Origin of the sequence: Streptomyces sp. NPDC058664, assembly GCF_042716635.1 — a bacterium.
Lineage (GTDB): Bacteria > Actinomycetota > Actinomycetes > Streptomycetales > Streptomycetaceae > Streptomyces.
The window spans coordinates 57,672-114,569 of sequence record NZ_JBHXRW010000014.1; the positions used below are offsets into that span (position 1 = coordinate 57,672).

General features: G+C 71.3%; 51 protein-coding genes (2 of these 51 running past the window's edge). 28 read left to right on the forward strand and 23 right to left on the reverse strand.

Annotated features, from left to right (window positions below):
• The 6 genes from ACFWUY_RS14040 to ACFWUY_RS14065 all read left to right on the forward strand — a co-directional run.
• Nucleotides 1–417: the 3' portion of a F0F1 ATP synthase subunit delta gene (locus ACFWUY_RS14040; protein ID WP_384106982.1), read on the forward strand. Its footprint begins 399 nt before the window's first position; only the last 417 of its 816 coding nucleotides appear in the window; its start codon lies beyond the left edge, outside the window; it ends in the stop codon at nt 415–417.
• 148 nt (nt 418–565) lie between these two features.
• Nucleotides 566–2,164: a F0F1 ATP synthase subunit alpha gene (atpA, locus tag ACFWUY_RS14045; protein WP_384106984.1), complete on the forward strand. Its 1,599-nt coding sequence runs from the start codon at nt 566–568 to the stop codon at nt 2,162–2,164.
• Nucleotides 2,165–2,184: 20 nt separating this feature from the next.
• Nucleotides 2,185–3,102, forward strand: a complete 918-nt coding sequence (locus ACFWUY_RS14050; protein ID WP_384106986.1) for a F0F1 ATP synthase subunit gamma — start codon at nt 2,185–2,187, stop codon at nt 3,100–3,102.
• The gene (gene atpD, locus ACFWUY_RS14055; RefSeq protein WP_384106988.1) at nt 3,102–4,544 is read left to right on the forward strand and encodes a F0F1 ATP synthase subunit beta; all 1,443 of its coding nucleotides are present in this window, start codon (nt 3,102–3,104) and stop codon (nt 4,542–4,544) included. Before ACFWUY_RS14050 ends, atpD begins: the two co-directional genes overlap by 1 nt.
• A 112-nt stretch (nt 4,545–4,656) precedes the next feature.
• Nucleotides 4,657–5,031, forward strand: coding sequence for a F0F1 ATP synthase subunit epsilon (locus tag ACFWUY_RS14060; RefSeq protein ID WP_024761909.1), 375 nt, complete (start codon nt 4,657–4,659; stop codon nt 5,029–5,031).
• A gap of 146 nt (nt 5,032–5,177) precedes the next feature.
• Complete coding sequence (locus ACFWUY_RS14065; protein ID WP_189834231.1) at nt 5,178–5,624, forward strand: DUF2550 domain-containing protein; 447 nt, start codon at nt 5,178–5,180, stop codon at nt 5,622–5,624.
• Nucleotides 5,625–5,681: 57 nt separating this feature from the next.
• Here ACFWUY_RS14065 and ACFWUY_RS14070 read toward each other — a convergent pair whose 3' ends face one another.
• From ACFWUY_RS14070 to ACFWUY_RS14080, 3 genes are all read right to left on the reverse strand, one after another.
• Entirely contained in the window at nt 5,682–7,529 is a 1,848-nt protein-coding gene (locus tag ACFWUY_RS14070) for a glycosyl hydrolase family 18 protein (RefSeq protein ID WP_384106991.1), read from the reverse strand.
• A 122-nt stretch (nt 7,530–7,651) separates the two neighbouring features.
• Complete coding sequence (locus tag ACFWUY_RS14075) at nt 7,652–8,296, reverse strand: response regulator (protein WP_384106993.1); 645 nt, start codon at nt 8,294–8,296, stop codon at nt 7,652–7,654.
• An 81-nt stretch (nt 8,297–8,377) separates the two neighbouring features.
• Nucleotides 8,378–9,589: a sensor histidine kinase gene (locus tag ACFWUY_RS14080; RefSeq protein WP_384106995.1), complete on the reverse strand. Its 1,212-nt coding sequence runs from the start codon at nt 9,587–9,589 to the stop codon at nt 8,378–8,380.
• A 152-nt stretch (nt 9,590–9,741) separates the two neighbouring features.
• Here ACFWUY_RS14080 and ACFWUY_RS14085 point away from each other — a divergent pair, with 152 nt between their 5' ends.
• Nucleotides 9,742–10,386: a hypothetical protein gene (locus tag ACFWUY_RS14085; protein WP_384106997.1), complete on the forward strand. Its 645-nt coding sequence runs from the start codon at nt 9,742–9,744 to the stop codon at nt 10,384–10,386.
• On the opposite strand, the gene ACFWUY_RS14090 is transcribed toward ACFWUY_RS14085, so the two are convergent.
• Nucleotides 10,306–10,878: a cob(I)yrinic acid a,c-diamide adenosyltransferase gene (locus tag ACFWUY_RS14090; RefSeq protein ID WP_384106998.1), complete on the reverse strand. Its 573-nt coding sequence runs from the start codon at nt 10,876–10,878 to the stop codon at nt 10,306–10,308. The genes ACFWUY_RS14085 and ACFWUY_RS14090 overlap by 81 nt on opposite strands.
• A 252-nt stretch (nt 10,879–11,130) precedes the next feature.
• On the opposite strand from ACFWUY_RS14090, the gene ACFWUY_RS14095 reads away from it, so the two are divergent.
• The 3 genes from ACFWUY_RS14095 (at nt 11,131) to ACFWUY_RS14105 (ending at nt 15,312) form a co-directional block, all read left to right on the forward strand.
• Nucleotides 11,131–11,979, forward strand: a complete 849-nt coding sequence (locus ACFWUY_RS14095) for a 3-hydroxyacyl-CoA dehydrogenase family protein (RefSeq protein WP_384106999.1) — start codon at nt 11,131–11,133, stop codon at nt 11,977–11,979.
• A 126-nt stretch (nt 11,980–12,105) separates the two neighbouring features.
• The gene (locus ACFWUY_RS14100; RefSeq protein ID WP_030210572.1) at nt 12,106–12,429 is read left to right on the forward strand and encodes an STAS domain-containing protein; all 324 of its coding nucleotides are present in this window, start codon (nt 12,106–12,108) and stop codon (nt 12,427–12,429) included.
• A gap of 216 nt (nt 12,430–12,645) precedes the next feature.
• Nucleotides 12,646–15,312 carry an ATP-binding protein gene (locus ACFWUY_RS14105; protein ID WP_384107000.1) on the forward strand — a complete coding sequence of 889 codons (2,667 nt, stop codon included), beginning with the start codon at nt 12,646–12,648 and terminating at the stop codon, nt 15,310–15,312.
• An 81-nt stretch (nt 15,313–15,393) separates the two neighbouring features.
• On the opposite strand, the gene nucS is transcribed toward ACFWUY_RS14105, so the two are convergent.
• The gene (gene nucS / locus ACFWUY_RS14110) at nt 15,394–16,065 is read right to left on the reverse strand and encodes an endonuclease NucS (protein ID WP_384107001.1); all 672 of its coding nucleotides are present in this window, start codon (nt 16,063–16,065) and stop codon (nt 15,394–15,396) included.
• Nucleotides 16,066–16,311: 246 nt separating this feature from the next.
• Between nucS and ACFWUY_RS14115 the strand changes: the two genes are divergently transcribed.
• Entirely contained in the window at nt 16,312–16,704 is a 393-nt protein-coding gene (locus ACFWUY_RS14115) for an SCO5389 family protein (protein WP_384107003.1), read from the forward strand.
• A gap of 175 nt (nt 16,705–16,879) precedes the next feature.
• Here the strand turns inward: ACFWUY_RS14115 and ACFWUY_RS14120 are convergent, their stop codons facing one another.
• Nucleotides 16,880–17,914: an LLM class flavin-dependent oxidoreductase gene (locus ACFWUY_RS14120; RefSeq protein WP_384107005.1), complete on the reverse strand. Its 1,035-nt coding sequence runs from the start codon at nt 17,912–17,914 to the stop codon at nt 16,880–16,882.
• Nucleotides 17,915–18,112: 198 nt separating this feature from the next.
• Here ACFWUY_RS14120 and ACFWUY_RS14125 point away from each other — a divergent pair, with 198 nt between their 5' ends.
• Entirely contained in the window at nt 18,113–18,442 is a 330-nt protein-coding gene (locus tag ACFWUY_RS14125; protein ID WP_384107007.1) for an ATP/GTP-binding protein, read from the forward strand.
• Nucleotides 18,443–18,456: 14 nt separating this feature from the next.
• On the opposite strand, the gene ACFWUY_RS14130 is transcribed toward ACFWUY_RS14125, so the two are convergent.
• From ACFWUY_RS14130 to mce, 7 genes are all read right to left on the reverse strand, one after another.
• The gene (locus ACFWUY_RS14130) at nt 18,457–19,290 is read right to left on the reverse strand and encodes an ABC transporter permease (RefSeq protein WP_384107009.1); all 834 of its coding nucleotides are present in this window, start codon (nt 19,288–19,290) and stop codon (nt 18,457–18,459) included.
• A complete protein-coding gene (locus ACFWUY_RS14135) occupies nt 19,287–20,459 on the reverse strand; it encodes an ABC transporter ATP-binding protein (protein WP_384107011.1) in 1,173 nt (390 codons plus the stop codon). Before ACFWUY_RS14135 ends, ACFWUY_RS14130 begins: the two co-directional genes overlap by 4 nt.
• A 156-nt stretch (nt 20,460–20,615) precedes the next feature.
• Nucleotides 20,616–21,395: an ABC transporter permease gene (locus ACFWUY_RS14140; RefSeq protein ID WP_384107013.1), complete on the reverse strand. Its 780-nt coding sequence runs from the start codon at nt 21,393–21,395 to the stop codon at nt 20,616–20,618.
• A 3-nt stretch (nt 21,396–21,398) separates the two neighbouring features.
• Nucleotides 21,399–22,367 (reverse strand): ABC transporter ATP-binding protein, encoded by a 969-nt coding sequence (locus ACFWUY_RS14145; RefSeq protein ID WP_384107015.1) that lies wholly within the window; start codon nt 22,365–22,367, stop codon nt 21,399–21,401.
• Between the two features lie 88 nt (nt 22,368–22,455).
• Nucleotides 22,456–23,391 (reverse strand): cellulose-binding protein, encoded by a 936-nt coding sequence (locus ACFWUY_RS14150; protein WP_384107017.1) that lies wholly within the window; start codon nt 23,389–23,391, stop codon nt 22,456–22,458.
• Nucleotides 23,392–23,505: 114 nt separating this feature from the next.
• On the reverse strand, nt 23,506–27,963 hold the full coding sequence (gene scy / locus ACFWUY_RS14155) for a polarized growth protein Scy (RefSeq protein WP_384107129.1): 4,458 nt from the start codon (nt 27,961–27,963) through the stop codon (nt 23,506–23,508).
• Nucleotides 27,964–28,148: 185 nt separating this feature from the next.
• Complete coding sequence (mce, locus tag ACFWUY_RS14160) at nt 28,149–28,601, reverse strand: methylmalonyl-CoA epimerase (RefSeq protein WP_384107020.1); 453 nt, start codon at nt 28,599–28,601, stop codon at nt 28,149–28,151.
• Between the two features lie 137 nt (nt 28,602–28,738).
• Between mce and ACFWUY_RS14165 the strand changes: the two genes are divergently transcribed.
• Both ACFWUY_RS14165 and meaB read left to right on the forward strand, forming a co-directional pair.
• A complete protein-coding gene (locus tag ACFWUY_RS14165; RefSeq protein WP_384107023.1) occupies nt 28,739–29,947 on the forward strand; it encodes an acetyl-CoA C-acetyltransferase in 1,209 nt (402 codons plus the stop codon).
• Between the two features lie 25 nt (nt 29,948–29,972).
• Nucleotides 29,973–30,929, forward strand: coding sequence for a methylmalonyl Co-A mutase-associated GTPase MeaB (gene meaB, locus ACFWUY_RS14170; RefSeq protein ID WP_384107026.1), 957 nt, complete (start codon nt 29,973–29,975; stop codon nt 30,927–30,929).
• Between the two features lie 62 nt (nt 30,930–30,991).
• Here meaB and ACFWUY_RS14175 read toward each other — a convergent pair whose 3' ends face one another.
• The 4 genes from ACFWUY_RS14175 to ACFWUY_RS14190 form a co-directional block, all read right to left on the reverse strand.
• The gene (locus ACFWUY_RS14175; RefSeq protein ID WP_384107027.1) at nt 30,992–31,468 is read right to left on the reverse strand and encodes a MarR family winged helix-turn-helix transcriptional regulator; all 477 of its coding nucleotides are present in this window, start codon (nt 31,466–31,468) and stop codon (nt 30,992–30,994) included.
• A gap of 131 nt (nt 31,469–31,599) precedes the next feature.
• Nucleotides 31,600–32,385 carry an AIM24 family protein gene (locus ACFWUY_RS14180; protein WP_384107029.1) on the reverse strand — a complete coding sequence of 262 codons (786 nt, stop codon included), beginning with the start codon at nt 32,383–32,385 and terminating at the stop codon, nt 31,600–31,602.
• Entirely contained in the window at nt 32,382–33,032 is a 651-nt protein-coding gene (locus ACFWUY_RS14185; RefSeq protein WP_384107031.1) for an AIM24 family protein, read from the reverse strand. Before ACFWUY_RS14185 ends, ACFWUY_RS14180 begins: the two co-directional genes overlap by 4 nt.
• Nucleotides 33,032–33,670, reverse strand: a complete 639-nt coding sequence (locus ACFWUY_RS14190; protein WP_231071665.1) for an AIM24 family protein — start codon at nt 33,668–33,670, stop codon at nt 33,032–33,034. Before ACFWUY_RS14190 ends, ACFWUY_RS14185 begins: the two co-directional genes overlap by 1 nt.
• A 132-nt stretch (nt 33,671–33,802) precedes the next feature.
• On the opposite strand from ACFWUY_RS14190, the gene ACFWUY_RS14195 reads away from it, so the two are divergent.
• From ACFWUY_RS14195 to ACFWUY_RS14215, 5 genes are all read left to right on the forward strand, one after another.
• On the forward strand, nt 33,803–34,144 hold the full coding sequence (locus ACFWUY_RS14195) for a DUF3817 domain-containing protein (protein WP_384107034.1): 342 nt from the start codon (nt 33,803–33,805) through the stop codon (nt 34,142–34,144).
• On the forward strand, nt 34,141–34,434 hold the full coding sequence (locus tag ACFWUY_RS14200) for an MTH1187 family thiamine-binding protein (RefSeq protein ID WP_073808485.1): 294 nt from the start codon (nt 34,141–34,143) through the stop codon (nt 34,432–34,434). Before ACFWUY_RS14195 ends, ACFWUY_RS14200 begins: the two co-directional genes overlap by 4 nt.
• A gap of 418 nt (nt 34,435–34,852) precedes the next feature.
• Nucleotides 34,853–35,524 (forward strand): TetR/AcrR family transcriptional regulator, encoded by a 672-nt coding sequence (locus tag ACFWUY_RS14205; protein ID WP_384107131.1) that lies wholly within the window; start codon nt 34,853–34,855, stop codon nt 35,522–35,524.
• Nucleotides 35,525–35,614: 90 nt separating this feature from the next.
• Nucleotides 35,615–37,450 carry a glycosyltransferase family 2 protein gene (locus ACFWUY_RS14210; protein WP_384107036.1) on the forward strand — a complete coding sequence of 612 codons (1,836 nt, stop codon included), beginning with the start codon at nt 35,615–35,617 and terminating at the stop codon, nt 37,448–37,450.
• A gap of 3 nt (nt 37,451–37,453) precedes the next feature.
• Nucleotides 37,454–39,415, forward strand: coding sequence for a galactose oxidase-like domain-containing protein (locus ACFWUY_RS14215; protein ID WP_384107038.1), 1,962 nt, complete (start codon nt 37,454–37,456; stop codon nt 39,413–39,415).
• A 10-nt stretch (nt 39,416–39,425) separates the two neighbouring features.
• Here ACFWUY_RS14215 and ACFWUY_RS14220 read toward each other — a convergent pair whose 3' ends face one another.
• Both ACFWUY_RS14220 and ACFWUY_RS14225 read right to left on the reverse strand, forming a co-directional pair.
• Complete coding sequence (locus tag ACFWUY_RS14220; protein ID WP_384107040.1) at nt 39,426–40,442, reverse strand: glycoside hydrolase family 6 protein; 1,017 nt, start codon at nt 40,440–40,442, stop codon at nt 39,426–39,428.
• A gap of 76 nt (nt 40,443–40,518) precedes the next feature.
• Complete coding sequence (locus tag ACFWUY_RS14225) at nt 40,519–41,511, reverse strand: DUF5937 family protein (RefSeq protein ID WP_384107042.1); 993 nt, start codon at nt 41,509–41,511, stop codon at nt 40,519–40,521.
• 70 nt (nt 41,512–41,581) lie between these two features.
• On the opposite strand from ACFWUY_RS14225, the gene ACFWUY_RS14230 reads away from it, so the two are divergent.
• The 4 genes from ACFWUY_RS14230 to ACFWUY_RS14245 all read left to right on the forward strand — a co-directional run bounded on the left by ACFWUY_RS14230 (nt 41,582) and on the right by ACFWUY_RS14245 (nt 45,670).
• Nucleotides 41,582–42,991, forward strand: a complete 1,410-nt coding sequence (locus ACFWUY_RS14230; protein WP_384107044.1) for an MFS transporter — start codon at nt 41,582–41,584, stop codon at nt 42,989–42,991.
• A 20-nt stretch (nt 42,992–43,011) separates the two neighbouring features.
• Nucleotides 43,012–43,521 (forward strand): MarR family winged helix-turn-helix transcriptional regulator, encoded by a 510-nt coding sequence (locus ACFWUY_RS14235; RefSeq protein WP_384107049.1) that lies wholly within the window; start codon nt 43,012–43,014, stop codon nt 43,519–43,521.
• A 43-nt stretch (nt 43,522–43,564) separates the two neighbouring features.
• Nucleotides 43,565–43,897, forward strand: a complete 333-nt coding sequence (locus tag ACFWUY_RS14240; protein WP_384107051.1) for a DUF3817 domain-containing protein — start codon at nt 43,565–43,567, stop codon at nt 43,895–43,897.
• 72 nt (nt 43,898–43,969) lie between these two features.
• Nucleotides 43,970–45,670, forward strand: a complete 1,701-nt coding sequence (locus tag ACFWUY_RS14245) for a methylmalonyl-CoA mutase (protein ID WP_384107053.1) — start codon at nt 43,970–43,972, stop codon at nt 45,668–45,670.
• Between the two features lie 106 nt (nt 45,671–45,776).
• Here the strand turns inward: ACFWUY_RS14245 and ACFWUY_RS14250 are convergent, their stop codons facing one another.
• Nucleotides 45,777–46,406: a TetR/AcrR family transcriptional regulator gene (locus ACFWUY_RS14250; RefSeq protein ID WP_384107133.1), complete on the reverse strand. Its 630-nt coding sequence runs from the start codon at nt 46,404–46,406 to the stop codon at nt 45,777–45,779.
• A 307-nt stretch (nt 46,407–46,713) separates the two neighbouring features.
• Between ACFWUY_RS14250 and ACFWUY_RS14255 the strand changes: the two genes are divergently transcribed.
• The 4 genes from ACFWUY_RS14255 to ACFWUY_RS14270 all read left to right on the forward strand — a co-directional run bounded on the left by ACFWUY_RS14255 (nt 46,714) and on the right by ACFWUY_RS14270 (nt 50,904).
• On the forward strand, nt 46,714–47,688 hold the full coding sequence (locus ACFWUY_RS14255; protein WP_384107055.1) for a tetratricopeptide repeat protein: 975 nt from the start codon (nt 46,714–46,716) through the stop codon (nt 47,686–47,688).
• 602 nt (nt 47,689–48,290) lie between these two features.
• Nucleotides 48,291–48,971, forward strand: a complete 681-nt coding sequence (locus tag ACFWUY_RS14260; RefSeq protein ID WP_384107057.1) for a DUF6230 family protein — start codon at nt 48,291–48,293, stop codon at nt 48,969–48,971.
• Between the two features lie 108 nt (nt 48,972–49,079).
• The gene (locus tag ACFWUY_RS14265; RefSeq protein ID WP_384107058.1) at nt 49,080–49,628 is read left to right on the forward strand and encodes a DUF6114 domain-containing protein; all 549 of its coding nucleotides are present in this window, start codon (nt 49,080–49,082) and stop codon (nt 49,626–49,628) included.
• On the forward strand, nt 49,618–50,904 hold the full coding sequence (locus tag ACFWUY_RS14270; protein ID WP_384107059.1) for a hypothetical protein: 1,287 nt from the start codon (nt 49,618–49,620) through the stop codon (nt 50,902–50,904). The genes ACFWUY_RS14265 and ACFWUY_RS14270 overlap by 11 nt, the downstream gene beginning before the upstream one ends.
• A 72-nt stretch (nt 50,905–50,976) precedes the next feature.
• Here ACFWUY_RS14270 and pyk read toward each other — a convergent pair whose 3' ends face one another.
• The 3 genes from pyk to pta all read right to left on the reverse strand — a co-directional run bounded on the left by pyk (nt 50,977) and on the right by pta (nt 55,815).
• A complete protein-coding gene (gene pyk, locus ACFWUY_RS14275; protein ID WP_384107061.1) occupies nt 50,977–52,407 on the reverse strand; it encodes a pyruvate kinase in 1,431 nt (476 codons plus the stop codon).
• An 82-nt stretch (nt 52,408–52,489) separates the two neighbouring features.
• Nucleotides 52,490–53,716: an acetate kinase gene (locus ACFWUY_RS14280; RefSeq protein ID WP_384107063.1), complete on the reverse strand. Its 1,227-nt coding sequence runs from the start codon at nt 53,714–53,716 to the stop codon at nt 52,490–52,492.
• A complete protein-coding gene (gene pta / locus ACFWUY_RS14285) occupies nt 53,713–55,815 on the reverse strand; it encodes a phosphate acetyltransferase (RefSeq protein ID WP_384107065.1) in 2,103 nt (700 codons plus the stop codon). The genes ACFWUY_RS14280 and pta overlap by 4 nt, the downstream gene beginning before the upstream one ends.
• Nucleotides 55,816–56,104: 289 nt before the next feature.
• On the opposite strand from pta, the gene ACFWUY_RS14290 reads away from it, so the two are divergent.
• Nucleotides 56,105–56,898 carry the 5' portion of an ATP-dependent 6-phosphofructokinase gene (locus tag ACFWUY_RS14290; protein WP_384107068.1) on the forward strand. It continues 232 nt past the right edge of the window, so the window shows 794 of its 1,026 coding nt (coding positions 1–794); it begins with the start codon at nt 56,105–56,107; its stop codon lies beyond the right edge, outside the window.

Sequence of the window (56,898 nt, forward strand, 5' to 3'; positions counted from 1 at the left end):
AGCCCCGAGCTCCGCTCGGCGCTGACGGACAAGGCCGCCACGGCCACCGCCAAGGGCACGCTGCTCCGCAGCCTGCTCGGCGGCAAGGCCCACGCGACCACCGAGCGCCTGGTCGTCCGTCTGGTGACCCAGCCCCGGGGACGTAGCCTGGAAGCGGGACTCGAGTCCCTGTCCAAGCTCGCCGCGGCGCGCCGGAACCGGATGGTCGCCGTCGTCACCTCGGCGGTGCCGCTGTCGGACCAGCAGAAGCAGCGCCTCGGTGCCGTCCTGGCCAAGCTGTACGGCCGCGAGATGCACCTGAACCTGGACGTGGACCCGGCGGTCCTCGGCGGGATCACCGTGCAGGTCGGCGACGAGGTCATCAACGGGTCCATCGCGGAGCGCCTCGACGAGGCGACCCGTCGACTGGCCGGCTGACGGCAGCCACCGCAGCACAAGGCATCACAGCACCACAGCATCACCAGCGGCCCGGTTGGGCCGTGCAGAGATTGCAGAAGATTCCTGGGGGTCGGCCCCCAGACCCCTTAAGAAACTTCGGGCCCAACAAGGAGAGCAGGGAACCCAGATGGCGGAGCTCACGATCCGGCCGGAGGAGATCCGGGACGCACTGGAGAACTTCGTCCAGTCGTACCAGCCGGACGCGGCCTCGCGCGAGGAGGTCGGCACGGTCAGCCTGGCCGGTGACGGTATCGCGAAGGTCGAGGGTCTTCCCTCGGCCATGGCGAACGAGCTGCTGAAGTTCGAGGACGGGACCCTGGGTCTCGCCCTGAACCTCGAAGAGCGCGAGATCGGCGCGATCGTCCTCGGCGAGTTCAGCGGCATCGAGGAGGGACAGTCGGTGCAGCGCACCGGCGAGGTCCTCTCCGTCGGTGTCGGTGAGGGATACCTGGGTCGCGTCGTCGACCCGCTCGGCAACCCGATCGACGGTCTCGGCGAGATCGCGACCGAGGGCCGTCGCGCCCTCGAGCTGCAGGCCCCGGGCGTTATGGCCCGTAAGTCGGTGCACGAGCCGATGGAGACCGGCTACAAGGCCGTCGACGCCATGACGCCGGTCGGCCGTGGCCAGCGTCAGCTGATCATCGGTGACCGCCAGACCGGCAAGACCGCGCTGTGCGTCGACACGATCATCAACCAGCGTGACAACTGGCGCTCGGGCGACGTGAACAAGCAGGTCCGCTGCATCTACGTCGCCATCGGCCAGAAGGGCTCGACCATCGCGTCCGTTCGCGGCGCCCTGGAAGAGGCCGGCGCGCTCGAGTACACGACGATCGTCGCCGCCCCGGCGTCCGACCCGGCCGGCTTCAAGTACCTGGCGCCGTACACCGGCTCCGCCATCGGTCAGCACTGGATGTACCAGGGCAAGCACGTCCTGATCGTCTTCGACGACCTGTCGAAGCAGGCCGACGCCTACCGCGCCGTGTCGCTGCTGCTGCGCCGCCCGCCGGGCCGCGAGGCCTACCCGGGTGACGTCTTCTACCTGCACTCGCGTCTCCTCGAGCGCTGCGCGAAGCTCTCGGACGAGCTGGGTGCCGGTTCGATGACCGGTCTGCCGATCGTCGAGACCAAGGCGAACGACGTGTCGGCGTTCATCCCGACCAACGTCATCTCCATCACCGACGGCCAGTGCTTCCTGGAGTCCGACCTGTTCAACGCCGGCCAGCGCCCGGCCCTGAACGTCGGTATCTCGGTCTCCCGCGTCGGTGGCTCCGCCCAGCACAAGGCGATGAAGCAGATCTCCGGTCGCCTCCGTGTGGACCTGGCCCAGTTCCGTGAGCTGGAGGCGTTCGCCGCCTTCGGTTCCGACCTGGACGCCGCGTCGAAGGCGCAGCTGGAGCGTGGACAGCGCATGGTCGAGCTGCTCAAGCAGGCTCAGTACCAGCCGATGCCCACCGAGAACCAGGTCGTCTCCGTCTGGGCCGGCACCACCGGCAAGATGGACGACGTCCCGGTCGTCGACATCCGCCGCTTCGAGGCCGAGCTCCTGGCGTACCTGCGCCAGAACCACTCGGGTCTCATGACCTCCATTCGTGAGGGCGGCAAGATGTCGGACGACACCCTGCAGGCCGTGGGCGACGCCATCGCGGAGTTCAAGAAGCAGTTCGAGACCTCTGACGGCAAGCTGCTGGGCGAGGACGCTCCTGCCGCCGTCAACGTCTCGAAGTGACGACGGAAGGGACCTGACTCATGGGAGCGCAGCTCCGGGTCTACAAGCGTCGCATCAAATCCGTCACCGCGACGAAGAAGATCACCAAGGCGATGGAGATGATCGCCGCCTCGCGTGTCGTCAAGGCGCAGCGCAAGGTGCAGGCGTCGACTCCGTACGCGACCGAGCTGACGCGCGCGGTCACCGCGGTGGCCACGGGTGCCAATGACAAGCACCCGCTGACCACCGAGGCGGAGAACCCCGTCCGTGCCGCTGTCCTGCTCCTCTCGAGCGACCGCGGTCTGGCCGGCGCCTTCAACTCCAACGCCATCAAGGCGGCGGAAAGGCTGACGGCGAAGCTGGAGGGCGAGGGCCGCGAGGTCGCCGTCTACGTCGTCGGCCGTCGTGGCATCGCGCACTACAACTTCCGTGAGCGGAAGCTGGCCGGCACGTGGACCGGGTTCACGGACCAGCCGTCGTACGGCGACGCCAAGACGATCGCGGCTCCGCTGATCGAGGCGATCGAGAAGGACACGGCCGAGGGCGGCGTGGACGAGCTCCACATCGTCTACACCGAGTTCGTCTCGATGATGACGCAGACGGCGGTCGAGGCCCGGCTGCTGCCCCTCAGCCTCGACGAGGTGGCGAAGGAGGCCGGCGACACGGGCACGCTCCGTCCGCTGTACGACTTCGAGCCGTCGGCGGAGGACGTCCTCGACGCCCTGCTGCCCCGGTACGTCGAGAGCCGGATCTACAACGCGCTGCTCCAGTCGGCCGCCTCCAAGCACGCGGCCACGCGCCGCGCGATGAAGTCGGCGACCGACAACGCGGGAGACTTGATCAACAACCTCTCCCGACTTGCCAACGCGGCCCGCCAGGCCGAAATCACCCAGGAAATCAGCGAGATCGTCGGTGGCACCGCAGCCCTGGCCGACGCGACCGCGGGGAGTGACAAGTAATGACGACCACTGTTGAGACGGCCGCCGCCACGGGCCGCGTCGCCCGGGTCATCGGCCCGGTCGTCGACGTGGAGTTCCCCGTCGACGCGATGCCGGAGATCTACAACGCGCTGAACGTCCAGGTTCCGGACCCGGCCGTGGAGGGCGCGACCAAGACGCTGACCCTCGAGGTCGCCCAGCACCTCGGCGACGGCGTCGTCCGCACCATCTCGATGCAGCCCACCGACGGTCTGGTCCGCCAGGCCCCGGTGACCGACACGGGCACGGGCATCACCGTCCCCGTCGGTGACGTCACCAAGGGCCGTGTGTTCAACACGCTCGGCCAGGTGCTGAACGACGACGAGTCCACCGTGGCCGACGCGCCGCGCTGGACGATCCACCGCAAGGCCCCGGCCTTCGACCAGCTCGAGTCCAAGACCGAGATGTTCGAGACCGGCCTGAAGGTCGTCGACCTTCTCACCCCGTACGTCAAGGGTGGAAAGATCGGTCTGTTCGGTGGTGCCGGTGTCGGCAAGACCGTTCTGATCCAGGAAATGATCGTCCGTGTGGCCAAGCTGCACGACGGTGTGTCGGTCTTCGCGGGCGTCGGCGAGCGCACCCGTGAGGGCAACGACCTCATGGTGGAGATGGAGGAGGCCGGCGTTCTCGACAAGACCGCGCTGGTCTTCGGCCAGATGGACGAGCCCCCGGGCACCCGTCTGCGCGTGGCCCTCGCCGGTCTGACCATGGCGGAGTACTTCCGCGATGTGCAGAAGCAGGACGTGCTGTTCTTCATCGACAACATCTTCCGCTTCACCCAGGCCGGCTCCGAGGTCTCGACCCTGCTCGGCCGCATGCCCTCCGCGGTGGGTTACCAGCCGAACCTGGCCGACGAGATGGGTCTCCTCCAGGAGCGCATCACCTCGACCCGTGGTCACTCGATCACCTCGATGCAGGCGATCTACGTCCCCGCGGACGACCTGACCGACCCGGCTCCGGCCACCACCTTCGCCCACCTCGACGCGACGACGGTTCTCTCCCGTCCGATCTCCGAGAAGGGCATCTACCCGGCCGTGGACCCGCTGGACTCCACGTCCCGGATCCTGGACCCGCGCTACATCGCGCAGGAGCACTACGACGCCGCCACGCGCGTCAAGGGGATCCTGCAGAAGTACAAGGACCTCCAGGACATCATCGCGATCCTCGGTATCGACGAGCTGAGCGAGGAGGACAAGCTCGTTGTCCACCGCGCCCGGCGTGTCGAGCGCTTCCTGTCCCAGAACACCCACGCGGCGAAGCAGTTCACCGGTGTGGACGGTTCGGACGTTCCGCTCGACGAGTCGATCGCCGCGTTCAACGCGATCTGCGACGGTGAGTACGACCACTTCCCCGAGCAGGCCTTCTTCATGTGTGGTGGTCTCGAGGACCTCAAGAAGAACGCCAAGGAACTCGGCGTCTCCTGAGCCCCGTGCTCGCCCGAGTGGGGGCGGGATCCGTCCCGCCCCCGCTCCACGCCCACTAGAATTGACCCCAACACCCGGCACGACCGCCGGGTGGTGACCCGAGGAGCCACCCTTGGCTGCTGAGCTGCACGTCGAGCTGGTCGCCGCGGACCGGAGTGTCTGGTCCGGCGAGGCCACCCTGGTCATCGCGCGTACCACCTCCGGCGACATCGGCGTCATGCCCGGCCACCAGCCGCTGCTCGGTGTGCTGGAGTCGGGCCCGGTGACCATCCGTACGAGCGAGGGCGCGACTGTCGTCGCCGCCGTCCACGGCGGATTCATCTCCTTCGCCGACGACAAGCTGTCTCTGCTCGCGGAGATCTGCGAGCTGGCGGACGAGATCGACGCCCAGCGCGCCGAGCGCGCGCTGGAGCGTGCGAAGTCGGATTCGGACGCCGCCGCCGAGCGGCGCGCGGATGTCCGGCTGCGCGCGGTAGCGGTCCGCTGACGGTCCGCGCCGAGCAGTAGTGCCCTCAGCCGCGGCACGGTCCGGAATTTTCCGGAGCGTGCCGCGGCTGAGGCGATGCATATGCAGGTCGTATTCGGTTCTGCCGGCGGTGCCGGCTACGGGACGCAGCGAGGAGGTCGGTGAAGATGTTCCTCGCTCTGCTCGTGTGCGGCCTGGTCGTCGCACTGGTGGTGATCGGGCTCTTCGTCTTCGGCTTGCGCCGCAGGCTGATCCAGCGGGCCGGCGGCACCTTCGACTGTTCGCTGCACTGGAACGTCCCGGACGATCCGGATCCGAGCGGCAAGGGCTGGGTGTACGGCGTCGCCCGGTACAGCGGTGACGAGATCGCCTGGTTCCGTGTCTTCTCGTACGCGCCCCGTCCGCGCCGTGTCCTGGAGCGTTCGTCCATCGTGGCCCTGGAGCGCCGGATGCCGGAGGGCGAGGAGGAGCTCGCGCTGCTCTCCGACGCGGTGATCCAGCCCTGTATGTACGAGGGTGTGCGTCTGGAGCTCGCGATGAGCGAGGACGCGCGGACCGGTTTCATGGCCTGGCTGGAGGCGGCGCCTCCAGGCCAGAGGGTGAATGTCGCGTAAGGCATGGGAAGCGGGGGTCGGCGTGCTGCGCCGGCCCCCGCTTCGTCCTACCCGGTGCTAGTTCAGGCCGGTGTTGATGGCTCCGACGAGCTCGCCGTTGCCGGTGTCGCCGCTGAACTCCCAGAAGAACGCGCCGCCCAGGCCCTGGTTCTTCGCCCAGCTCATCTTGGACGTGACCGTGGCCGGGGTGTCGTAGCTCCACCAGTTGGTGCCGCAGTGGGCGTACGCCGTGCCCGCGACGGTGCCGGTGGCGGGGCAGGAGGCCTTGAGGACCTTGTAGTCCTCGATGCCCTGCTCGTAGGTGCCCGCCGCCGGGCCGGTCGCCGTGCCGCCGGGGGCCGACTGGGTGACGCCGGTCCAGCCGCGTCCGTAGAAGCCGATGCCGAGCAGCAGCTTCTTGGCGGGGACGCCCTTCGCCTTGAACTTGGCGATCGCCTCGGCGGAGTTGAAGCCGGCCTGCGGGATGCCGGCGTACGAGGTGAGCGGGGAGTGCGGGGCCGTCGGACCCTTCGCCGCCCAGGCGCCGAAGAAGTCGTACGTCATGACGTTGAACCAGTCCATGTACTGCGCGGCGCCGCCGTAGTCGGCGGCGTCGATCTTGCCGCCGGCGGAGGCGTCGGCCGTGACGGCCGCGGTGACCAGGTTGTTGGTACCGAACTTGGCGCGCATGGCCTGCATCATGTTCTTGAAGGAGGCCGGGCCGCTGGTGTCGCAGGAGAGGCCGCAGGCGTTGGGGTACTCCCAGTCCAGGTCGATGCCGTCGAAGACGTCGGCCCAGCGCGGGTCCTCGACCAGGTCGTAGCAGGACTGGGCGAAGGCCGCCGGGTTCTGCATGGCCTGGCCGAAGCCGCCGGACCAGGTCCAGCCGCCGAAGGACCAGAGGATCTTGATGTTCGGGTAGGCCTTCTTCAGCTTGCGCAGCTGGTTGAAGTTGCCGCGCAGCGGCTGGTCCCAGGTGTCGGCGACGCCGTCGACGGACTGGTCGGCGGTGTAGGCCTTGTCGTAGTCGGCGTAGGCGTCACCGATGGTGCACTTGCCGCCCGTGACGTTGCCGAAGGCGTAGTTGATGTGGGTGATCTTGGACGCGGAGCCCGAGGTCACGATGTTCTTCACGTGGTAGTTGCGGCCGTAGACGCCCCAGTTGGTGAAGTAGCCCATCTTCACGGTGTTGCCGACGGGCGGGTTGGTCCCGCCGCCCGTCGTACGGACGGAGGCCGCGCCGCTCGCCGGGCCGGTCTGGTCGATGGTGTCGCGGGCGACGACGGTGTAGCTGTAGTCGGTGCCCGCGGTCAGGCCGGTGTTGGTGTACGTGAGCCCGGTGACCGTGGCGATCGTGGTGCCGTCGCGCTTGACGTCGTAGTTCTTGACGCCCTTGTCGTCGGTGGCGGCGGTCCACGTGAGCTTCACCGAGGTGTCGGTGATGCCGGAGGCGACGGGGGTGCCGGGGGCGGAGGGGGCGTTGTCGCCGGGCTGGCTCGTCCCGTCGCAGGAGCCGCCGTTGACCTTACAGCCGGTCGGGGAGCCCGAACCCGTGCCGTTGAAGCCGAAGGAGATGCTGGCGCCGGGGGCGAGGGTGCCGTTCCAGCCGACGTTCTTGCCGGTCCAGTGGGTGCCGGAGCCGGTGACGGTGGCGTCCCAGGCGGAGGTGACGGTCGTGCCGGCGGGGTAGTCCCACTCGACGGTCCAGGAGGAGAGGGTGGTGGTGCCGGTGTTCTTCACCGTCCACTTGCCCTCGAAGCCGGTGCCCCAGTCGGAGACCTTGGTGTACGTGGCGGTGGCCGAGGTGGCGGCTTCGGCGGGGGTGGCGAGGCCGACCATGGCGGCCAGGGGCAGGATCAGGGCGGTCAGACCGGCGGCGGCCCGGTGTCTGAAGCCTGTTCTGCGCGTCGGTGCTTGAGTGCTCAACGGTGCTCCTCAAGTTGCGGACGGACAAGGGTGGGGGTGGTCCGTGAAGATGCGCGCGCCCCGCGAGCGTAGGAAGGTCTGGACCAATCGTCAAGAGGTCCAGACCAACGTCGCCTCGCCCCCTAGACGCCCAACTCCTGCGCCAGGACCGCCGCTTGCACCCTGCTCCGCAGCTCCAGCTTCGCCAGCACCTTGCTGACGTGCGTCTTCACCGTCGCCTCCGCCATGTCGAGCCGTACCGCGATCTCCGCGTTCGACAGACCCCGGCCGAGCGCCGACAGCACCTCCCGCTCCCGGGGCGTCAGCGACGCGAGGATCCCGGGATCCGCCGTCCGCGCGGGCCGGCCCGTCGCCGCGAACTCCGCGATCAGGCGCCGGGTCACCGCCGGGGCGATCAGGCCCTCACCGCGCGCCACCGTCCGCACCGCCTCGATCAGCTCCCGCGCGTCCGCGTTCTTGAGCAGGAAACCGGCCGCGCCCGCCCGCAGCGCCCCGAACACGTACTCGTCCAGATCGAAGGTGGTCAGGACGAGGACGTCGGCGAGCCCCTCCGCGACCACGATCCCCGTCGCCGTCACCCCGTCCATCCGGGGCATCTGCACATCCATCAGGACCAGATCCGGACGGAGCTCGCGCGCCAGCTCCACCGCGCGCTCCCCGTCCGCCGCCTCCCCGACCACCTCGATGTCCGGCGCGCTGCCCAGGATGAGGACGAGCCCCGCCCGTACCGCGCTCTGGTCCTCGGCGACCACCACCCGCACCGTCATGCCCGCCACTCGCCCGTCCCCGTCGTCATGCCCGTTCCCCTTCCGCCCACCGCCGTCGTACCCGCTCCTCGTCAGCCGCAGTCACGCCCGCTCCTCGTCATTCGCGTCCACGGGCAGCTCCGCCCGGACCCGCCAGAGCTTCCCGCCCTCGCCGTCCGTCACCGGACCCGCCTCGAACCCGCCCCCGAGCAGGGCCACCCGCTCCCGCATCCCCACCAGACCGGCTCCCGAACCGGGCGCCGTCGGCCCCGGGCGCTCCCCGTACGGACTCGTCACCTCGACCGTGAGCGCCCCCGGCTCCCGGCGCAGCACCACCCGCACCTCACCGGGCGCCGCGTGCTTCAGCGCGTTGGTCAGCGACTCCTGCACGATCCGGTACGCGGCCAGCTCCACCGGCGCCGGCAGTCCCGCCGCCGTGTCCCGGGCGTCGTCGAGGACCAGGACGAGACCGCTCGGCCCCGCGTTCGCCCGCGCCTGGCCCACCAGGGCGTCCAGACCGGCGAGGGTCGGCGCGGCGGACGGCTCCACGCCGCCGCCGCTGTCCCGCAGCAGCCCGATCAGCCTCCGCATCTCCGCGAGGCCCGCCACGCTGTTCTCGCGGATCACGGTGAGCGCTTGCCGGGTGGTGGCGGGCTCGTCGAGGGAGAGCGCCGCCGTGGAGTGGATCGCGATCGCCGAGAGGTGGTTCGCCACCACGTCGTGCAGCTCGCGCGCCATCCGGGCCCGCTCGGTCACCACCGCCTGCGCCCGGTCCATCTCGGCGAGCAGCGCCGTCTGCTCGGCCCGCAGCCGGGCCGCGTCCGCCGCGTTCCGGTGGTTGCGCACGATCGCGCCCGTCACCGCGGGCAGGAAGGAGACCATGCCGGTGAGCACGCCCACGAGCAGCGCGACGGCGTTCTGCCACCAGACGAGGAACACCACCGTGGTCGTGACGGTGAGGAGGCCGGCGACGTACGGGACGCGCCGGGCCTGGGCGGGCCTGCCGTACACCACCGACGCGTAGACCACGTCCGTGAACATCAGGACCGTCGCGAGATTGCCGTTGGTGAGCTGGTCCCCGGCGATCGCCAGGGTGCCGACGACCAGGGCGAACAGCGGAGCGGCACGGCGCAGCGCCTCCATCGCGGCCATCACGGTCAGCGGGACCAGCGTCGCCCAGCGCGCACCGATGACGTGGTCCCCCGTCACGAACAGCCCGAACGACCACAGGACCAGACCGCCGACCAGGCCGGTGACGGCGATGAGCAGGTCGATGCGGTGCGGGCGGGGGAGTGCCGGGCGGGGGAGCGTCACGTACTCATCCAACACGGCCGCGACCGCCCCGACCTCCTCGTCCGGGCCGATCCACCCCTCCGTCGAAGGATGTAGACGCGGTTCGTCACCGGCGACGACGAATGCCGCCGGATCCCACGGGACGCTGAGGGGGAACCGAAAGGGGAACCGTCGTGATCGTCACGCTGATCGTCATCTGCGAAATCGGTTTCTGGGTCCTGCTGGCCGCCGGACTCGCCGCCCGCTACCTCCTGAAGATGCCCCGGACGGGTATCGCCCTGCTGTTGTGCGAGCCGCTCCTGGAGGTCCTGCTCCTCGTGGTCACGGCGATCGACCTCAAGAACGGCGCCGACCCCAGCTGGAAGCACGGCCTCGCCGCCCTCTACATCGGCTACACGGTCGGCCACGGCCACCGCACCGTGAAGTGGCTCGACGGCCATGCCGCGCACCGCTTCGGCGGCGCCCCGCCGCCGGTGAAGCCGCCGAGCTACGGGATGGCCCGCGCCCGTCACGAGGGCGCGATCTGGCTCGGCTCGGTGGTCGCGGGGGCCGTCGCCTCGGGACTGCTGCTCCTGGCGATCCTGTACGTCGGCGACGACGGGAACACCGACGGGCTGCGCGACTGGATCTTCGTCGCCTGGCGGGCGGTGGGCATCCACGGCCTGATCGCGCTCAGCTACGCGCTCTTCCCGAAGAAGTCCCCGCACGGCTTCTCGCACGGCCTCCCGCACGGTGCCTCAGCGGTCCCCGCCCGGGACCCAGAGCACGTCCCCGACCTCCTTGTTCGCCGTACGGGCAAGGATGAAGAGCAGGTCTGACAGGCGGTTGAGGTACGTGGCGGTCAGGGCGTTCATCGTCTCGCCGTGGACCTCGAGGGCCGCCCAGGTGGAGCGCTCCGCCCGCCGGACCACCGTGCACGCCTGGTGCAGCAGCGCCGCCCCGGGCGTGCCGCCCGGCAGGATGAAGGAGCGCAGCTTCTCCAGGTCCTCCAGGAAGCGGTCGCAGTCGGCCTCCAGCTTGTCCACGTAACCCTGCTCCACGCGCAGCGGCGGATACTTCGGGTCCTCGACCACGGGCGTGCAGAGGTCGGCGCCCACGTCGAACAGGTCGTTCTGGACGCGGACGAGGACCTTCACGACCTCCTCGTCGAGCTGCCCGAGGGCGACGGCCGTGCCGATGGCGGCGTTGGCCTCGTTGGCGTCGGCGTAGGCCGAGATCCGCAGATCCGTCTTGGCGGTCCGGCTCATGTCGCCGAGCGCCGTGGTGCCCTGGTCGCCGGTACGGGTGTAGATGCGCGTCAGATTGACCATGGACCCAGCCTAGTGAGACACCGGCGCTCCGGAGGGTCCGTGTGCCCACCGTCACGGCCGACGCCGTCCCGCCCCCGCCGCGTACCCCCCGGCGGTATGAGTCACCCGTACGCGCGTCCGGGCGGGGTGCTGTGAGTGTGACGTCCGTCAAAGACAGCGTGACGCGCATTACTTAGCGGTCACATGGCGGCCCCCGACCGCTAATCTCCGCCGGAGAGCCAGAAGTGAACAGGCGTTAAGGGGTGGAATACCGTGGCAAGGAAGCTCGCCGTCATCGGAGCCGGACTCATGGGGTCCGGCATCGCACAGGTCTCGGCACAGGCGGGCTGGGACGTCGTCCTGCGTGACGTCACCGACGCCGCCCTCACCCGCGGCACCGACGGCATCAAGGCGTCGTACGACCGCTTCGTGGCCAAGGGCAAGCTGGACGCCGCCGACGCCGAGGCCGCGCTCGGCCGGATCACCGCCACCACCGAGCTCGAAGCCGTCGCCGACGCGGACGTCGTCGTCGAGGCCGTCTTCGAGAACCTCGACGTGAAGCACGAGATCTTCCGCTCGCTCGACAAGGTCGCCAAGGACGGCGCCGTCCTCGCCTCCAACACCTCCGCGATCCCGATCACCAAGATCGCCGCGGTGACCGAGCGCCCCGAGGCCGTCGTCGGCACCCACTTCTTCTCCCCGGTCCCGATGATGCAGCTCTGCGAGCTCGTCCGCGGCTACAAGACCAGCGACGAGACCCTCGCCGCAGCCCGGGAGTTCGCCGAGTCGGTCGGCAAGACCTGCATCGTCGTCAACCGCGACGTGGCCGGCTTCGTCACCACCCGGCTCATCGCCGCCCTCGTCGTCGAGGCCGCCAAGCTCCAGGAGTCGGGCGTCGCCACCGCCGAGGACATCGACATCGCCTGCAAGCTCGGCTTCGGCCACGCCATGGGCCCGCTCGCCACGGCGGACCTCACCGGCATCGACATCCTGGTGAACGCCGCCAACAACATCTACACCGAGTCCCAGGACGAGAAGTTCGCGCCGCCGGAGCTGATGCGCCGGATGGTGGACGCGGGTGACATCGGCCGCAAGAGCGGGCAGGGCTACTACAAGTACTGAGCCCGTCCCACCATCCCGCCCTCACCCCGTGGGGTGAATTTCGGTACCGGTTCGCTGACAAGGCGCAACGCTTCTGCTGTCGAGGCAGTCAGTTGTTGCGAAGACGGAGACTCTCGGGGAGCACATATGCACATCAGGGGCGATCATGTCGAGCTGGTCGTCGGGGGCCGCCTCGACGTCCGCAGCGCGGCGGACGCCCGTACGGTCCTGCACTCGGCCGTCGACGACGGAGTCGGCGACCTGGTGCTCGACCTGACCGGCCTCGACTCCTGGGACGCCACCGGTCTCGGCGTCATCATGGGCGCCCACCGGCGGGCCGGCCGCTGCGGCCGGCGTCTCGTCCTGCGCGGGGTGCCGCCCCAGATGCAGCGGCTGCTCGTCGCCACCCGGCTGCACCGCATCCTCGCCATCGAGGGCGGCCTCGCCCTGGAGTCCCTGCCCCGGGTGTGACGGGCCCCGCGGCGGGTGGTCCCGGCGGGGGTACGAGCGTGTGAAGCCACTGTGTGAACCAGGCGTCACGCTCAATCCTCACAAGACCGTGACGTCTTGGTCTCCGGGGCACCCCACCTGTTCCCGGCCGCCTGACCACGGTCTAGGGTTCGGTCGCCTGCACATTGACGGACCCACCCGGCGGGCACCGGACACCGCTTCTTGGGGGCTTGGACCATGGACCCGATCAACCGGGGGCCGGAGGAGTACGGACACGACGCCGAGGGCGACGACGCCCGCCAGGGACGCGGCACGCCCGCACCCGCGCCCGTACCCGCGCGTGCCCGCGTCGTCCGGCTCGTCTCCGGCGACCTGCTCGTCACCGTCAACCCCGTCGACGGCAGCGAGATCGAACCCTGCCCGCCAGGACAGGAACCCGCAGCACCCCGCCCCCGTACCCCCGAGGAGCGCGCCGAGGCCGTCCGCGCCGCCGCCCCGCCCGTCCCGCCGGGACCCGCCGCCCCCGAACTGCCCCTCCTCGAACGCCAGGAGGAGCGCGAGCGCCTCGTCGGCGTCCTCGGCCGCGGCCGCACCGCCCGCCTCACCGGCCCTCCCGGCTCCGGCCGCACCGCCCTCCTCGACGCGGTCGCCGCCGACTGCGACGGGATCGCCCCCGACGGGGTCGTCCGGCTCTCCGGCCACCACCGCACGCCGACCGAACTCCTCCACGAGCTCTTCGCCGCCGTCCGGTACGCCCCGGACCACCGGCCGGGCTGCGACGGGCTCCTCGACCGGCTCCGCGACGTCGGCGCCGTCGTCGTCGTCGACGACCTGGAGTTCGGCGGCGCCGCCCTCGACGAACTCCTCGCCGCCGCCCCCGAGTGCGCCTTCCTCCTCGCCGCGGGACCCGACACCCCCGCCCCCTCCGCCGACGCCCACGTCGAGGAGGTCCACCTCGACGGCCTCGGCCGCGGCGCCGCCCTGAAGCTCCTGGAGAGCGCCGTCGGTCGCACCCTCACCGACGACGAGGCCAACTGGGCCGGCGACCTGTGGTTCGAGTCCGAGGGCCTGCCCCTGCGCTTCGTCCAGGCCGGGGCGCTGCTCCGCCAGCGCGACCGGCTGCGCGTCACCCCGGCCGAGTTCGACGCCTTCGGCGCCCTCGAAGAGGCCTTCGGTCCCACCGACCCCGCCGCGGCCGCGGCCGCCGCCGCGGCGGCCTTCGACGGCATCGACGACCCCGACGTCGAACTGCGCGAGATACCCCTCCCCAGCCTCGGCGAGGGCGCCGCCCCCGCCGCCCTGCTCGCCTCCCGGCTCAGCCGCTCCGCCCAGACCGCGCTGCGTTTCGCCGTCGCCCTCGGCGGCGAGGTCCCGCACCCGGCCCATCTGCCGGCCCTGGTCGGCGACACCCACGCCGACGCCGCCCTCGGCGAGCTCATGGCCTGCGGCCTGCTCTCTCCGGTCGGCCCCCGCTACCGGCTCGCCGCCGGCGTCCTCACGCAGCTCCTCGCCCAGGGGTACGAGACAGAGGGCGCGGAACGCGCCCACACCGTCGCCCAGCACTACGCCTGGTGGACCGCCCACCCCTCCGTCACCCCCGAGCGGGCCGCCGCCGAGTCCGACGCCCTCCTCGCCGCCCTGGCCGTCTGCGTCGGTTCGGGCACCGCCGCCGGAGCCGACGCCGGCGTCACCGCCGAGCACCGCGCCACCGCCGTCCTGCTCGCCCGCGCCGCCGCGCCCGCCTTCGCCGCCGGACTGCACTGGGGCGCCTGGGAGCGCGCCCTGCGCGCCGGGCAGGAGGCCGCCCGGCTCACCGGCGAGGTCGCCGAGGAGGCGTACTTCCACCACGAGCTCGGCGTCCTCGCCCTCTGCACCGGAAACCTGGAGCGGGCCCGCGCCGAGCTGGAGGCCTCCATCGCCATGCGCGGGGTGCTCGCCGACAAGCGCGGCACCGTCGCCGGCCGCCGGGCGCTCGCCCTCGTCGCCGACCTCTCCGGACAGCACGGCACCCCGGCAGGCGCCCGCGCCGAGGAGCCCGTCTCCCCGCCGCGCGGCACCCCCGCCCTACGCGGTCCGGCCGCCCGCCCCGCGCGACCGGAACCCGCCACGGCCCCGCTGCCGGGCGGCCCCGTACGCACGCCCCCGCCGGCCGACGGCGGCGCGGGAAGAACCCCGGCGGCCGCCCCGTTCCCCGGGTTCCCCGACTTCGCCGACAAGGGCCCGACGCTCGTCACACGGCCCGACACCACCCCCGGCGGCCGCCGCCCGAGCCTGAGGGGCGGCATCATCAGCGGGGCCCGCCGCAACCTCGCCGCCGTCGGCGCGGGCGCGCTCCTCGTCGCCGTCCTCGGCACCGTCGTCACCCTCGGCGCCACCTCGGGCAACGGCGAGGACCCGGCCACCGACCGCGTCACCTCCGACAGCACGGCGACCGAGAGCACCACGGACGACGGCGTGGACGGCGAGGAGCAGCCGGCCGAGGACGAGAGCGGCGAGCCGGGCGAGACCGGCGCCCCCACCCACTCCGGCTCACCGAGCCCGTCCGGCTCCGGCAGCACGCGGACCTCGGACCCGTCGAGCCCGGGTGCCACCGGCTCGCCCTCCCCCTCGGACACCCCGACGGAGACGGTCTCTCCCACGGGGACCACGAAGCCGCCGTCGGCTCCCACCACGACGAGCGGGCCGCGTCCGACGATCACCACCCCGGCACCGCCGACCGTCACCACCACCCCGCCGACGACCACCACCAGTCCGACGCCGTCGACCGAGCCGCCCACGACGCCCCCGACCACGCCGCCGACCACCGCTCCGACGACGGCGGACAACCCCAGCAACTCCGCCTCCGCCACCCTCGGCGGCCCGCCCGCCCCCGGCGGCTCCACCGGCGCCGGTACGCCCGCCTGACGGACGTACCGGAGTACGGGGACGGCCCCGGGCGCGTTCACCGCACCCGGGGCCGTCCCCGTACTCCTACGCCGCCGAAGGTCAGAACAGCCGCAGCTTGTCGTCCTCGATGCCCCGCATCGCGTTGTAGTCCAGGACCACGCAGCCGATCCCGCGGTCCGTCGCGAGCACCCGCGCCTGCGGCTTGATCTCCTGCGCCGCGAAGACGCCCTTCACCGGCGCCAGGTGCGGGTCGCGGTTGAGCAGCTCCAGGTAGCGGGTCAGCTGCTCGACGCCGTCGATCTCGCCGCGCCGCTTGATCTCCACCGCGACCGTGCCGCCGTCCGAGTCCCGGCACAGGATGTCCACGGGGCCGATCGCGGTCGGGTACTCGCGGCGGATCAGGGTGTATCCCTCGCCGAGGGTCTCGATGCGGTCGGCGAGGAGCTCCTGGAGGTGCGCCTCGACGCCGTCCTTGATGAGACCGGGGTCCACACCCAGTTCGTGCGAGGAGTCGTGGAGGATCTCCTCCATCGTGATGATCAGTTTCTCGCCCGCTTTGTTGATCACGGTCCAGATGCCGGCCTCACCGTCGGCGCCTTCCTTCAGCGTGCACGGCGGGGACATCCAGTTGAGCGGTTTGTACGCCCGGTCGTCCGCGTGGATGGAGACGCTGCCGTCTGCCTTGATCAGGATCAGACGGGGCGCGGAGGGCAGGTGGGCCGTGAGCCGGCCCGCGTAGTCCACGGAGCAACGGGCAATGACGAGACGCATGGTCGGCAACGCTACAAGACGGGCGCTCTTCCGCGCGATTCGGGCATCGGCCGTGAGCCCCCGATGCATGATCCTGAGCCGAACACCCGTCGTTTATCAGCCGGTTGTATGCCCGATCTCCTGGTGCGGGCAGGACTGCGCGCTTACCGTGGAAGCTGGAGGTCGTCGTCCGTGCACGCTGCGTGGCGGCCGACCCCTTCGCCCTGCCCGCAAGACCCCGCCCGCGGGGTCGCGAGAGGAGAACCCATGTCGCTCGACGTCTCACCGGCACTGTTGGAACAGGCCGAGCGAGGCGAGGTCGACGAAGCCGACTTCGTCGACTGCGTCCGGACCTCCCTGCCCTACGCATGGGAGATGATCAGTTCTCTGGTGGCCCAGCTGAAGGTCGACGGCGGAGAGTTCGCCGACAACCAGACGCCGCCGCCGAATGAGCAGGCACGTGGTCAGCTGCTGCGCGCGCTCGCGAGCGATGCCATTCGTGGTGCGCTGCAGCGGCATTTCGGGGTGCGTCTCGCCTTCCAGAACTGCCACCGGGTGGCGGTGTTCCCGCTGGACCCGTCCGTGGACGAGCGGCTCGCCCGCTTCACGTCCGTACGGGGGCAACTGCTGAACCAGTCGCCTCAACTGCGCGACTGCTGAGACATGGTGCTGCCGCTCCGCATCACGGGAGACGCGATCGATGCGTGCCGACACGCACCGATCGCGTATCGCCGTGTACCACCGCGTATCACCGCGTGAGGATGCCGGAGCGGCGGCGCGGTCCCCGCCATGACAGGTCTCACGGGTCTCCCAGGCTTCACGGACCTCACCGACCTCACACCAGGAGCGGCAGGACCTCCGCGCCGAGCCGCCGGACGTTCTCCTCGGTGGCCGCGAGGTCGCCCGAGCCCTCGGCGAGCAGGGCGAAGCGCGTGATGCCCGTACGCTCCGAGGTCGCCGCGAGCCGGTCCGCCGCCTGCCGGGGCGTGCCCACCGGGTGCAGTCCGCACAGCAGCTCCGTGTACGCCACGGGGTCCCGCATCGCCCGGTGCCGGCCGTCGACCGTCACATGGGCGTCGAGGCCCTGCTTCAGCCAGCCCGGCATCGACTTCACCAGCGCCTCCGCCGCGTCGGCCGCCCGGTCCGCGAGCTGGGCGACGCCCGCCGAGACGTGGCAGGAGCCGATCCGCGTGATCTCGTCCGGGTCCCGCCCGGCCTCCCGCGCGTGCCGCGCCCAGGCCGCGACCATCTCGGCCTTGTCCGCGTCGCCGCAGTGCATGCCGAGGAGCATCGGCAGCCCGCGCTCCGCGGCGAGCCGCACGCTCTTCGGCGACGTGCAGGCCACCACCACCTCGGGGGACGCCTCCCCGCCGATCAGCTCGTCGGGTCGGGGGACCACCGCCACCTCGCGGAAGACGAATCGTTCTCCCTCGGCTCCGACGCGCGGCTCGGTGAGCCAGCGCAGCAGCAGGTCGAGGGATTCGGGGAAGCCGTTCTCGTACGCGCCGAGGCCCGCGCCGAACACCTCCAGATCGACCCAGGGCCCGCCCCGCCCCACCCCCAGGGTGAACCTGCCGCCCGAGGTGAGGTGCAGCAGCGCCGCCTGCTCGCCCAGGGCGACCGGGTGGACGGTCGGCAGCACGCTCACCGCCGTGCCCACCCGCAGCCGCCGTGTGCGGCCGAGCAGCAGCGCGGCCAGTGTCACGGCCGACGGGCAGACCCCGTACGGCACGAAATGGTGCTCGGCCAGCCAGACCGAGTCGAGCCCCGCCTCCTCGGCGACCTCGGCGGTCCGCACCGCCCGGTGCAGAGCCTCGCCCTGTCCCTGGCCCGGGAACTGGGCTGCCAGAACGAACGTACCCACGCGCATCGCCTTCTGCCTCCTTGCGGCCGACGCGTATCTCCCCTCGCACTGGCAACAACGTCTGACACGTGCCAAAGGCAACGGCCGTTCATGAAGTTCTTGCGATTTTCGGCTAAGCCGTCCCGGGCGGGGCCGGGGGCAGCGTGTCGCGGCCCGTAGGCTTGGGAGAACGGTCCGTGTTCCCAGACCCCGTGAGGTGTGCCCGTGTCCCCGCGCCACAACCGTTCCCGAGGCGGCGAGAAGCTCGAACAGCAACAGGGCGACCACACCGACCGGTACGGCGGCGTGCAGCGCACCGAGAGCTGGCAGGGCGAGGAGTGGTACGTCCGCCTCGTCGCCGGGGCGAGCGCGCCCGGCAAGCGCTACCGCTGCCCCGGTTGCGACCAGGAGATCCCCGGCGGCGCCCCGCACGTGGTCGCCTGGCCCGAGTACGGCGGTGTGGACGACCGGCGCCACTGGCACAAGGCCTGCTGGAACGCGAAGGACCGCCGCACCAGCAGGGTGCAGCGGTCCCGTAACGCGCCGAAGTACTGAGCCGTCCGCCGGCGCTACACGTCCCGGCTGTTCAACAGGGCGTACGCGCCGGCGAACGCGACCCCCGCGATCCCCGTCACGATCAGCAGCGGCTCCCAGCCCGCCGGGCCGCTCCCGCCGAACGGCGGCTCGGTGGCGTACAGCGCGATCATCTGCGCCGGGATGGCATAGGTGAAGAGCCACTCCTGTACGGACCTGAGCGCCTCGGAGAACATGAAGAGGGCCGCCACCAGCGGGAGCAGCAGCAGACCGATCATCACCGTGATCGCCCCCGCCGAGTGCCGGATCAGCGTCCCGAGCGCCAGCGACAGCAGCCCCAGCATCGCCAGATAGCCGCCCGCTCCGACCGTCGCCCGCAGCCACTCGGCCGCCGTCGGCTCCGCCGCGTCCACGATGGCGACCTGTGCCGCCGCCACGACGCCGGCGACCACGGTGGTGACCGAGAAGACGAGCAGGAAGAAGACGATCGCCTTCGCCGTGAGCACCCGGGCCCGGCTGGGGCAGGCCGTCAGGGTCGTACGGATCATGCCGGTGCCGTACTCGGAGGCGATCGTGAGCACTCCGAGCGTGATCACGCAGATCGAGGCCGGCAGCATCCCGAAGAAGCCGAAGGCGAGCGCGGACTCGTCGCCCATCGGGGCCTCGGAGGCCGCGGCGATCGCCGCCACCCCCACGCCGATGGCCAGCATCAGCAGGACCATGACCCCGAGCGTCCACAGCGTCGAACGCACCGAGCGGATCTTCGTCCACTCGGAGGCGAGGGCGTCGCCGAGATGCGCCCTGCGGACCGGGATGGGGGAGACGTAGGAGTGCGGCGCCGGAGCGTGGTGCGGGGCGGGGGCGGTCATCGGGCGTCCTTGGTGGTGTCGCTCGGCCGGGGGGCGGTCGGCTGGGGGGTGTCCGGCCGCGCGTCGGCCGGAGGGGCGTACGGGCCCGGCACGGGCGGCTGCCCGGGCGCCCCGGCGTACGGGTTCTGCCCGGGCGGTGGCGGGGCGTACCAGCCCTGCTGCGGCACGTCCTGGACCACCGGCTGCTGCGGCGGCGTCCCGTACCCCGGCCGGCCCGGCTGCTGCGGCGGCTGGAGGTGCGCGAGCCGGTCGTCGCTGGAGCGGTAGTCCACGGCGCCCTGCGTCAGACGCATGTACGCCTCTTCGAGAGAGGCCTGGTGCGGGGACAGCTCCCAGAGCCGCACGTCCGCGTCGTGCGCCAGGTCGCTGATCCTCGGCAGCGGCAGACCGGTCACCCGCAGCGCGCCGTCCGGCTCCGACAGCACCTGGCCGCCGGCCTCCATCAGCGCCGCCGTCAGCTTCTCCCGCTGCCCCGGCTCGGTCCCCGGGGTCCGCACCCGGGCGAAGTCGGCGGAGTTCGCCGAGATGAAGGCCGTGACGCTCATGTCCGCGAGCAGCTGTCCCCGGCCGATCACGATCAGATGGTCGGCGGTGAGCGCCATCTCGCTCATGAGGTGACTGGAGACGAAGACCGTCCGCCCCTCGGCGGCCAGCTTCTTCATCAGGTTCCTGACCCAGAGGATGCCCTCCGGGTCCAGACCGTTGACGGGCTCGTCGAAGAGCAGCACCTGCGGGTCGCCCAGGAGCGCCGCCGCGATGCCGAGCCGCTGGCCCATGCCGAGAGAGAAGCCCTTGGAGCGGCGCTTGGCCACGTCCTGGAGGCCGACCACGCCGAGGACCTCGTCGACCCGCTGCGCCGGGATGCCGGCGAGCTGCGCGAGCGAAAGGAGGTGGCTGCGCGCGCTCCGCCCGCCGTGCACGGCCTTGGCGTCGAGGAGGGCGCCGACCTGCCGGGGCGCGTTCGGCAGCTGCCGGAAGGGGTGGCCGCCGATCGTGACGTGTCCCGCGGTGGGCCGGTCGAGCCCCAGGATCATGCGCATGGTGGTCGACTTGCCCGACCCGTTGGGTCCCAGGAACCCGGTGACGACACCGGGCCGCACCTGGAAGGAAAGGTTGTACACGGCCGTCTTGGCGCCGTAGCGCTTCGTCAGGCCGACTGCCTCGATCATTCGTCCAGCCCCATCGACAGGTCGGTCGCATCCATCTCGGGGCGTGGCGGCCGTCGGCCGGAGCCCCCCGTATGAGCTAGGAGCTTATCCAGCCATTGACGGTTCCGGTGAAGCGGACGAGAACCTCCGAGGGAATCCCTGGTCGCCCCCTACGGGTCAGGCGTCCCGCTTCTTCAGCACCAGATAGCCGCCGAGCAGCGCGGCCGCCACCCACAGCACCATGATCCCGAGCCCGCCCCACGGGCCGTACGGGGCCTCCTCCGAGTTCATGGCGCCCGGGACGACCTGCATGATCTTCGAGCCGGCCTGGTCCGGGAAGTACTGGGCCACCTCCTTGGCCTTCGGTACGGCCGAGAGGATGTTCGAGACCAGGAGGAGGAACGGCACCAGGATGCCGAGCGACAGGATCGACGAGCGCAGCATCGCCGCCACACCCATGGAGAACAGGGCGATCAGACCCATGTAGAGCCCGGCGCCGAACACCGCGCGCAGCACGTTGTCGTCACTGATCGAGGCACTGTGCTCGCCGAGCAGCGCCTGCGCCAGGAAGAAGGTGAGGAAGCTCGTCGCGAGCCCCACCAGGAGGGCGAGCCCGCCCGCGACCGCGATCTTCGAGAAGAGGAAGGTCGCCCGCTGCGGCACGGCCGCCAGCGAGGTGCGGATCATGCCCGAGGAGTACTCGCTCCCCACCACCAGGACACCGAAGACCACCATCGCCAGCTGTCCGAGGACCATCCCGGAGAAGCTGATCAGGGTCGGGTCGAAGGTGAGCCGCTCCGCCTCGCTCAGATCGCCGAAGGTGGAGCCCACCAGGGCGCTCAGCCCCGCGCCCATCGCCACCGTGACGAGGAAGGCGCTCGCCAGCGTCCAGACGGTCGACGACACCGTCCGGATCTTGGTCCACTCGGACTGCAGGACCGCGGATGCCGCTGCCATCGTTCAGGCTCCCTTGGTGGTCGAGCCCCACTGGGGGCCGGGCGCCGGCGCGCCACCGTGTACGTCCGTACCGTGCGCGTGGTACTCCACCGCACCGGCCGTCATCTGCATGAAGGCCTCTTCGAGCGAGGCGCGCTGGGAGCTCAGCTCGTGCAGGACGAGCCCGCTCTCCGCGGCCAGCTCGCCCAGCTTCTCGGTCGTCGCCCCGTCCACCTCGAGGGTGCCGTTGCCCGCCTCGACCGCGGTGAACCCGTTGGCGTGCAGCACGTCCCTGAGCCGCTCCTGCTGCGGCGAACGCAGCCGGACATAACTCCGGGAATTCTGCTGGATGAAATCCGCCATCGACGTGTCGGCCAGCAGCTTTCCCTGCCCGATCACGATCAGGTGATCGGCCGTCAGCGCCATTTCACTCATCAGATGACTGGAAACGAAGATCGTCCGGCCCTCGGCCGCCAACGCCTTCATCAGATTGCGGATCCAGTGAATTCCCTCGGGATCCAGGCCGTTGACGGGCTCGTCGAACATCAGGATCTCGGGATCGCCGAGCAGCGCGGACGCGATGCCGAGCCGCTGTCCCATGCCGAGGGAGAAACCCTTCGACTTCTTCCTCGCGACCGGCGTCAGACCCACCAGGCCGAGCACCTCGTCCACCCGGCGCTCCGGGATGCGGTTCGACTGCGCGAGGCACAGCAGGTTGTTGTACGCCGACCGGCCGCCGTTCATCGCCTTGGCGTCGAGCAGTGCCCCGATGTACTTCAGCGGCTCGTCGAGCTCCCGGTAGTGCTTGCCGTCGATCCGGACCGTCCCGCTCGTCGGGTTGTCCAGACCGAGGACCATGCGCATCGTCGTCGACTTGCCCGCCCCGTTCGGCCCGAGGAAGCCGGTGACCACGCCAGGACGCACCTGGAAGGACAGCTCGTCGACCGCGGTCTTCGCCCCGTAACGCTTGGTCAGGCCCTCAAGCTCGATCATGCGTCCCAACCTACGGGCGCGCAAAACCCCCCGCCACCGGAATGGCGAGGGGTTCGGGCAACGCTACCCAGTTGTTACCGGGAGCGCATCAGCGGGACTGCTGGGCCGGGACACCGGCCGGGCGCTCGTCGTCGATCGGCGAGCCGGCCGCCGCCACCGCGGCACCGGTCAGCGTCGCCAGCATCTCGCGGACGTTGGTCAGCTGGGCGTTGATCGAGTCGCGGCGGTTCGTCAGGGCCGCGAGCTCGCGCTCCGACTCCGAACGGATCCGGTCGGCCTTCGCGTTCGCGTCGGCCACGATGTCCTCGGCCTGGCGCTGCGCGGTCTCCACCGTCTGACGGGCCCGGCGCTCCGCGTCCGTCCGCAGCTTCTCGGCCTCCAGGCGGAGCTGCTCGGCGCGGTGCTCGATCTCCGCGAGGCGCTTCTCGGCCTTGGCCTGACGCGAGGCCAGGTCACGCTCCGACTGCTCGCGGCGCTTCGCCAGGTTGGTCTCGAAGTCCGCGGCGGCCTGGGCGGCCTTGGCGCGGGTCTCCTCGAAGAGGGCGTCCGCCTCCTCGCGCTTCGACTGCGCGTCCTTCTGCGCCTCGGCACGCAGCGAGTTCGCCTCGCCCTGCGCCTTCTCGACGATCCGTACGCCCTCGTCCTCGGCCTTCGACTTGCGCTCGGCCGCGAACGACTCCGCGTCGTTGCGCACCTGCTGGGCGGCCGACTCGGCCAGCTCGCGGTGCTGCTCGGAGGCGCGACGGGCCTCCTCACGCAGGTCCTTCGCCTCCTCCTCGGCGAGCCGCAGGATCTTCTCGACCCGGGCACCGAGCCCCGCGTACGACGGCTCGGCGTCGGTGACCTGCGCCTGGGCGTTCTGCGTCTCGAGGTGGAGCTCCTCGATGCGCTTCTCCAGGGAGGTGATACGGGACAGGGCACTGTCACGGTCGGACACGAGCTTGGTAATGCGGTCGTCCACCTGACCGCGGTCGTAACCGCGCCGCACGAGCTCGAAGCCGAAGGGGGAGGATGTGTCGCTCATGGGTTTCCTGTCGAATGAGACCGGTGAGGTGTTAGAGGGAATCCTAGGGGCCGAAGCGGCGTGTCATCGAGCGTATGCCCTTTTGATCTGGAGAATGTCCAGCCTTTTGAGTGGCTAGCCGTCCTGGGGCTTGCCACTCGAACGAGTGGACCCCGCCGACGCACCCGCCTTGGCACCCACCGCCCCCGCGGACTTCGACCCGGAGGCCGGGGTCTCGAAAGACTCCAACGCCTCCAGCACGTCCTGGACACGGGAGATCTCGGTATTGATGTCCTTGCGGCGGCGCACGAGAACCTCCAGTTCGCGCTTGCCCTCCTCGATCGTCGCCTCGGCCTCGGCCTGGGCCTCCGCCCTGATCCGCTCGGCCTCCGCCTTGATCCCCTCGGCCTCCGCGACCAGCGAGGCCTTCTTCTGCTCGGCCTCCTTGAGGAGCGCCTCCGCCTTGCGGACCGCGGCGATACGGACCTTGCTCGCCTCCGAACTCGCCTCGGAGACCAGCTCCTTCGCCTTCTCCTCGGCCTCGGCGCGCTGCTCCGTCGCGGCCTTCACCAGGTTGTCGACGCGCTCGCCCGCCGTCTTCATCTGCTCGGCGCTCTCGCGGCGCGCCCGCTCGTGCAGCTCCTCGATCTCGCCCTCGACCCGGCTGCGCAGCTCCTCGGCCCGGTCCCGTATGGCCGTCGCGTCGCCGCGCGCCCCGACGAGGAGCTCGTCCGCGTCCGTACGGGCCTTCTCGACCAGCGAGTTGCCCTCGACGGTCGCCTCGGCGACGATCCGCTCGGCCTCCTTGCGGGCCGCGCCGACCATCGTGTCCGCCTGCGTCTCGGCCTCGGTGGTGGCGCGCAGCGCCTCCTCCTGGGCCTTGGCGATGAGCTGGTCCGCCTGCTCGGCCGCGTCCGAACGCTTCCGGGCCCCGGCCTCCCGCGCCTCGTCGAGGACGCGGTCCGCCTCCTCGCGGGCCTCCGACCGCATCTGCTCGGCCGCCGCCTCGGCGTCCGCCCGCAGCCGCTCCGACTCGGTACGGATCCGCTCGGCGTCCTGGCGCGCGGAACCCACCGTCGACTCGGCCTCGGCGCGCGCGTCCGCCGTGACGGCGTCGGCGAGCTCGCCCGCCTCACGGGTGACCCGCTCGGCCTCCGCGTTCGCCTCACGGGTGACGCGCTCCGCCTCCGCGTTCGCCTCGGCGGTGAGCCGCTCGGCCTGGTTCGTCGCCTCCGCGAGGAGTGCGTCGGCCTGCTCGGCGGCGTCCGAGCGTCGCTTGTCGGCGGCCCTGCGGGCCTCGTCGAGGACCTGCTCGCCGTCCGCCAGGGCCGCCGCACGCAGTGCCTGCGCGTGCGCCTCCCCGTCGATCTTGACCTGTTCGGCCTCGGTACGCAGGCGCAGGGCGTCCTGCTCCGTGGTCTCCATGAGCTCTATGGCCTCGGCGGTGAGCCGCTCGGCCTGGTTCGTCGCCTCCGCGAGGAGTGCGTCGGCCTGCTCGGCGGCGTCCGAGCGTCGCTTGTCGGCGGCCCTGCGGGCCTCGTCGAGGACCTGCTCGCCGTCCGCCAGGGCCGCCGCACGCAGCGCCTCCGCGTGCGCCTCCCCGTCGGCCTTGACCTGTTCGGCCTCGGTACGCAGGCGCAGGGCGTCCTGCTCCGTGGTCTCCATGAGCTCTATGGCCTCGGCGGTGAGCCGCTCGGCCTGGTTCGTCGCCTCCGCGAGGAGTGCGTCGGCCTGCTCGGCGGCGTCCGAGCGCCGCTTGTCCGCCGACTGACGGGCCTCGTCGAGGACCCGCTCCGCCTCGGCGGCGATCCGCTCCGCCTCCGTACGCGCCTCGCCGACCACCGACTCGGCACGCTCGGCGGCCTCCGAACGGATCCGGTTCGCGTCCTCCCGGGCGTCCGCCCGGGTACGGGCCGCGTCCTGCTCGGCCGAGGCGAGTGAATCCGTCACCTCGGTCCGTACCCGCTGCGCGTACTCGGCGGTGTCCGCCCGCAGCTTCTCCGCCTCGGCGATCGCGTCCGTGACGGTCCGCTCGGCCAGCGCCTTCGCGGCCTCCGTCTCCTCCTGGGCGCGCGCCCGGACCCGGCCGGCGTCCTCGGTCGCCCGCTCCCGCTCCTCGTGCGCGTCGGCGCGGACCCGGTCCGCCTCCTCCTGCGCCTCGGTACGCGTCCGCTCGGCCGCGTGCTCGGCGGCGCTGCGCAGCCCGGCGATCTCCTCCTCGGCCTGCTCCCGCAGGCCCGCCACCGAGTCCCGTACCTCCTGGGCGGTGTGCTCGGCCGCAGTGACCATGTCGGTCGCCCGCGCGTCCGCCTCCTCGACCAGGCGCTGCGCCTCGACCTGCGCGTCCTCCACCCGCTTGCGGGCGGCGGCGAGCAGCTCCTCGGACTGCGCACGGGCGTGCTCGCGCTCCCGGCCGGCCTCGGACCGGGCCGACTCGAGCGTCTCCTCGGCCTCCCGGCGGCGCCGGACGGCCTCCTCCTGCGCGGCGGCCAGGGCCTCGGCGGCCTCGGCGGCGACCCGCTCCGCGGCGGCGGCGGCCTCGGCCCGTACCCGGTCGGCGGTCTCCTGGGCCTCCGACCGCAGCCGCTCGGCCTCCCCGGCGGCCTCCGTGCGCAGCCGTACCGCCGCGCTCTCCGCCTCCGTACGCGTGGTCGACGCGTCCGACGAGGCCTCGGCGCGCAGCCGCTCGGCCTCCTGCTCGGCCTGCTCCTGGAGCGTACGGATGCGCTCGGCGGCCTCGGCCCGCAGCCGCTCCGTCTCCTCGGCGGCCTCGCGGCGGATCCGCTCGCTCTCGGCACGCGCGTCGGTGAGCTCCTCCCCGGCCGCCGCCACCTTCGCCTCGGCGTCGGTGTGCAGCCGGGTCAGCTCCTCCGCGGCCTCCGCGCGGCGCGCCTCGGCGGCCCGCTCGGCGTCCGCGCGCAGCCCGGCGGCGGCCTTCTCGGCCGCGTCCCTGACCGACTCGGCCTGCTCCTCGGCCTCGGCGCGCAGCCGCTCCGCCTCGGCGCGGGTGCGCTCCAGGGTCTCCTCGGCCTGCGCCCGGAGCGTCTGGGCGCGCTCCATGGCCTCCGACTTGACCCGCTCGCTCTCGGCACCGGCCTTGGCGCGCAGCCCGTCGGCGTCCGTACGCGCCTTGGTCAGGAGCTCCTCGGCGGTCTTCGCCGCCTCCTCGATCTGCTGGACGGCCTCACGGCGGGCCTCGCCGCGGATCCGCTCGCCCTCGTCGACGGCCTCGGCGCGCAGCTGCTCGGCCTCGCCGCGCAGCCGCCGCGCCTCCTCCTGGAGCTCGACGGTCTTGGCGCGGTACTCCTTGGTGTCGTCCTTCGCCGAGCCGAGCAGCTCGTCGGCCTGCTCCTCGGCCTGCGAACGCAGCCGGTCGGCCTCGGTCTCGGCCTCGCGGCGGACCCGCTCGGCCGCCTCCGCGGCCTTGCGGGTGGTCTCCCGGGCGTCCTCGGACGCCTTGGTGAGGATCTCCTCGGCGTTCCGCGCGGCCTTGGCGAGCGCGGCAGCGGAGTCCTCGGCGGCGGCCGTACGGGCCTTCTCCGAGGCCTCCGCGACGAGCTTCTCCGCCTGCTCGGTCGCCTCGCGCAGCTTCTCCTCGGCCTCCGCCTTGAGGGCCTCGGCGTCCTTGGTGGCCTCGCCGACGAGCCGGGCGATCTCCGTCTTCGCGGTGCGGGTGCGCTGCTCGTTGACCGACTCGGCGGAGGCGAGCTGCCGGGCGGCGGCGTCCTTGGCCTCGGCGAGGGCCTTCTCGGCCTCGGCGCGGGCCAGCCGGAGCTTCTCCTCGGCCTCCTGCATGCGCTGCTCGGCGGCGCGGGAGAGCTCGGTGGCCTGCCGACGGGCCTGGTCGGTCTCGGCGGTGGTGGCGGAGCGGAGCTGCTCGGCGTGGCTGGTGGCCTCCTGCGCCTGGCTGGAGGCGGCGCTGAGGAGCCGCTCGGCGTCCTTGCGGGCGCGCAGCAGAATCGCTTCGGCCTCGGCGCGGGCCGCTTCGGCCTCGGCGCCGACCCGGCGGCTGGTCTCCTCGGCGAGCCGGGTGGCCTCGGCGCGGGCGGCGGCGAGCGACTGCTCGGCCTCCGCGCGGGACTCCTCCATCAGGCGGCGGGCCTGGGACTCCGTACGGGCGCGGAGCTGCTCGGCCCAGGCGACGTTCTCGTTGACGTGCGCCTCGACGGTCTGCCGGCGCTCGTTCAGCTCCTGGTCCAGCTGCTGGCGCCGCTGGACGGCCTCGTTGTGCAGCTCGGCCTGGAGCCTGGCCTGGTGCTCGGCGTGCTCCTGGAGGATGCGCTGCGTCTGGGCCCGGGCCTCGCGCAGCTCGCGCTCGGCGTCCTGGCGCAGCTGCTCGGCCTGCGCCTGCGCGTTCCGCAGCAGCTGCTCGGCCTGGTAGCCGATGTCGGCGCTGTCGTACGCGGGCCTGGACGCGATGGTGCGGCGCGCCTCGTGGAGCTTGGCGCGCAAGACCTCGACCTGGTAACCGAGGTCCTCGGCGTGCTGGACGGCCTTCTCGCGCTCGGTCTTCAGCCGGTCCATCTCGGCTTCGAACCTGGCGAGATGGTCGTCTTCAGCTCGGTGGCTCTCCTGGCGTTCGTAGCCCCGCACTGCGCGGTCCATCCGTCCCCTGGTCGCAACACTCCTACGAGCACCGCCCTCACGGCCGAGGACGGACCCCCGGGGAATCGTGGCAGATCGGACGACCCCGACATCCCGACTTCGATGCCGCGCGGAGCGGCCCCGACCGGCCCCGGCCCGGAGCCGCCCACTCTACCGGGCCAGGAATCCGGAGGTCAGTGCTCCGCTGAGGAGTGGTCAGCGGACGGCTTGGCCGAGGTGACCAGTTCCGTGAGCACCCCGTGGCAGTCCTTGGGGTGGAGGAAGGTGATCCGGGAGCCCATCGAGCCGATCCGGGGCTCGTCGTAGAGGACCCGCACGCCCTTGGAACGGATGTCCTCGGCGTCGCCGTCGACGTCCGCCGTACCGAAGGCGATGTGGTGCACGCCCTCGCCGTTCTTGGCGAGCCACTTGCCCACCGCCGAGTCCTCCCTCGTCGGCTCCAGGAGCTGGAGGTACGAGGCCCCGCCGTCCGAGGTGTCGTTGATCTTGAGCATGGCCTCGCGGACGCCCTGCTCCTCGTTGACCTCGGAGTGGAAGACCTCGAAACCGTACGTCGCACGGTAGAACTCGACAGTCTTGTCCAGGTCGAAACAGGCGATCCCGATGTGGTCGATACGCGTCAGCATGGCTCCAGTGCAACGCCGGAGCGCCGGTTACGCAACGTGCGCGCCGTCACACCGTCCGGCCGATGACCGGGCGCGCCGGGCCTCAGTACATTGGCGGTAAACCCTCGTTCACTTCTCATCCCTAGGGGCCGTGCCTCATGTCTGGAACGACCGGTACCACCTCAGTGATCGTCGCGGGCGCCCGCACGCCCATGGGTCGCCTGCTCGGTTCGCTCAAGTCCTTCTCGGGCGCGGACCTCGGCGGCTTCGCCATCAAGGCGGCCCTCGACCGGGCCGGCATCGACGGCCGCCAGGTCCAGTACGTGATCATGGGCCAGGTGCTCCAGGCGGGCGCCGGACAGATCCCCGCCCGCCAGGCCGCCGTCAAGGCCGGCATCCCCATGAACGTCCCCGCGCTCACCATCAACAAGGTGTGTCTGTCGGGTCTCGACGCCATCGCGCTCGCCGACCAGCTGATCCGCGCGGGTGAGTTCGACGTCGTCGTCGCCGGCGGCCAGGAGTCGATGACCAACGCCCCGCACCTGCTCCCGAAGTCCCGCGAGGGCTTCAAGTACGGCGCCATCGAGATGCTCGACGCCATGGCGTACGACGGCCTCACCGACGCCTTCGAGAACATCGCCATGGGCGAGTCCACCGAGAAGCACAACACCCGCCTGGGCATCAAGCGCCCCGAGCAGGACGAGATCGCCGCCCTCTCGCACCAGCGCGCCGCCGCCGCCCAGAAGAACGGCATCTTCGAGGCCGAGATCACCCCGGTCGAGATCCCGCAGCGCAAGGGCGATCCGGTCGTCTTCGCCAAGGACGAGGGCATCCGCGCGGAGACCACCGCCGAGTCCCTCGGCAAGCTCCGCCCGGCCTTCGCCAAGGACGGCACCATCACCGCCGGCACCTCCTCGCAGATCTCCGACGGCGCCGCCGCAGTCGTCGTCATGAGCAAGGCCAAGGCCGAGGAGCTCGGCCTGGAGTGGATCGCCGAGATCGGCGCCCACGGCAACGTGGCGGGACCGGACAACTCGCTCCAGTCGCAGCCGTCCAACGCCATCCAGCACGCCCTGAAGAAGGAGGGCCTGACCGTCGACGACCTCGACCTCATCGAGATCAACGAGGCCTTCGCCGCGGTCGCCGTCCAGTCAATGAAGGACCTCGGCGTTACCCCCGAGAAGGTGAACGTCAACGGCGGCGCCATCGCCCTCGGCCACCCGATCGGCATGTCCGGCGCCCGCGTCGTGCTCCACCTGGCCCTGGAGCTCAAGCGACGCGGCGGCGGCATCGGCGCCGCGGCCCTCTGCGGCGGCGGCGGTCAGGGCGACGCGCTGATCGTGCGCGTCCCCGGCAACGGCAAGTAAGACACCTACCCGAGGAGCAGCGCAGATGGTGGACGTCCCCGAACTCGTCGCCCAGGCACGAGAGGGCAGGCCGCGGGCCGTGGCCCGGCTGATCTCGCTCGTGGAGGGGGCGTCCCCGCAGCTGCGCGAGGTGATGGCGGCCCTCGCGCCGCTCACCGGCGGCGCGTACGTGGTCGGCCTGACGGGCTCGCCCGGCGTCGGCAAGTCCACGTCGACGTCCGCCCTCGTCTCCGCCTACCGGCGGGCGGGCAAGCGGGTCGGCGTCCTGGCCGTCGACCCGTCCTCGCCGTTCAGCGGGGGAGCGCTCCTCGGTGACCGGGTCCGGATGTCGGAGCACGCCTCCGACCCGGGCGTCTACATCCGCTCCATGGCGACCCGCGGCCACCTCGGCGGCCTCGCCTGGTCCGCCCCGCAGGCCATCCGCGTCCTCGACGCGGCCGGCTGCGAGGTGATCCTCGTGGAGACCGTCGGCGTCGGACAGTCGGAGGTCGAGATCGCCTCCCAGGCCGACACCTCGGTGGTCCTCCTCGCCCCGGGCATGGGCGACGGGATCCAGGCCGCCAAGGCGGGCATCCTGGAGATCGGCGACGTGTACGTGGTGAACAAGGCCGACCGGGACGGCGCGGACGCCACCGCCCGCGAGCTCAACCACATGCTGGGCCTGGGCGAGGCGCGGGCCCCGGGCGACTGGCGGCCGCCGATCGTCAAGACGGTCGCGGCACGCGGCGAGGGCGTCGACGAGGTCGTGGAGGCCCTGGAGAAGCACCGCGCCTGGATGGAGGAGCACGGCGTCCTCGCGGAGCGCCGCCGCTCCCGCGCCGCGCGCGAGGTCGAGACCATCGCGGTCACGGCCCTGCGCGAGAAGATCGGCGACCTGCACGGCGACCGGCGCCTGGACGCGCTCGCGGAGCGGATCGTGGCGGGCGACCTCGACCCGTACGCGGCTTCGGACGAACTGGTCGCGAGCCTGACCGGAAACTGAGCGGTACGGAAAAGGGCCTCCCCGGCGCGCACCGGGGAGGCCCTTTCCCGTTCTGTGTCAGGTCACGGCTTCCCGCGCCGCCCGCGGAGCTGCTCCGCGACCGGCTTCAGGGACTCGTGGAGGTCGCCGAGGGCCTCCCGGCCGATCTGGTCGATGAAGTGCCTGCGCACCGACTCGACGTGGTGCGGGGCGACCTTGCGCATGGTCTCCATGCCGTCGTCGGTGAGGACGGCGTACAGCCCGCGCCGGTCGGACTCGCAGTTCTCGCGCCGGACGAGCCCGGCGTTCTCCATCCGGGTGATCTGGTGGGAGAGCCGGCTCTTCGACTGGAGGGTGGCCGCGGCCAGGTCGCTCATGCGCAGCCGCCGCTCCGCCGACTCCGAGAGGTTCACCAGGATCTCGTAGTCGTTCATCGTCAGACCGAACGGCTGGAGATCCCTCTCCAGCTGGTACGTCAGCATTCTCTGGACATCCAGGAAGGTGCGCCAGGCGCACTGCTCGCCGTCGGTGAGCCACGGGGTGGCGGTCTCGGTCTCCATGTATGGATTCTACCTAAGAAGTTGAATACTTGACGAAGTCTGGGAGCGTGACGCCGAGCACCACCCGTCAGGCGCCCGGGACCCGACACGAGCGCAGACGTTCGAGGGCGTCACACTCCGCAGACTACCGCTCACAGCCCGAAACGACGCTGGAGGTCCCCCAGCTGGCCGGGAAGACGCGGTACCGAACCCGGGACCGACTGGCCGGAACCGTGCCCTCCGTGGCCGCCGGGGACGCCCGCCTGCGCCGGAGGGGCGCCGATCGCGCGGTCCGCCATCAGCAGCTCCGTCGACTGGAGCAGCACCGTGCCCGCGCCCACGAACTCGAACTGGTGCTCCTCGCCCGAGGTGCCGCCGATGCCCGTCAGGGCCCGTACGCCGCCCATCACGCCCGTCATGTAGCCGTGGTCGTAGTGGTGGCACGGGGACGGGCAGTCCGCCCAGCCCACCAGGGCCTGCGGGTCCACCCGCATCGGCGGCTCCATGAAGACCACGGGACCGTTCGACGCGGCCACGAACTTGCCCGTGCCGATCAGCGTCACGAAGCCCGGCACGATCGACTGCTTCAGGGCGAGGGTGGGCTGGTAGGCGAGCAGGTTGCCCGAACGGATCGTCAGGTTGCCCTGGTCCAGGTCGAACGAGTTCACGTCGAACGCCCGGTCCGCGAGCAGCATCTTCCCGCTGCCCTCCGCCACCACCCAGTCGCTCGCGTGCAGCGGCGAGTGGAACGACGTCCGGACGAGACGGTCGAGCCGCCCCAGCCCGATGCCGTTGAACTCGATCCGCCCGTAGTAGGCGATCATCTTGCCCTTCTGCAGGAACCACTGGGAGCCCTTGAGCTCCACGCAGAAGGTGTACGGGTTCACGTTGTCGTCCGACGGCAGGGTCGCCGGGTCGTGGATCACCGGGGTGCTCACAGCTTCTCCTCCGAGGCCTGGACGTACACCGCGCCGCTGCCGCTCAGCTCCAGCTGGAACGCCTCGCCCGAGCCGCGCCCCACCATGTCGCGCCAGCCGAGCGCGGTGGAGAGCTTGTTCCGTACGTCGCCGTGGTGGGCCACGTACGCCTGCGGGTCCACGTGGACCGGGCGGCCCGGCGCGATCGGCAGTTCGATGACTCCGCCGTGCGCCATGACCGCGACCGCGCCGTGGCCCTTCAGGGTGGTGGTGAAGAGGCCCTGGCCGGTGACCTGGCCGCGCACCATGCCCATGACCCCGCCCTGCGAGCCCATGAACATCGTGCCCTGCTCCAGGGTGCCGTCGAAGGCGAGCAGCCGGTCGGCCTCCACGTACAGGGTGTCGCCCGTCAGCCCGATCACCTGGATGTGGTGACCGCCGTGCCCGAACATCACCGTGCCGTTGCCCTCGACGGTCATCAGCGGGGTCGCCTCGCCGGCCACCCGGCGGCCGATCATCGACATCAGGCCGCCCTGACCGCCCGCCATGTTCGGCGTGAAAGTGACGTCGCCGCGGTACGCGAGCATCGCGCCGCGCTGGCTGAACATCCGCTGCCCGGGAATGACGGTCGCCTCGACCATCTTCGAGTTGATCTCGCGGAACGGCATCAGACGTCGCCCCCGATCGTGTTCCGCTCGCTCGGTTGGACGTACACCAGGCCGTCCCCCTCGAAGCGGATCTGGAAGGCCTCGCCGCCGCCCTCGCCCATCAGGGTGCGGAAGGTCACACCCGACTGGAAGTGCTGCTGGAGGTTGCCCTGGTGGGCGATGTACGCGCCGGGGTCGACCTGGAGCGGGTACTGCGGGGTCACCCGCAGCACGACCGCCGGGCCGTCGGACATGATCGCCGCCTGGCCCGTGCCCTCGACCGTGGTCGTGAACAGGCCGTTGCCGGTGGCGCCGCCGCGCATGCCGGTGAAGGTCGTGCCGGTGCGCAGCCCCGCGTCGGTGCAGAGCAGGTTGCTCGCCTCGACCCAGAGCTTGTCGCCGTGCAGGGACACGAGGTTGATCTCGGAGGCCCGGTCGGCGAACCAGCAGGTCCCCTGGCCGCGTACCTCCATCACCTCCATCTGCTCGCCGGTGAGCCGGCGGGTGACCATGCCGCGCAGGCCCTCACCGCCGCCACTCATCTTCTTGAACGCCATCTGGCCGTCGTAGGCGACCATCGAGCCGTTCTTCGCCTTGACGGCGTCGCCCGTCATGGAGACGGCGAGCACCTTGCTGCCTTGGAGTCGGAACGTTGCCACCCGTCGAAGGTACTGGGGACCCGGATAAAGAGACAGCAAAGTCGGAGTGCACAATGGACGGGCCCTTGTGCATCCGTTCACAAGATCCCGTCACAGATCCCGTCGCAAGATCGAACGAAGGTGACCCCCTCCGTGGACATCAAGACCGCTTCCTCCCTCCACCGGCTCCGGCTCGTCTCCGCGCCGGAGGCCGTCTCCTTCCTGCTCCTGCTGGTCTGCTCGGTGCTGAAGCGGACGACGGACTTCAACGCGGTGCCGGTCATGGGCGCGATCCACGGCGTGCTGTTCATCCTCTACGTCCTCTTCTGGCTGGACGCCTGGAGCCGCGCCAAGTGGAGCTTCGGGACGGCCGCGCTCTACTTCGTCCTCTCGGTGCTGCCGTTCGGAGGCTTCTACGCCGAGCGGAAGCTGAAGCGCGAGGCCGAGGACGCGGTCATCGCCTCCCGCGCCCGCGCCGAGGGCGTGAAGGCGTGATCGTCGCGTTCTCCGTGACTCCGCTGGGCGTGGGCGAGGAGGTCGGCGAGTACGTCGCCGACGCCGTCCGGGTCGTCCGCGAGTCCGGCCTCCCGAACCGTACCGACGCCATGTTCACCTCCGTCGAGGGAGAGTGGGACGAGGTCATGGACGTCGTGAAGCGGGCCGTCGCCGCCGTCGAGGCGCGTGCGCCCCGGGTCTCCGTCGTCATGAAGGCCGACATCCGTCCCGGTGTGACGGACGGTCTGACCTCGAAGGTCGAGACGGTGGAGCGTCACCTCGGCGCCTGACGTCCTCCCTCCCGCAGGAGAAGCCCCCGGTCCTGATCGAGCCTGATCGAGGACCGGGGGCTTCTTTCGTGGCCGTCGGTTGAGCGAGTGCTCAAAATCCGCTACCTTCAGCCGCGGGAACTTTTGAGCACTCGCTCAAAAATCGGGGTGAGCGGGGGCGCCCATGAGTCTCCGCGTCGAGACGCATGTCCGTACGGACCTGGAAGCGCTCCGGGAACGCACGCGGGACCCGACCGTCACCAGCGGTGGGACCCGCCTGGTCCTGTCGTCGCCGGCACCGGTGTCTCCGCGGGGGAGCGCCACCGGTCCGGCGGCGACCGGGTCTCCGCCTTCCGCTTCCGCGAAGGGCCGGGGGGCGCGCGGGGCCGTGCCCGGTGCGTGAGGAGGTGCGGGCGTGAACGGGGAAGCGGGCGGGGACGTGAAGGGCCGTAAGGCCGCGGCGCAGGACGCCCGGACGCGGGAGACCCGCGAGAAGCTGCTCGAAGGCGCCCTGCGGACCCTCGTCGAGCAGGGCATCGCCAAGGCCTCCGCCCGTGCCATCGCGACCACCGCGGGGGTCAACCAGGCGCTGGTCTTCTACCACTTCGGATCCGTCGACGAACTGCTCGCCGCCGCCTGCCGGTACGGGGCCGAGCAGCGGGTCGCCCGTCACCGCGAGCGGCTCCGCTCCGTCGGCAGCCTTGGCGAGCTGCTCGCCTTCGGACGCGAACTGCACGCCGAGGAGGGGCGGGCCGGGCACGTCGACTTCCTCGGGCAGCTGCTCGCCGGGGCGCGGGCGCACCCCCGGCTCGTGCCGGCCACCGCCGCGGGGCTCGACCTGTGGATCGACGAGATCGAGCAGGTGCTCGTCCGGGTCCTCGCGGGAACCCCGTTCGCCGGGTTCACCGATCCCGCCGGGCTCGCCCGCGCGGTCGCCGCCTCGTTCGTCGGTCTGGAACTGTACGAGGGCGTCGACCCGGCCGGCGCGGAGGCGGCCTTCGGTGCCCTGGAGCAGCTCGGTGCCCTGATGGCGGCCGTCGAGGAGCTGAACCCGGTCGCCCGAAGGGCCGTCACGTACGCGCTGCGGCGGCAGGGCGGCCTCGCCCGGTAAAACCCCTCACTCGGACTACTCCAGTCGACACACCGAGCGATGTCCCCTTTCGTGAGGGTATCGACCTGTTCGACGACAGCTGGAGGCACCGTGCGGCCAGAAGGCTACGACTACGACACCTACAGCCGACTCGCCGGACCGCTCACGGAAGCGGCCCCGGACGCCTACCAGGTGCAGTACCGGAGCCTGCTCTCCAAGGAGCCGCACCGCATACGGGCCGTCCTCCTCATGACCCTCGCGCCGGTCCTCTCCGCGCTGCTCCTCGCCTACCTCGTCTGGCCCGGCCACTGGACCGTGCGCGAGGGCGGCGCCCGCTGGCTCGTCCACCTCGACACCGTGATGCTCGTGTCGATCGGCCTCATCTGCTTCTTCATGCTGGTGAACGTCACGTCGATCGCCCACGCCACGATGGTCGCGCGCGACCCGATACCCGTGCACGCAGAGCCGGGCACCCGTGTCGCCTTCCTCACCACGTACGTCCCGGGCAAGGAACCGCTCTCCATGGTCCGCGGCACCCTCGAAGGCGCCACCCGGCTGCGCCACGACGGGACGCTCGACGTCTGGCTCCTCGACGAGGGCGGCTCCGCCGAGGCCAGGGCTCTCTGCGCCGAACTGGGCGTACGCCACTTCACCCGCGCCGGAGTCCCCGAGTGGAACCGAGGGAAGGGCCCGCACAAGGCGAGGACCAAGCACGGCAACTACAACGCCTGGCTCGCCATGCACGGCGACGCCTACGACTACTTCGCCTCCGTGGACACCGACCACGTCCCGCTCCCCAACTTCCTGGAGCGGATGCTCGGCTACTTCCGCGACCCCGACGTCGCCTTCGTCGTCGGACCGCAGGTGTACGGCAACTACACCGACCTCGTCACCAAGGCCGCCGAGTCGCAGCAGTTCCTCTTCCACGCACTCGTCCAGCGGGCCGGCAACCGCTACCACGCGCCCATGTTCGTCGGCACGAACAACGCCGTCCGGATCTCCGCCCTCAAGCAGATCGGCGGCCTGTACGACTCGATCACCGAGGACATGGCCACCGGCTTCGAACTGCACCGCAGCAAGAACCCGCGCACCGGCCGCTACTGGCGCTCCGTCTACACCCCCGACGTGCTCGCGGTCGGCGAGGGCCCCGCCTCCTGGACCGACTTCTTCACCCAGCAGCTCCGCTGGTCCCGCGGTACGTACGAGACGATCGTCAAGCAGTACTGGAAGGCGCCCTTCCGTACGCCTCCGGGCCGCTTCCTCAACTACACCCTGATGGTCGCCTACTACCCGATGACGGCGGTCAACTGGCTGCTCGGCATCCTCAGTTGCGCCCTCTACCTCTGGTTCGGCGCCTCCGGCACCCAGGTCTCCACCCAGGTGTGGCTGATGATCTACAGCGACGCCGTCGCCCTCCAGATCGGCCTCTACCTCTGGAACCGGCGGCACAACGTCTCACCCCACGAACCCGAGGGCTCCGGAGGCCTCGCCGGCATGGTGATGTCCGCGCTCTCCGCCCCCATCTACCTCAAGTCCCTCGGCTCGGCGGTCCTCCGGACCCGGGGCCGCTTCGTCGTCACCCCCAAGGGCGGCCGGACCAGCCCCGACCGCGTCCTCACCTTCCGCATCCACCTCTGCTGGGCGGCGGTCCTCGTCGCCTCGCTCGCCGCGTCCGTGCACTTCGGCCACACCCACGCCGCCATGCGCACCTGGGCCGCCCTCGCCCTCGCCATAGCCCTGGCCCCGGTCGCCGTCTGGGCCTTCACGACGCTCCGGGAACAGCGCGCCCTGCGGGTCCGCGAGCACGCCAGGGCCCGCGTCCGCGCGCGCGGCCTCGCCGACGCCCGCGAAGGGGTCGAGGTCCGTGCCGCCACCACCATCCCGGCCATTCCGACCATCCCGCCGACCTCCGCCGCACCGGCCCCCACGACGACCGGAGGGAACTGAGCCATGGCCTACCGGCCGTCGAAGAAGTTCAAGAAAACCCTGTTCGGCAGCGGCGCGGTCGTCGTCCTCGCGGCGCTCAACGCCCCCGCCGCCGTCTCCTTCGCCGAGGAGAAGTACCACGCGTACAAGATCGCCCAGCCCGGCTACAAGCGGGTCTTCGGCTCCTGGGCGCCGGTGAACGTCCCCGCCCCGTACAGCGTCAACGCCATCCACGCGGCCCTGCTGCACACCGGCAAGGTGCTGCTGATCGCCGGCTCGGGCAACAGCCAGAAGAACTTCGACGCCGGGACCTTCACGACCGTCCTCTGGGACCCGGTGAAGAACACCTTCAAGAAGATCCCCACCCCCGAGGACTTCTTCTGCGCCGGCCACACCCAGCTCCCCGACGGACGGCTGCTCGTCGCCGGCGGCACCGCCCGGTACGAGGTCCTGGGCGGCGAGGTCAAGAAGGCCGGCGGCGGCATGCGGGTCAAGAACGAGAGCCCCGACAAGGCGGTCACCCTCAGGAAGGGCACCGTCTTCCGCTCGCCGTCCGGCGTCGAGTACGTCTCCAAGACCGACGTGACCGTCCCCAAGGCCAAGCGCGAGTTCGAGATCTCGTACTTCGAGAGCGGCCAGATGAAGCCGTGGAAGACGAAGGTCACCGCCGCCGAGGCCCGGGTCTTCGTCGAGGCCCGCAAGGAGGGCCCGCAGGCCCTCACCACCGAGGCCGCCCAGTACGAGGTCGTCGGCCTCAAGGGCGAGGCCGCCGACAACGTCTACGGCATCGCGCAGAAGCTCACCACCGAGAAGCAGGACTTCCAGGGCATCAAGAGCGCCTACGAGTTCGACCCGAAGGCCGAGAAGTACATCCCGGTCGCCCCCATGAAGGACGCCCGCTGGTACCCCACCCTCGTCACCCTCGACGACGGCACGGTCCTCGCCGTCTCCGGCCTCAACGACGTCGGCGACGTCGTCCCCGGCGACAACGAGATCTACGACCCCGGAACCAAGAAGTGGTCCAAGGGCCCCTTCCGCTACTTCCCCACCTACCCGTCCCTCTTCCTCACCAAGGGCGGCAAGCTCCTCTACACCGGCTCCAACGCCGGCTACGGCCCCGCCGAGAAGGGCCGCGAACCGGGCCTGTGGGACCTGAAGAAGAACTCCTTCACCAAGCTCGGCGGGCTCACCGACCCCGACCAGCTGGAGACCTCCGCCTCCCTGATGCTGCCCCCCGTCCAGAACCAGAAGGTCATGGTCCTCGGCGGCGGCGGCGTCGGCGAGTCGTCCAAGTCCACCGCCCGCACCTCCATCATCGACCTCTCCGAGGAGAGCCCCGTCTTCACCGACGGTCCCGCGCTCCCGCAGGGCACCCGCTACCTCAGCAGCGTCCTGCTGCCCGACGACACCGTCTTCACCACCGGCGGCTCCGAGGACTACCGGGGCCGCGGCGGCAGCGACATCCTCAAGGCGCAGTTCTACGACCCGAAGGCCAACGCCTTCGCCGAGGCCGCCGAACCCACCGTCGGCCGCAACTACCACTCCGAGGCGCTGCTGCTGCCCGACGGCCGGGTCGCCACCTTCGGCTCCGACCCGCTCTTCGACGACAAGGACAACACCAGGCTCGGCACCTTCGAGCAGCGCATCGAGGTCTTCACCCCGCCCTACCTCCACAAGGCGGGCGACAACCGGCCCGTCCTCGGCGAGGGCTCGCCGGAACTCGACCAGAACGGCCGTGCCACCTTCAAGACCAAGGACGCCGGCCGGATCGCGAAGGCCCGGCTGATGCGGCCCAGCGCCGTCACCCACACCACGGACGTCGAACAGCGCTCGGTCGAGCTCGGCCTGACGAAGCGCCGGGACGGGATGACCCTCACCATCGACGTACCGCAGGACCGGACCCTCGTCCCGCCCGGCTGGTACATGCTCTTCGTCACCGACGTGGACGGCATCCCGTCCGAGGCGAAGTGGATCCAGGTGAACTGACCTATGAGAGCTAGGACTTCGCCCGGCGCGCCAGGCCCAGGGCGTACTCCGGCCACCAGGTCCCGGCCGCCGGGCCGCCCCGGCACTGGCCGTCCGACTCGCCGGGCCGCTTGATCCACAGGTACGCGTCGACCAGGTCGTCCCCGGTCCGGTCCGTCGGCGGTACGCCGAGGGCCCGGCCCGGCGGATTGCACCAGGCCTCCGCCCCGTCGCCAGGGAAGGGGCCGACGCCGTTGCGGCTGGTGTCCACCGTGAAGCGGGTGCCGCCGAGCAGCCCGGAGAGGGTGGCACCGAAGCTCCGCACGGTGTCGTTCGTCTGGAAGTTGGAGACGTTCAGGGAGAAGCCGTCCGCCCGGGCGACCCCCGCCCGGCGCAGCGGATCCACCAGCTTGCCCGGATCGTCGATCCAGTCCGGGTTGCCCGCGTCCAGGTACACCCGGGTGCGCGGCTGCCGCTTGAACCGCTCGACCGCCCCGGCGAGCAGCTCGTACCGCTCGTCGTGGTACTGGGCCGGGGTGCAGCCGTCCACGATGTGCGGCACCGCGTCCGGCTCCAGGACGACGATCGCCGAGGCCTCCCCGATCGCGGTCGCGAAGGAGTCGATCCAGTTCCGGTAGGCCCCCGCGTCGGGCGAACCGCCCGCCGAGTACATGCCGCAGTCGCGGTGCGGGATGTTGTACGCGACGAAGACGGCCGTACGGTTCTCCGCCGCCGCGCCCCGGACCGCCCGGGTGATCTCCGGTACGGGATCGTCCCCGGCCGGCCAGTCCGCGACCGGCCGGTCCGCGATCCGCTTCAGGACCCGGGCGTCCTCGGTCCTGCCCTGCGCCTCGTACTGGCGGACCTGCTTGGCCGCGTCGCTCTCCGGGTCGACCCAGAACGGGGAACCGCTCGCGGGGGCCGCGGCGTCACCGCGCGCGGACGGCGGGCCGACGGGCCCCGTCCGGGGCTCGTCCTCGCCGCACCCGGTCAGGAGCAGCGCGGAGACGAGGGTCAGGGCGACGGCGGTGACGGTGCGGCGGGACATCCGGCCCCCAGGGTCGGGTACGAGACGGTACGGAACCGTGAGTTTCGCGACATTCCGGGCCATCGTGGCACGGCGGTCAGGCGGCGCCGGGCTGCGACACCGCGATCCCCAGCGGGGTCCGCTCGTACAGCACCTGGTGGCCGTACCGCCGGGACACCAGGAGCCCCGCGTCCCGCAGCACCGCCAGATGCGAGGACACGGTGGAGGGCGCCCGGCCGAGGAGATGGGCGAGCGCGGTCGTCCCCATCGGCTCGGCCAGGGCGCACAGGACGTCCGCCCGCACCGGGCCGAGGAGCCGCCCGAGGACCTCCGGCGTACGGTCCCGGGGCTCGGCCCACAGCCCGCCGATCCCGCGCGCCGGATACGCCACCGTCGGCTGCCACGGCGGATCGAAACCGCTCACCACGTCGGGCCAGATGAACACCGACGGCAACAGGACGAGCCCCTGCCCGTCCAGCGGACGCACGTGCTCCCCGTGGTAGTCCACCCGGAGCGTGGCGGTCTCCGCGGCCCAGTCGAAGGCCGGGTGCAGCTCGGCGAGCATCCGTTCGAGGCCGCCCTCCGCGAGCCGCCGCGAGTGGTACGCCACGTCCGCCTCCAGGAGCGCCCGCAGCCGGGGCCACTCGGGCGCGACGAGCGCCTCCCACGCGGCCTGGAGCAGATCGGCCAGCCGCCCCACCGCGCCGGCCGGATCGGCGAGCATCCGCCGTCCCTCCGCCGTGCCGGCCGCCCCCGGCGTATCGGCGAGCGCCCGCTCGAAGTCGACCAGCGCCAGGGCCGGATCGGTCTCCCGTACGGCGGCGATCTCGTTCTCGAAGGCGGCGGCGGGCCCGAGCGGCGGCGGATAGAGGAAGTCCGGGCTGTGCCCGTGCCGCGGCATCAGCAGATGCAGCGGGCCGAGGTCGAGCCCGCGCGCGGCGCCCGCGATCCGCCGCAGCCACGGCAGGTGGTAGCCCTGCTGCCGGGGCCGCGCGAGGACCCGGACGGCGGAGTGGGTCTCCCAGAGCGGCGAGATCGCGAACCGGATCCGCATCGGATCGCCCTCACCGAAGTGCAGGTGGTACGGCACGGGGCCTCCGGAAGATTCGCCTGGACGCGAAAGTCTAGGCCGCCCCCGCGTCCCCCGACACGCTGCCACCATGCCGAAGCACGACTCCCCGGACACGAACAGCCCGGCCACCCCCGACCCGACGCCGCCCCCGGCCTTTGGCCCCGGCCCCGGGCCTGACTCCGGCCCCGGCTCCGGTCCGGGAGCGGGTCCCGCCCCCGCGTCCGGCTCCGGCCCCGGTCCGGTGACGGACCCCGCTCCCGCGTCCGGCCCCGCCCGGCCCGGATACCGGGCCGTCTTCCGGGTCCGGGAGTTCCGGGTCGTGTTCGTGGCGCATCTCTTCTCGCTCCTCGGGGTCGTCGTCAGCGAGCTCGCGCTCACCGTGCTCGTCTACGACCTCACCCGCTCCCCGCTCCTCTCCTCCCTCACCTTCGCCCTCGGCTTCCTCCCCTACCTCGTCGGCGGCACCCTCCTCGCCGGCCTCGCCGACCGGTTCCCGCCCCGCCGGATCCTCGTCGTCTGCGACCTCGTCTGCGCCGCCTGCGTCGCGCTGATGGTCGTCCCCGCCACCCCGGTCGCCGCCCTGCTCGCGCTGCGCTGCGCCGTCGCCGTCGTCTCGCCCGTCTTCAGCGGCACCCGGATGGCGACCCTCGCCGACATCCTCGGCGAGGGCGACCTCTTCGTCCTCGGCCGTTCCCTCCTGCGGATCGTCTCCCAGAGCGCCCTGCTCACCGGCTTCGCCGTCGGCGGCGTCCTCCTCACCGTCGTCCCGCCGCGCGGCGCCCTCGGCGTCACCGCCGCCACCTTCCTCGTCTCCGCGCTGCTGCTCCGCCTCGGCACCGCCCGCCGTCCCGCCCGCGCGGCCGGGTCCCGCACCGGGCTCGCCGGCACCTGGGCGGTGCTGCGGGACCGGCGCGTGCGCGCCCTGATGCTGATGTTCTGGGTGCCGCCGCTCTTCGCCGTCGTACCGGAGGCGCTCGCCGCCCCGTACGCCGACGAGATCGGCGTCTCCACCGCCGCCCTCGGCCTGCTCATGTGCGCGCTGCCCGTCGGCACCCTCGCGGGCGAGCTGTTCGCGGGGGCCTTCCTCAGCGCCGCGACCCGCTCCCGGATCATGCTGCCGCTCGCCGTGACCGGGGTGCTGCCCTTTCTCCTGTACGCCCCCGAGCCCGGCGTCCCGCTCGCGGCCGTCGCCCTCTTCCTGGCGGGCGCCACCGGCGCGTACACCCTCGGCCTCGACGCCCGGTTCGTCGCGGCCGTCCCCGAGGAGTGGCGGGGGAGGGCCATGACCCTGATGACGGCGGGCATGATGACCGTCCAGGGCGTCGGCATGGCCGGGGCCGGTGTCGCGGCGGAGTTCGTCCCCGTCCACACGGTCGTCGCGGCGACCGGAGTCCTCGGCACGCTCTGTCTCCTCGCCGCCGCCGCCGAGCTGCGGGCGACCGAGGCGGGCCACCGGGGCGGGCGCCCGAAAGGCGAGACGGGGCTGACCGGCATGTGACCACTCGGTAAGGTCGACGCGTGCCGAAGCCGCTCAGTCTCCCCTTCGACCCCATCGCCCGAGCCGACGAGCTCTGGCAGAAGCGCTGGGGCCCGGTCCCCTCGATGGCCGCGATCACCTCGATCATGCGCGCCCATCAGATCCTCCTCGCGGAGGTCGACGCCGTCGTCAAGCCGTACGGGCTGACCTTCGCGCGGTACGAGGCCCTGGTGCTGCTCACCTTCTCGAAGGCGGGCGAGCTGCCGATGTCGAAGATCGGCGAGCGGCTGATGGTCCACCCCACCTCGGTGACGAACACGGTGGACCGCCTCGTGAAGTCGGGCCTGGTCTCCAAGCGCCCCAACCCGAACGACGGCCGCGGCACCCTGGCGACCATCACGGAGAAGGGCCGCGAGGTGGTCGAGGGCGCGACCCGCGACCTGATGGCGATGGACTTCGGGCTCGGGGCGTACGACGCGGAGGAGTGCGCCGAGATCTTCGCGATGCTGCGCCCGCTGCGGGTGGCGGCGCACGACTTCGACGAGTCCTGACCCGCGCGAAGATCGCCCGGAACGGGCGGTTACGCTCGACGGCATGAAATCCAGCGTGCTGACCCGTTACCGCGTCATGGCGTACATCACCGCCGTCATGCTGCTCGTGCTCTGCACGTGCATGGTCTTCAAGTACGGGTTCGACATGGGCGAGGACGTGACCTTCGCGGTCTCCCAGGCCCACGGCGTCCTCTACATCATCTATCTGGTCTTCGCCTTCGACCTGGGCTCCAAGGCGAAGTGGCCGTTCGGAAAGCTGCTCTGGGTGCTGCTGTCCGGGACGATTCCGTTCGCCGCCTTCTTCGTCGAGCGCAAGATCGTCGCCGAGACGCTTCCGCTGGTCAGCGGCGCGCGGCCGGAGCCGGTCAAGGCCTGACCCCCTACCTCCGCACGTATGTGCGGAGGTTTGCCATCGACATTTACTAGGACGTCCTAGTAAATTCGAAGCATGGACGCTGACGCGATCGAGGAAGGCCGCCGACGCTGGCAGGCCCGTTACGACAAGGCCCGCAAGCGGGACGCCGACTTCACCACGCTCTCCGGCGACGCCGTCGAGCCCGTCTACGGGCCCCGGCCCGGCGACACCTACGAGGGGTTCGAGCGCATCGGCTGGCCCGGTGAGTACCCCTACACCCGGGGGCTCCACGCCACCGGATACCGGGGCAGGACCTGGACCATCCGCCAGTTCGCCGGCTTCGGCAACGCCGAGCAGACCAACGAGCGGTACAAGATGATCCTGGCCGCCGGCGGCGGCGGCCTCTCCGTCGCCTTCGACATGCCCACCCTCATGGGCCGCGACTCCGACGACCCCCGTTCGCTCGGCGAGGTCGGCCACTGCGGTGTCGCCATCGACTCCGCCGCCGACATGGAGGTCCTCTTCAAGGACATCCCGCTCGGCGACGTCACGACGTCCATGACGATCTCCGGGCCCGCCGTCCCGGTCTTCTGCATGTACCTGGTCGCCGCCGAGCGCCAGGGCGTCGACCCGGCCGTGCTGAACGGCACGCTCCAGACCGACATCTTCAAGGAGTACATCGCGCAGAAGGAGTGGCTCTTCGAGCCCGAGCCCCATCTGCGCCTCATCGGCGACCTGATGGAGCACTGCGCGCGGGGCATCCCCGCGTACAAGCCGCTTTCCGTCTCCGGCTACCACATCCGCGAGGCCGGGGCGACGGCCGCGCAGGAGCTCGCGTACACCCTCGCCGACGGCTTCGGCTACGTCGAACTCGGCCTCAGCCGCGGCCTCGACGTGGACGTCTTCGCCCCCGGCCTCTCCTTCTTCTTCGACGCGCACCTCGACTTCTTCGAGGAGATCGCCAAGTTCCGCGCCGCCCGCCGCATCTGGGCCCGCTGGATGAAGGAGGTCTACGGAGCCAAGAGCGACAAGGCGCAGTGGCTCCGCTTCCACACCCAGACCGCCGGCGTCTCCCTCACCGCCCAGCAGCCGTACAACAACGTCGTACGGACCGCGGTCGAGGCCCTCTCCGCCGTCCTCGGCGGCACCAACTCCCTCCACACCAACGCCCTCGACGAGACCCTCGCGCTCCCCAGCGAGCAGGCCGCCGAGATCGCCCTGCGCACCCAGCAGGTGCTGATGGAGGAGACCGGCGTCGCCAACGTCGCCGACCCGCTGGGCGGCTCCTGGTACGTCGAGCAGCTCACCGACCGCATCGAGGCCGACGCCGAGAAGATCTTCGACCAGATCAAGGAGCGCGGCCGCCGCGCCCACCCGGACGGGCAGCACCCGATCGGCCCGATGACCTCCGGCATCCTGCGCGGCATCGAGGACGGCTGGTTCACCGGCGAGATCGCCGAGTCCGCCTTCCAGTACCAGCGGTCCCTGGAGAAGGGCGACAAGCGGGTCGTCGGCGTCAACTGCGCCCACGGCTCCGTCACCGGCGACCTGGAGATCCTCCGCGTCAGCCACGAGGTCGAGCGGGACCAGGTCCAGGCCCTCGGCGAGCGCAAGGAGCGCCGTGACGACGCCACGGTCCGCGCCTCGATCGACGCCATGCTGAAGGCCGCCCGGGACGGCTCGAACATGATCGCCCCGATGCTGGAGGCCGTACGGGCCGAGGCCACGCTCGGCGAGATCTGCGACGCGCTGCGCGACGAGTGGGGCGTCTACACGGAGCCCCCGGGCTTCTGATCCGGCGGTCACACCTGACGGACTCAGGGGCGGTACGGAAACTCCGTACCGCCCCTTCCGCGTCTCCCCGGCCCGCGTCCTCCCGGCCCGCGTCCTTCCGGTGGCCTCAGAGCGCCGCCACCGAGCCGAGGCCGCCCACGAGGAGCGCGGAGAGGCGCGTCACCCACTCCTCGTCGACCGGTTCCGCGCTCACCAGCGCGCGGTGCACGACCGCGCCCGCGATGACGTCGAAGATCAGGTCGTCGGTGGCGTCCACCGCGACCGGGTCGCGGTCCGCCGGCAGCTCGCCGCGCCGCTGCGCCCGCATCCGGCCCTCCAGGACCAGCCGCTTCTGCCGGTCGACGATCGAGGCCCGGATGCGGGCGCGCAGCGGTTCGTCGCGGGTCGACTCGGCCACCACCGCCATCAGGGCGGTCTTGGTCTCGGGGCGTTCAAGGAGGGCCGCGAACTGCAGGACGACGTTCTCGATGTCGGCCTGGAGGGAACCCAGGTCGGGCAGTTCGAGTTCGTCGAAGAGGACGGCGACGGCGTCCACCACGAGCTCGTTCTTGTTGGCCCAGCGACGGTAGAGGGTCGTCTTCGCAACCCCGGCGCGGCCGGCGACGTCCCCCATCGTGAGCTTGGACCAGCCCAGCTCGACCAGGGCCGCGCGGGTCGCCTCCAGGATGGCCGTGTCGGCCTCGGTGGAGCGGGGGCGTCCGGTACGGCTGCTGCGGGGGTTGGTGCGGCGACACATCGACGACATGGAGGTCGACCATACCCGTCGGTAGGTACGGTGCCAGGGGCCCGGCGTGTGAGGCAGTTCACCGTACGGATCGGGCCCGCGCCCTCCCTCCGGTTCCGCTCGGAGAGTTACGCTACGACCTGTAGCGAAAGGCGTTGAGCGGCCTGAGCGACAACCTGGCGCCGGGTGGGGACCCGGCGCGAACCGAAGACGAGGAACCGTGTCGTCCGCACGTCTCGCACACCGGCGGGAGACCTGCGGACGGCGCGGTTCAGCCATGACTTACCGGTTACGCGCGCGGAGGGGGGAGGATGTACGCATGCAGCCCCGAAACATGTCCATGAGCGGCGTCGTCGATCTCGCCGCGGTGAAGGCGGCCGGAGAGGCCAAGGCGAAGGCGGAGCAGGCGCGCGCCGAAGCCGCACGGCAGGGCGGCCCCGCCGCGGTGCCCCCGTCCGCCCTGGTGATCGACGTCGACGAGGCCGGCTTCGAGCGCGATGTGATCCAGCGCTCGGCCGAGGTCCCGGTCGTCCTCGACTTCTGGGCCGAGTGGTGCGAACCGTGCAAGCAGCTCGGCCCCCTCCTGGAGCGGCTCGCCGTCGAGTACAACGGCCGCGTCCTGCTCGCGAAGATCGACGTCGACGCCAACCAGATGCTGATGCAGCAGTTCGGCATCCAGGGAATTCCGGCCGTTTTCGCGGTGGTCGCCGGCCAGGCGCTGCCGCTCTTCCAGGGCGCCGTGCCCGAGGCCCAGATCCGCGAGACCCTGGACCAGCTGATCCAGATCGGCGAGGAGCGCTTCGGTCTCACCGGCATCGCCGTCGACGCCGACGCCTCCGAGGGCGGCGCGGCGGCCGAGCGCCCGGTGGCGGCCGGCCCGTACGACGCCCTCCTCGAAGCGGCCCTGTCCGCGCTCGACGCGGGCGACCTGGCCGGCGCGGTCCAGGCGTACAAGAACGTGCTCGCCGACGACCCGGCCCACCCGGAGGCCAAGCTCGGCCTGGCGCAGGCCGAACTCCTCGCCCGGGTGCAGGACCTGGACCCGGCGGCCGTCCGCAAGAACGCCGCGGAGAACCCGGCCGACGTCACCGCGCAGATCGCCGCCGCCGACCTCGACCTGGTGGGCGGTCACGTGCAGGACGCCTTCGGGCGCCTCGTGGAGACCGTGCGCCGCACGGCGGGCGAGGAGCGGGACGCGGCGCGTCTGCGACTCCTGGAACTGTTCGAGGTGATCGGCGCCGAGGACCCGAGGGTCATGACGGCCCGGCAGGCCCTGGCACGGGTGCTGTTCTGAGGTCTTTCCGGCCTCCTTCGGAGCGCCGGATCCTCTGACGATTTGGCAACACAGTGACAAAACGCGGCCGTGCTTTACCAAAACTTGGTAATCGCGGCCGCTGTTACTTGCAGTAAGTCGAACCCGGCCTTCTGTCCGGATTCATGCGACCATCCGCCGATATTCCGGGGTCCGCGAACGCACCCTGCGTGCCCGCCCGGCCCCGTCCCGCCACAGTGCGGTTATTCACCCGTTACTAGCCGGTAACGAACCCCCTTGTGCGGGGGCGCGGAATGGACCACGATCGGCGACGCTCGGTCCGAACCGCACCACCCCGGCAACCACCCGGGACCGCGGCGAGGGTCCCCACCGGGCGGACCGGCGCTCCGGCACCGGTCGTGGACAGGGGGGTTCCCGCTCTCACCGAACGGGGCCTGTCCAACCAGGCCGCGCTCAAAGGCGCGGCCCGAGGTTGTCGCTCGGGGGTGATCGCCGGTGATTCGGACGCGCATCGCGCCGCCTGACGCTTCGGCGCTCTCCTTCCCGAGGACGTAGCTCTTCTCCCATCCCAGGACGGGCCCCGGGCCCTTCCGGAGATGTACGTCCGAGAAGGAGGAATTCTCATGAAGTCCCAGGTTCGTGGCGGAACCAGATGGAAGCGGTTCGCCGTCGTCATGGTCCCGAGTGTGGCCGCGACGGCCGCGATCGGTGTAGGCCTGGCCCAGGGCGCGCTTGCCGCGTCCTTCAGTATCTCCGGCCAGGAGTTCAAGGTTTCCACCGACAGTCTCGTCGGTGAGCAGTTCGTCCAGTACGGCAGTGTCGCCGTGGGTACGAAGCTGGACGGCGAGAAGTTCGGCGCCCCGGTCGCGGTCTCCGGATTCGACAACGCCTACATCACCAACATGTGCCAGTCGGTGGTGACGCCGAACGTTCCGTTCGTCGGCGATGTCACCCTCCGCCTGACGGCCGGTGACAGCGCCGACGCCAAGGGCGGGGACAAGGACAAGCAGGTCTTCGCCAAGGAGCTCTACCTTGACGTTTCCGACCTGAAGGCCGACGCCGAGTTCGAGAAGATCGACATCGGCATCGCGGCCGGATCGCTCGACCAGGGCAAGCCCGACGGCTGGCAGGGCATCCAGCCCGGCACCGCGGCCAAGGACGAGGGCTTCGCCCAGCGCGCCGACCGGGCCACGCTGAGGAACGTCAAGCAGAAGGCGTGGGCCACCACGGCCGCCACCTTCCGCCTTCCCGACCTGAGCCTGTCTCTGCACCGGGGCACCGCCAAGGAGTGCTTCAAGGGCTGACCAGGTCCTGAAGGTGCGGGCCGCTCCGGCGGCCCGCACACTCTCCGGGGCCCGCCCCGCTTCTCTCCACCTCTTTCTCAGCAACACCGCTTCCAGGGAGCTGTTTCCATGAGCGCCGAGACCCCCGCCTCCCCCGAAGTCCCCCAGGACAATCGGTTCAAGGTCTGGCGGCAGACCCGGCCCTTCTGGGCGGGGCTGTTCACCCTGATCGGCGGCCTGCCGATCGCCTACCTCCCATACGGGGACATGCGGCTCGGCAATGTCACCCTCGCCATGAAGACGACCGCCGGATCCAGCGCGCTGATCATCGGCGTCCTGCTGATCACGCTCGGCCTGACGATGTGGTTCCAGCCCATCGTGCGGGTCTTCGCCGGTGTGGCGTCGATCATCCTGGGGCTGGTCTCCATCCCGGTGTCGAACTTCGGCGGCCTGGTCGTCGGGTTCCTGTTCGCCCTCGTCGGAGGCGGCATGTCCATCGCCTGGGCGCCCGCTCCGCCGATCGAGGAGGCCGTGGACGCGGAGGACGACGACGAGCCGGAGGCCTCCGCCGAGACCGAAGCGGTACTGGCCGCCGGCGTCCCGGAGCAGCGCGAGGCGGAGCACCACGCGACCGAAACGACGATCGACGCCAACGGCGGGAGGAACAGTGCGGGGTGACGAGACTCAGTCGGCGCTCGCGAAAGGTGGCCCGCGGCACGCGGCCCCGCGCAAGTCGCTGCTGAACAGGATTCAGGGCCCCGCGGGCAAGGCGATGGCGCTGGCCGCCATGCCGACCGCGGTGTTCGTGGGCATGGGCCTCGCACCCAAGGTCGCCCTCGCCGACGAGAAGGACATCCCCTTCGCGCCCGGCCCCTGCGTGACCCGCTCGGACGAGCCGGTGACCGAGGAGACGACGAAGCCCGCCGAGACGGCGAAGCCGACCCCGTCCGCCACCCCGTCCGCCACCCCTTCGACGACCGCGACGGCCACCCCGAGCGCCACCGCCACGCCGACGCCGACCGCGACGGAGACCGGGCAGGCGACGACCCAGCAGGCCCAGGAGCGGGCGAAGGCCACCGCCGCGCCGACCGCGACGCCGACGGCCACGCCCACACCCACGCCGACGAAGTCGGTGAACCCGCTGGACCCGCTGGGTGTCGGTGACGCGCTCAAGGACCTGTTCGACGGCCCCGACCCGGAGCCGACGGTCACGCCCACCACGACGGCCCCGACGACCGAGGCCCCGGCCAAGCCGGCGACGGACCCCGACGCGCCGGAGGCGACCACCGCGCCGAAGCCGACGGCCACCGCTTCGAAGCCGACCGCCGACCCGGCTGCCGAGAAGACGAAGGCCGCGATCGAGAAGGCCGCCGAGAAGGCGGGCGTGAAGGTCGAGGAGCTGCCGGAGAGCGCCAAGGGTCTCGACGCCAAGAAGGACGAGGACATACCCGACGGCGCGAAGCCCCGCTTCCCCTGCCCCGAGCCCGACCCCGAGGCGCTCGCGGCGGCCGAACTGGAGCCCGGCATCCCGCTGCTCCCGGACGAGCCGTGGCGCCTGGAGAGCTCGCTGCTCAAGCTGTACGGCCTGAAGTACCACGGCATCGTGGAGGTGAAGACCTACGGCGGCAAGATCAAGAAGGTGCTGAAGTTCACCGCCTCCAAGGTCGACATCCACGATCTGCACCAGATGACGGTCCACTCCGAGGGGCGCACGGCCCACGTCCGCTCCAGCGACACGGACGAGTCGACCATCCGCGACGGCAAGGTGACCATGTACACGGAGGAGCTGAAGGGCAATCTCTTCGGCCTCTTCCCCGTCACCTTCAGCCCGGAGACCCCGCCCCCGCTGGACGTTCCCTACGCAGAGTTCACCAAGGTGAAGCTCAAGCAGGCGGGCCAGTTCGGCGGCACCCTGAGGATCCCGGAACTCAGGAACACGATCGAGCCCAACTGACCCGTACGTTTCATGGCGAAGCCCCCGTCCACCGGACGGGGGCTTCGCCATGAAACGTACGGGTCAGACGCGTCAGGCGCGCTCGCCGCCACCGAGGTGGTGGACGCGGACCATGTTCGTCGTGCCGGGGACGCCGGGGGGCGAGCCGGCGGTGATGACCATGGTGTCGCCCTCGTTGTAGCGCTGGAGCTTCAGGAGCTCGGCGTCCACGATGTCGACCATCGCGTCCGTGGTCTCCACGAACGGGACGAGGAAGGACTCCACGCCCCAGCTCAGGGTGAGCTGGTTGCGGGTGTTCTCGTCCGTCGTGAACGCGAGGATCGGCTGCTGCGTCCGGTAGCGGGAGAGACGGCGGGCCGTGTCGCCGGACTGGGTGAAGGCGACCAGCGCCTTGCCGCCGAGGAAGTCGGCGATCTCGCAGGCCGCGCGGGCGACGGAGCCGCCCTGGGTGCGCGGCTTCTTGCCCGGGACCAGGGGCTGGAGGCCCTTGGAGAGCAGCTCCTCCTCGGCCGCGGTGACGATCTTCGACATCGTCTTCACGGTCTCGATCGGGTACGCGCCGACCGAGGACTCGGCCGACAGCATGACCGCGTCCGCGCCGTCCAGGATCGCGTTGGCGACGTCGCTCGCCTCGGCGCGGGTCGGACGCGAGTTGGTGATCATCGACTCCATCATCTGGGTGGCGACGATGACCGGCTTGGCGTTGCGGCGACAGAGCTCCACGAGGCGCTTCTGCACCATCGGGACCTTCTCGAGGGGGTACTCGACGGCGAGGTCGCCACGGGCCACCATGACCGCGTCGAAGGCCGCGACGACGGCCTCCATGTTGTCGACGGCCTGCGGCTTCTCGACCTTGGCGATGACGGGGACCCGGCGGCCCTCCTCGTCCATCACCTTGTGGACGTCCTTGACGTCGTCGGCGTCGCGGACGAAGGAGAGGGCGACCATGTCGCAGCCCATCCGCAGGGCGAAGCGGAGGTCGTCGACGTCCTTCTCGGACAGGGCGGGGACGTTGACGGCCGCGCCGGGCAGGTTGATGCCCTTGTGGTCGGAGATGACACCGCCCTCGACGACGATGGTCTTGACCCGGGGGCCCTCGACCTCGACGACCCGCAGTTCGACGTTGCCGTCGTTGATGAGGACCTGGTCGCCCTTGGAGACGTCACCGGGCAGGCCCTTGTAGGTGGTGCCGCAGATGGACTTGTCGCCGGGGACGTCCTCGGTGGTGATGGTGAACTCGTCACCGCGCACCAGCTCGACCGGGCCCTCGGCGAAGGTCTCGAGACGGATCTTGGGGCCCTGGAGGTCGGCGAGGACGCCGACGGCGCGACCGGTGTCCGCGGCGACCTGCCGGACGCGGTCGTACCGCTCCTGGTGTTCCGCCTGGGACCCGTGGCTGAAGTTGAATCGGGCCACGTTCATGCCGGCCTCGATGAGAGCCTTCAGCTGCTCATACGAGTCGACGGCGGGGCCCAGCGTGCAGACGATTTTGGAACGGCGCATGAGGCGGATCCTATCGGTTTGTTTCTCTGCGGAATATTCCATCTGGCGGAAAGTACAAATGGGCGCGGGGCCGCTCAGGCGTTCACTCGTTCGAGCTCGCCGAGCTCTGAACGAGCGCGAAACTCTGGCGCGCGATCTCCAGCTCCTCGTCCGTCGGTACCACGGCCACCGCCACCCGCGCGTACTCCGGCGAGATCAGCCGTGCCTCGTCGGAACGTACGGAGTTGAGGCCCTTGTCCACCGCGAGACCCAGCTCCTCCAGGCCCGCGACGGCAGCCTCCCGCACCGGGGCCGCGTTCTCACCGACCCCCGCCGTGAACGCCACCGCGTCCACCCGGCCGAGCACCGCGTAGTACGCGCCGATGTACTTCTTCAGCCGGTGGACGTAGATGTCGAAGGCGAGCGCCGCCCGCTCGTCGCCCTCGTCGACCCGGCGGCGGATCTCCCGCATGTCGTTGTCGCCGCAGAGCCCGACCAGGCCGGACCTCTTGTTCAGCAGGACGTCGATCTCGTCCGTCGACATGCCCGCCACCCGCTTCAGGTGGAAGGTGACCGCCGGGTCGATGTCGCCCGAGCGGGTGCCCATGACCAGGCCTTCCAGCGGCGTCAGGCCCATCGAGGTGTCCACGCACCGGCCGCCCCGCACCGCCGAGGCGGAGGCGCCGTTCCCCAGGTGCAGCACGATCACGTTCACCTCTTCCGGCTCCTTGCCGAGCAGCCTCGCCGTCTCGCGCGAGACGTACGCGTGCGAGGTGCCGTGGAAGCCGTACCGCCGGATCCGGTGCGCGTCGGCGGTCTCCACGTCGATCGCGTACCGCGCCGCGGACTCCGGCATCGTGGTGTGGAAGGCGGTGTCGAAGACCGCGACCTGCGGCAGGTCGGGGCGGAGCGCCGTCGCCGTCCGGATGCCGACGAGGTTCGCCGGGTTGTGCAGGGGCGCCACCGGCACGAGCCGCTCGATCTCGGCGAGCACCTCCTCGTCGATCACCGTCGGCTCGGTGAACCTCAGCCCGCCGTGCACCACCCGGTGGCCGATCGCCGCGAGGTCGGGCGAGTCCAGACCGAGGCCGTCCGCCGCCAGCTCCGCGGCGACCGCCTTCAGCGCGGCCGCGTGGTCGGGGATCGGACCGTTCGTCTCCCGCTTCACACCGCCGCCCTGGAGGGGGGCGTGGACGAGCCGCGAGGTCTCCTCGCCGATGCGCTCCACGAGCCCCTGGGCGAGACGGCTGTCGTCGCGCATGTCGAGCAGCTGGTACTTCACCGACGAGGAGCCGGAGTTGAGGACGAGGACACGGGTGGGGGCGGTCATGCGGGGAGCTCCTGACCCTGGGCGGGGACGTGGGGGGTCTGGGACTGGATCGCCGTGATGGCGACCGTGTTGACGATGTCGCTGACGAGCGCGCCGCGCGAGAGGTCGTTCACCGGCTTGCGCAGACCCTGGAGCACCGGGCCGACGGCCACGGCGCCGGCCGAGCGCTGCACGGCCTTGTAGGTGTTGTTGCCGGTGTTGAGGTCGGGGAAGATCAGGACGGTCGCCTGCCCCGCCACCTCCGACCCCGGCAGCTTCGTCGCCGCCACCGAGGGCTCCACGGCCGCGTCGTACTGGATCGGGCCCTCGATCCGCAGCTCCGGGTGCGCCTCGCGGACCAGCTTGGTCGCCTCCCGCACCTTGTCGACGTCCGCGCCGGAGCCCGAGGTACCGGTGGAGTACGACAGCATCGCGATCCGCGGCTCGACGCCGAAGCGGGCGGCGGTGGCCGCCGACTGGACGGCGATGTCCGCGAGCTGCTCCGCGTTCGGATCCGGGTTGACCGCGCAGTCGCCGTACACCAGGACCTTGTCGGCCAGGCACATGAAGAAGACCGAGGAGACGATCGAGGCCTCCGGCTTCGTCTTGATGATCTCGAAGGCGGGACGGATCGTCGCCGCCGTGGAGTGCACCGAACCCGACACCATGCCGTCGGCCAGGCCCTCCTGGACCATCAGGGTGCCGAAGTAGTTGACGTCCGAGACGACGTCGTACGCCAGCTCGACGCTGACGCCCTTGTGGGCGCGGAGCGCCGCGTACTTCTCCGCGAAGGAGTCCCGCAGCTCCGAGGTCTGCGGGTCGATCAGCTGGGTGCCGCCCAGGTCCACGCTCAGGTCGGCGGCCTTCTTGCGGATGGTCTCGACGTCGCCGAGCAGCGTCAGGTCGCAGACGTCACGGCGCAGCAGCACGTCGGCGGCGCGCAGCACCCGCTCCTCGGTGCCCTCGGGGAGCACCACCCGGCGCCGGTCGGCGCGCGCCTGCTCGATGAGCTCGTGCTCGAACATCATCGGGGTGACCCGGCCGCTGCGGGCGACGGAGATCCGCTTGAGGAGGTCGGCCGTGTCCACGTGCCGCTCGAACAGGCCGAGGGCCGTCTCCGCCTTGCGCGGGGTGGCCGCGTTCAGCTTGCCTTCGAGGGAGAAGAGTTCGGTGGCGGTCGGGAAGCTGGTGCCCGGTACGGAGATGACCGGGGTGCCGGGAGCGAGACGGGCCGCGAGGGTCAGGATCTCCTTGCTGGGCCGCTCGTCGAGGGTGAGCAGCACGCCCGCGATCGGCGGGGTGCCGGCCGAGTGCGCGGCCAGCGCGCCGACGACCAGGTCGGCGCGGTCCCCGGGGGTGACGACCAGACAGCCGGGGGTCAGCGCGTTGAGGAAGTTCGGCAGCATGGCGCCGCCGAAGACGAAGTCGAGGGCGTCGCGCGCCAGGCCCGCGTCGTCGCCGAGGACGACGGAGGCGCCGAGCGCGTGGGTGATCTGGGCGACGGTGGGCGCGGCGAGCGCCGGCTCGTCCGGCAGGACGTAACAGGGCACGGGCAGCCGGGTGGTGAGCCGCTCGGCGATGGCCTCGCGGTCCTCGCCCGTCACCCGGTTGACGACCATCGCGAGGACGTCGCAGCCGAGTCCGTCGTACGCCCGGAAGGCGTTGCGGGCCTCGGCCCGTACGGACTCCGCCGGCTGGCCCTTGCCGCCGACGACCGGGATGACGGAGGCGCCGAACTCGTTGGCGAGCCGGGCGTTGATCGCCAGCTCGTCGGGGAGCTGGGTGGCGGCGAAGTCGGTGCCGAGGACGAGGACGACCTCGTAGTCGCGGGCCACGGCGTGGAAACGGTCGACGAGGCACGAGACCAGCGCGTCGGTGCCCCGCTCAGCCTGGAGCGCGGAGGCCTCGTGGTAGTCCATCCCGTAGACCGTCGAGGCGTCCTGCGAGAGCCGGTAGCGGGCACGCAGCAGGTCGAAGAGCCGGTCGGGACCATCGTGCACCAGTGGCCGGAACACCCCCACCCGGTCCACCTGGCGGGTGAGGAGCTCCATGACTCCCAGCTCGACGACCTGGCGGCCGTCACCGCGATCGATCCCGGTCACGTACACGCTGCGCGTCACGCCGTGGTCTCCTGTCCGGTCCCGCGGAACCCGGGGTGCGCCGACGATCCGCTGCCTGTCAATCCACTGCCCTCAGAAAGCCCCGATAGGGCGGCATTACCCCCTTGACAATACCCCCGCCGATAGTTACGTCGCCCGCCGGACGAAGGGCCCGGAAACCCGGGACGAAAGGCCTCCGCGAGGCCCGGCGACGGCACGCGCGGAACGCCGGCGAACGCGTCCGCCAGGTCGGGCGTGTGAGAATTGCGGTGGCTCACACGGACCGCGACCGAGCAGGAGACACAGCACGATGCGCATCGGAGTCCTCACCGCAGGCGGCGACTGCCCCGGCCTGAACGCAGTGATCCGGTCGGTCGTACACCGGGCGCTCACCGGTCACGGCGACGAAGTCATCGGCTTCGAGGACGGGTTCAAGGGCCTTCTCGACGGCCACTACCGCCCCCTCGACCTGAACGCCGTCAGCGGCATCCTGGCCCGTGGCGGCACCATCCTCGGCTCGGCCCGCCTGGAGCGGAACCGGCTGGCCGAGGCCGCCGCGTCCGCCCCCGACCTCGCCCGCGAGTACGGCATCGACGTCCTCATCCCCATCGGCGGCGAAGGCACCCTGACCGCCGCCCGGATGCTCTCCGACGCCGGCATGCCCGTCGTCGGCGTCCCGAAGACGATCGACAACGACATCTCCTCCACGGACCGCACCTTCGGCTTCGACACCGCCGTCGGCGTCGCCACCGAGGCCATGGACCGCCTCAAGACCACCGCCGAGTCCCACCAGCGGGTGATGGTCGTCGAGGTGATGGGCCGCCACGCCGGCTGGATCGCCCTGGAGTCCGGCATGGCCGGCGGCGCGCACGGCATCTGCCTCCCCGAGCGGCCCTTCCAGGTCGACGACCTCGTGAAGATGGTCGAGGAGCGCTTCGCCCGCGGCAAGAAGTTCGCCGTCATCTGCGTCGCCGAGGGCGCCCATCCGGCCGAGGGCTCGATGGAGTACAAGAAGGGCGAGATCGACCAGTTCGGCCACGAGCGCTTCCAGGGCATCGGCAACCAGCTCGCCGTCGAGCTGGAGCGGCGGCTCGGCAAGGAGGC

Coding starts and splice junctions, on each gene's coding strand:
- ACFWUY_RS14065 (WP_189834231.1), top strand. CDS start 5,178: ATGTTCCTCGCTCTGCTCGTGTGCGGCCTGGTCGTCGCACTGGTGGTG.
- ACFWUY_RS14250 (WP_384107133.1), bottom strand. CDS start 46,406: ATGTGTCGCCGCACCAACCCCCGCAGCAGCCGTACCGGACGCCCCCGC.
- ACFWUY_RS14280 (WP_384107063.1), bottom strand. CDS start 53,716: ATGACCGCCCCCACCCGTGTCCTCGTCCTCAACTCCGGCTCCTCGTCG.
- ACFWUY_RS14090 (WP_384106998.1), bottom strand. CDS start 10,878: ATGGTCAATCTGACGCGCATCTACACCCGTACCGGCGACCAGGGCACC.
- atpA (WP_384106984.1), top strand. CDS start 566: ATGGCGGAGCTCACGATCCGGCCGGAGGAGATCCGGGACGCACTGGAG.
- ACFWUY_RS14175 (WP_384107027.1), bottom strand. CDS start 31,468: ATGGAGACCGAGACCGCCACCCCGTGGCTCACCGACGGCGAGCAGTGC.
- ACFWUY_RS14050 (WP_384106986.1), top strand. CDS start 2,185: ATGGGAGCGCAGCTCCGGGTCTACAAGCGTCGCATCAAATCCGTCACC.
- ACFWUY_RS14260 (WP_384107057.1), top strand. CDS start 48,291: ATGAAGTCCCAGGTTCGTGGCGGAACCAGATGGAAGCGGTTCGCCGTC.
- ACFWUY_RS14215 (WP_384107038.1), top strand. CDS start 37,454: ATGGCCTACCGGCCGTCGAAGAAGTTCAAGAAAACCCTGTTCGGCAGC.
- nucS (WP_384107001.1), bottom strand. CDS start 16,065: ATGCGTCTCGTCATTGCCCGTTGCTCCGTGGACTACGCGGGCCGGCTC.
- ACFWUY_RS14075 (WP_384106993.1), bottom strand. CDS start 8,296: ATGACGGTGCGGGTGGTGGTCGCCGAGGACCAGAGCGCGGTACGGGCG.
- atpD (WP_384106988.1), top strand. CDS start 3,102: ATGACGACCACTGTTGAGACGGCCGCCGCCACGGGCCGCGTCGCCCGG.
- ACFWUY_RS14140 (WP_384107013.1), bottom strand. CDS start 21,395: ATGGCAGCGGCATCCGCGGTCCTGCAGTCCGAGTGGACCAAGATCCGG.
- ACFWUY_RS14220 (WP_384107040.1), bottom strand. CDS start 40,442: ATGTCCCGCCGCACCGTCACCGCCGTCGCCCTGACCCTCGTCTCCGCG.
- ACFWUY_RS14240 (WP_384107051.1), top strand. CDS start 43,565: ATGAAATCCAGCGTGCTGACCCGTTACCGCGTCATGGCGTACATCACC.
- ACFWUY_RS14165 (WP_384107023.1), top strand. CDS start 28,739: ATGTCTGGAACGACCGGTACCACCTCAGTGATCGTCGCGGGCGCCCGC.
- ACFWUY_RS14265 (WP_384107058.1), top strand. CDS start 49,080: ATGAGCGCCGAGACCCCCGCCTCCCCCGAAGTCCCCCAGGACAATCGG.
- ACFWUY_RS14230 (WP_384107044.1), top strand. CDS start 41,582: ATGCCGAAGCACGACTCCCCGGACACGAACAGCCCGGCCACCCCCGAC.
- ACFWUY_RS14185 (WP_384107031.1), bottom strand. CDS start 33,032: ATGCCGTTCCGCGAGATCAACTCGAAGATGGTCGAGGCGACCGTCATT.
- ACFWUY_RS14100 (WP_030210572.1), top strand. CDS start 12,106: ATGCACATCAGGGGCGATCATGTCGAGCTGGTCGTCGGGGGCCGCCTC.
- ACFWUY_RS14245 (WP_384107053.1), top strand. CDS start 43,970: ATGGACGCTGACGCGATCGAGGAAGGCCGCCGACGCTGGCAGGCCCGT.
- mce (WP_384107020.1), bottom strand. CDS start 28,601: ATGCTGACGCGTATCGACCACATCGGGATCGCCTGTTTCGACCTGGAC.
- pyk (WP_384107061.1), bottom strand. CDS start 52,407: ATGCGCCGTTCCAAAATCGTCTGCACGCTGGGCCCCGCCGTCGACTCG.
- ACFWUY_RS14135 (WP_384107011.1), bottom strand. CDS start 20,459: ATGATCGAGGCAGTCGGCCTGACGAAGCGCTACGGCGCCAAGACGGCC.
- ACFWUY_RS14255 (WP_384107055.1), top strand. CDS start 46,714: ATGCAGCCCCGAAACATGTCCATGAGCGGCGTCGTCGATCTCGCCGCG.
- ACFWUY_RS14130 (WP_384107009.1), bottom strand. CDS start 19,290: ATGACCGCCCCCGCCCCGCACCACGCTCCGGCGCCGCACTCCTACGTC.
- meaB (WP_384107026.1), top strand. CDS start 29,973: ATGGTGGACGTCCCCGAACTCGTCGCCCAGGCACGAGAGGGCAGGCCG.
- ACFWUY_RS14120 (WP_384107005.1), bottom strand. CDS start 17,914: ATGCGCGTGGGTACGTTCGTTCTGGCAGCCCAGTTCCCGGGCCAGGGA.
- ACFWUY_RS14105 (WP_384107000.1), top strand. CDS start 12,646: ATGGACCCGATCAACCGGGGGCCGGAGGAGTACGGACACGACGCCGAG.
- ACFWUY_RS14150 (WP_384107017.1), bottom strand. CDS start 23,391: ATGAGCGACACATCCTCCCCCTTCGGCTTCGAGCTCGTGCGGCGCGGT.
- ACFWUY_RS14145 (WP_384107015.1), bottom strand. CDS start 22,367: ATGATCGAGCTTGAGGGCCTGACCAAGCGTTACGGGGCGAAGACCGCG.
- ACFWUY_RS14115 (WP_384107003.1), top strand. CDS start 16,312: ATGTCGCTCGACGTCTCACCGGCACTGTTGGAACAGGCCGAGCGAGGC.